The 55,166-nt window shown below is 62.9% G+C and carries 53 protein-coding genes and 1 tRNA gene (2 of these 54 cut by a window edge); 23 read left to right on the top strand and 31 right to left on the bottom strand.

The window, feature by feature from the left end; all coding sequences use genetic code 11:
* The 6 genes from MRBLMU1_RS11605 to MRBLMU1_RS11580 all read left to right on the top strand — a co-directional run.
* Nucleotides 1-21, top strand: partial view of an FKBP-type peptidyl-prolyl cis-trans isomerase gene (locus MRBLMU1_RS11605; RefSeq protein ID WP_315218796.1) — the final stretch only. 432 nt of this gene lie to the left of the window's left edge; the window shows 21 of its 453 coding nt (coding positions 433-453); the start codon falls outside the window, past its left edge; its stop codon occupies nucleotides 19-21.
* A 7-nt stretch (nucleotides 22-28) separates the two neighbouring features.
* A complete protein-coding gene (gene ispH / locus MRBLMU1_RS11600; protein ID WP_363501263.1) occupies nucleotides 29-991 on the top strand; it encodes a 4-hydroxy-3-methylbut-2-enyl diphosphate reductase in 963 nt (320 codons plus the stop codon).
* Between the two features lie 280 nt (nucleotides 992-1,271).
* On the top strand, nucleotides 1,272-2,201 hold the full coding sequence (locus MRBLMU1_RS11595) for a branched-chain amino acid ABC transporter permease (RefSeq protein ID WP_363501260.1): 930 nt from the start codon (nucleotides 1,272-1,274) through the stop codon (nucleotides 2,199-2,201).
* 9 nt (nucleotides 2,202-2,210) lie between these two features.
* Nucleotides 2,211-3,428: an ABC transporter permease subunit gene (locus tag MRBLMU1_RS11590; protein ID WP_363501257.1), complete on the top strand. Its 1,218-nt coding sequence runs from the start codon at nucleotides 2,211-2,213 to the stop codon at nucleotides 3,426-3,428.
* 10 nt (nucleotides 3,429-3,438) lie between these two features.
* Nucleotides 3,439-4,209: an ABC transporter ATP-binding protein gene (locus tag MRBLMU1_RS11585; protein WP_363501254.1), complete on the top strand. Its 771-nt coding sequence runs from the start codon at nucleotides 3,439-3,441 to the stop codon at nucleotides 4,207-4,209.
* Between the two features lie 11 nt (nucleotides 4,210-4,220).
* The gene (locus MRBLMU1_RS11580; protein WP_363501251.1) at nucleotides 4,221-4,943 is read left to right on the top strand and encodes an ABC transporter ATP-binding protein; all 723 of its coding nucleotides are present in this window, start codon (nucleotides 4,221-4,223) and stop codon (nucleotides 4,941-4,943) included.
* A gap of 148 nt (nucleotides 4,944-5,091) precedes the next feature.
* Here the strand turns inward: MRBLMU1_RS11580 and MRBLMU1_RS11575 are convergent, their stop codons facing one another.
* Nucleotides 5,092-5,652 carry a phasin family protein gene (locus MRBLMU1_RS11575; RefSeq protein ID WP_363501248.1) on the bottom strand — a complete coding sequence of 187 codons (561 nt, stop codon included), beginning with the start codon at nucleotides 5,650-5,652 and terminating at the stop codon, nucleotides 5,092-5,094.
* Between the two features lie 350 nt (nucleotides 5,653-6,002).
* On the opposite strand from MRBLMU1_RS11575, the gene MRBLMU1_RS11570 reads away from it, so the two are divergent.
* The 3 genes from MRBLMU1_RS11570 (at nucleotide 6,003) to pbpG (ending at nucleotide 8,880) form a co-directional block, all read left to right on the top strand.
* The gene (locus tag MRBLMU1_RS11570) at nucleotides 6,003-6,938 is read left to right on the top strand and encodes a DMT family transporter (RefSeq protein WP_414646065.1); all 936 of its coding nucleotides are present in this window, start codon (nucleotides 6,003-6,005) and stop codon (nucleotides 6,936-6,938) included.
* 9 nt (nucleotides 6,939-6,947) lie between these two features.
* Complete coding sequence (locus MRBLMU1_RS11565; RefSeq protein ID WP_363501242.1) at nucleotides 6,948-7,649, top strand: nitroreductase; 702 nt, start codon at nucleotides 6,948-6,950, stop codon at nucleotides 7,647-7,649.
* Nucleotides 7,650-7,803: 154 nt separating this feature from the next.
* Complete coding sequence (pbpG, locus tag MRBLMU1_RS11560; RefSeq protein WP_363501239.1) at nucleotides 7,804-8,880, top strand: D-alanyl-D-alanine endopeptidase; 1,077 nt, start codon at nucleotides 7,804-7,806, stop codon at nucleotides 8,878-8,880.
* Here pbpG and MRBLMU1_RS11555 read toward each other — a convergent pair.
* Complete coding sequence (locus MRBLMU1_RS11555; RefSeq protein ID WP_363501236.1) at nucleotides 8,862-9,641, bottom strand: IclR family transcriptional regulator; 780 nt, start codon at nucleotides 9,639-9,641, stop codon at nucleotides 8,862-8,864. The genes pbpG and MRBLMU1_RS11555 overlap by 19 nt on opposite strands.
* Nucleotides 9,642-9,745: 104 nt before the next feature.
* Here MRBLMU1_RS11555 and MRBLMU1_RS11550 point away from each other — a divergent pair, with 104 nt between their 5' ends.
* From MRBLMU1_RS11550 to MRBLMU1_RS11505, 10 genes are all read left to right on the top strand, one after another.
* On the top strand, nucleotides 9,746-10,129 hold the full coding sequence (locus MRBLMU1_RS11550; RefSeq protein ID WP_363501233.1) for a diacylglycerol kinase: 384 nt from the start codon (nucleotides 9,746-9,748) through the stop codon (nucleotides 10,127-10,129).
* 98 nt (nucleotides 10,130-10,227) lie between these two features.
* On the top strand, nucleotides 10,228-11,229 hold the full coding sequence (locus MRBLMU1_RS11545; protein ID WP_363501230.1) for a sulfate ABC transporter substrate-binding protein: 1,002 nt from the start codon (nucleotides 10,228-10,230) through the stop codon (nucleotides 11,227-11,229).
* Between the two features lie 5 nt (nucleotides 11,230-11,234).
* The gene (locus MRBLMU1_RS11540; RefSeq protein ID WP_363501227.1) at nucleotides 11,235-11,810 is read left to right on the top strand and encodes an RBBP9/YdeN family alpha/beta hydrolase; all 576 of its coding nucleotides are present in this window, start codon (nucleotides 11,235-11,237) and stop codon (nucleotides 11,808-11,810) included.
* Nucleotides 11,811-11,853: 43 nt separating this feature from the next.
* Nucleotides 11,854-12,492 carry a peroxiredoxin gene (locus MRBLMU1_RS11535; protein WP_315218777.1) on the top strand — a complete coding sequence of 213 codons (639 nt, stop codon included), beginning with the start codon at nucleotides 11,854-11,856 and terminating at the stop codon, nucleotides 12,490-12,492.
* A 91-nt stretch (nucleotides 12,493-12,583) separates the two neighbouring features.
* Nucleotides 12,584-13,357 (top strand): sulfite exporter TauE/SafE family protein, encoded by a 774-nt coding sequence (locus MRBLMU1_RS11530; RefSeq protein ID WP_363501224.1) that lies wholly within the window; start codon nucleotides 12,584-12,586, stop codon nucleotides 13,355-13,357.
* Between the two features lie 179 nt (nucleotides 13,358-13,536).
* Nucleotides 13,537-14,343 carry a sulfate ABC transporter permease subunit CysT gene (gene cysT, locus MRBLMU1_RS11525; protein WP_414646066.1) on the top strand — a complete coding sequence of 269 codons (807 nt, stop codon included), beginning with the start codon at nucleotides 13,537-13,539 and terminating at the stop codon, nucleotides 14,341-14,343.
* Between the two features lies 1 nt (nucleotide 14,344).
* The gene (cysW, locus tag MRBLMU1_RS11520; RefSeq protein WP_363501218.1) at nucleotides 14,345-15,238 is read left to right on the top strand and encodes a sulfate ABC transporter permease subunit CysW; all 894 of its coding nucleotides are present in this window, start codon (nucleotides 14,345-14,347) and stop codon (nucleotides 15,236-15,238) included.
* A gap of 1 nt (nucleotide 15,239) precedes the next feature.
* The gene (locus MRBLMU1_RS11515; RefSeq protein WP_363501215.1) at nucleotides 15,240-16,310 is read left to right on the top strand and encodes a sulfate/molybdate ABC transporter ATP-binding protein; all 1,071 of its coding nucleotides are present in this window, start codon (nucleotides 15,240-15,242) and stop codon (nucleotides 16,308-16,310) included.
* Entirely contained in the window at nucleotides 16,307-17,239 is a 933-nt protein-coding gene (locus MRBLMU1_RS11510) for a CysB family HTH-type transcriptional regulator (RefSeq protein ID WP_363501212.1), read from the top strand. Before MRBLMU1_RS11515 ends, MRBLMU1_RS11510 begins: the two co-directional genes overlap by 4 nt.
* 162 nt (nucleotides 17,240-17,401) lie before the next feature.
* Entirely contained in the window at nucleotides 17,402-19,006 is a 1,605-nt protein-coding gene (locus MRBLMU1_RS11505; RefSeq protein ID WP_363501209.1) for a methyl-accepting chemotaxis protein, read from the top strand.
* 4 nt (nucleotides 19,007-19,010) lie between these two features.
* On the opposite strand, the gene MRBLMU1_RS11500 is transcribed toward MRBLMU1_RS11505, so the two are convergent.
* From MRBLMU1_RS11500 to MRBLMU1_RS11475, 6 genes are all read right to left on the bottom strand, one after another.
* A complete protein-coding gene (locus MRBLMU1_RS11500; RefSeq protein WP_363501206.1) occupies nucleotides 19,011-21,392 on the bottom strand; it encodes a TonB-dependent receptor plug domain-containing protein in 2,382 nt (793 codons plus the stop codon).
* A 212-nt stretch (nucleotides 21,393-21,604) separates the two neighbouring features.
* Nucleotides 21,605-22,651, bottom strand: coding sequence for an aldo/keto reductase (locus MRBLMU1_RS11495; protein WP_363501203.1), 1,047 nt, complete (start codon nucleotides 22,649-22,651; stop codon nucleotides 21,605-21,607).
* A gap of 9 nt (nucleotides 22,652-22,660) precedes the next feature.
* Nucleotides 22,661-23,701: a quinone-dependent dihydroorotate dehydrogenase gene (locus tag MRBLMU1_RS11490; protein ID WP_363501200.1), complete on the bottom strand. Its 1,041-nt coding sequence runs from the start codon at nucleotides 23,699-23,701 to the stop codon at nucleotides 22,661-22,663.
* A gap of 54 nt (nucleotides 23,702-23,755) precedes the next feature.
* Complete coding sequence (locus MRBLMU1_RS11485) at nucleotides 23,756-24,484, bottom strand: arginyltransferase (RefSeq protein ID WP_363501197.1); 729 nt, start codon at nucleotides 24,482-24,484, stop codon at nucleotides 23,756-23,758.
* Between the two features lie 85 nt (nucleotides 24,485-24,569).
* A complete protein-coding gene (aat, locus tag MRBLMU1_RS11480) occupies nucleotides 24,570-25,298 on the bottom strand; it encodes a leucyl/phenylalanyl-tRNA--protein transferase (protein WP_363501194.1) in 729 nt (242 codons plus the stop codon).
* Complete coding sequence (locus MRBLMU1_RS11475) at nucleotides 25,295-25,882, bottom strand: NUDIX hydrolase (RefSeq protein ID WP_363501191.1); 588 nt, start codon at nucleotides 25,880-25,882, stop codon at nucleotides 25,295-25,297. Before MRBLMU1_RS11475 ends, aat begins: the two co-directional genes overlap by 4 nt.
* Nucleotides 25,883-26,056: 174 nt before the next feature.
* Between MRBLMU1_RS11475 and MRBLMU1_RS11470 the strand changes: the two genes are divergently transcribed.
* A tRNA-Met gene (locus MRBLMU1_RS11470) sits at nucleotides 26,057-26,133 on the top strand.
* A 60-nt stretch (nucleotides 26,134-26,193) separates the two neighbouring features.
* Here MRBLMU1_RS11470 and MRBLMU1_RS11465 read toward each other — a convergent pair.
* From MRBLMU1_RS11465 to MRBLMU1_RS11440, 6 genes are all read right to left on the bottom strand, one after another.
* Complete coding sequence (locus MRBLMU1_RS11465) at nucleotides 26,194-26,634, bottom strand: DUF29 domain-containing protein (protein WP_363501188.1); 441 nt, start codon at nucleotides 26,632-26,634, stop codon at nucleotides 26,194-26,196.
* Nucleotides 26,635-26,703: 69 nt separating this feature from the next.
* Nucleotides 26,704-27,750, bottom strand: coding sequence for a MerR family transcriptional regulator (locus MRBLMU1_RS11460; RefSeq protein ID WP_363501185.1), 1,047 nt, complete (start codon nucleotides 27,748-27,750; stop codon nucleotides 26,704-26,706).
* A 106-nt stretch (nucleotides 27,751-27,856) separates the two neighbouring features.
* Nucleotides 27,857-28,759 carry an acetyl-CoA carboxylase, carboxyltransferase subunit beta gene (gene accD, locus MRBLMU1_RS11455; protein WP_363501182.1) on the bottom strand — a complete coding sequence of 301 codons (903 nt, stop codon included), beginning with the start codon at nucleotides 28,757-28,759 and terminating at the stop codon, nucleotides 27,857-27,859.
* 57 nt (nucleotides 28,760-28,816) lie between these two features.
* Nucleotides 28,817-29,734 carry a DNA-3-methyladenine glycosylase 2 gene (locus MRBLMU1_RS11450; protein ID WP_363501179.1) on the bottom strand — a complete coding sequence of 306 codons (918 nt, stop codon included), beginning with the start codon at nucleotides 29,732-29,734 and terminating at the stop codon, nucleotides 28,817-28,819.
* Nucleotides 29,731-30,621 (bottom strand): DMT family transporter, encoded by an 891-nt coding sequence (locus MRBLMU1_RS11445; RefSeq protein ID WP_363501177.1) that lies wholly within the window; start codon nucleotides 30,619-30,621, stop codon nucleotides 29,731-29,733. Before MRBLMU1_RS11445 ends, MRBLMU1_RS11450 begins: the two co-directional genes overlap by 4 nt.
* A 151-nt stretch (nucleotides 30,622-30,772) precedes the next feature.
* Entirely contained in the window at nucleotides 30,773-31,795 is a 1,023-nt protein-coding gene (locus MRBLMU1_RS11440; protein WP_363501174.1) for an XdhC family protein, read from the bottom strand.
* A gap of 43 nt (nucleotides 31,796-31,838) precedes the next feature.
* Here MRBLMU1_RS11440 and MRBLMU1_RS11435 point away from each other — a divergent pair, with 43 nt between their 5' ends.
* Nucleotides 31,839-31,976 (top strand): hypothetical protein, encoded by a 138-nt coding sequence (locus MRBLMU1_RS11435; protein WP_315218744.1) that lies wholly within the window; start codon nucleotides 31,839-31,841, stop codon nucleotides 31,974-31,976.
* 12 nt (nucleotides 31,977-31,988) lie between these two features.
* Here the strand turns inward: MRBLMU1_RS11435 and MRBLMU1_RS11430 are convergent, their stop codons facing one another.
* From MRBLMU1_RS11430 to MRBLMU1_RS11360, 15 genes are all read right to left on the bottom strand, one after another.
* Nucleotides 31,989-32,390: a surface-adhesin E family protein gene (locus MRBLMU1_RS11430; protein ID WP_363501170.1), complete on the bottom strand. Its 402-nt coding sequence runs from the start codon at nucleotides 32,388-32,390 to the stop codon at nucleotides 31,989-31,991.
* A 4-nt stretch (nucleotides 32,391-32,394) separates the two neighbouring features.
* Nucleotides 32,395-33,492 (bottom strand): M48 family metalloprotease, encoded by a 1,098-nt coding sequence (locus MRBLMU1_RS11425; RefSeq protein WP_363501167.1) that lies wholly within the window; start codon nucleotides 33,490-33,492, stop codon nucleotides 32,395-32,397.
* Between the two features lie 19 nt (nucleotides 33,493-33,511).
* Entirely contained in the window at nucleotides 33,512-33,961 is a 450-nt protein-coding gene (gene dut / locus MRBLMU1_RS11420) for a dUTP diphosphatase (RefSeq protein WP_315218741.1), read from the bottom strand.
* A gap of 13 nt (nucleotides 33,962-33,974) precedes the next feature.
* Complete coding sequence (coaBC, locus tag MRBLMU1_RS11415; RefSeq protein WP_177196830.1) at nucleotides 33,975-35,198, bottom strand: bifunctional phosphopantothenoylcysteine decarboxylase/phosphopantothenate--cysteine ligase CoaBC; 1,224 nt, start codon at nucleotides 35,196-35,198, stop codon at nucleotides 33,975-33,977.
* Nucleotides 35,199-35,214: 16 nt separating this feature from the next.
* Nucleotides 35,215-35,718, bottom strand: coding sequence for a signal peptidase II (gene lspA / locus MRBLMU1_RS11410; RefSeq protein WP_363501162.1), 504 nt, complete (start codon nucleotides 35,716-35,718; stop codon nucleotides 35,215-35,217).
* A gap of 77 nt (nucleotides 35,719-35,795) precedes the next feature.
* Nucleotides 35,796-38,666: an isoleucine--tRNA ligase gene (gene ileS / locus MRBLMU1_RS11405; protein ID WP_363501159.1), complete on the bottom strand. Its 2,871-nt coding sequence runs from the start codon at nucleotides 38,664-38,666 to the stop codon at nucleotides 35,796-35,798.
* A 63-nt stretch (nucleotides 38,667-38,729) separates the two neighbouring features.
* On the bottom strand, nucleotides 38,730-39,722 hold the full coding sequence (locus MRBLMU1_RS11400; RefSeq protein WP_363501156.1) for a bifunctional riboflavin kinase/FAD synthetase: 993 nt from the start codon (nucleotides 39,720-39,722) through the stop codon (nucleotides 38,730-38,732).
* A 180-nt stretch (nucleotides 39,723-39,902) separates the two neighbouring features.
* Nucleotides 39,903-41,126: a tetratricopeptide repeat protein gene (locus tag MRBLMU1_RS11395; RefSeq protein WP_363501153.1), complete on the bottom strand. Its 1,224-nt coding sequence runs from the start codon at nucleotides 41,124-41,126 to the stop codon at nucleotides 39,903-39,905.
* A gap of 72 nt (nucleotides 41,127-41,198) precedes the next feature.
* On the bottom strand, nucleotides 41,199-41,627 hold the full coding sequence (locus MRBLMU1_RS11390) for an ExbD/TolR family protein (protein WP_363501150.1): 429 nt from the start codon (nucleotides 41,625-41,627) through the stop codon (nucleotides 41,199-41,201).
* A gap of 59 nt (nucleotides 41,628-41,686) precedes the next feature.
* Nucleotides 41,687-42,115 (bottom strand): ExbD/TolR family protein, encoded by a 429-nt coding sequence (locus MRBLMU1_RS11385; protein ID WP_363501147.1) that lies wholly within the window; start codon nucleotides 42,113-42,115, stop codon nucleotides 41,687-41,689.
* Between the two features lie 6 nt (nucleotides 42,116-42,121).
* Complete coding sequence (locus MRBLMU1_RS11380) at nucleotides 42,122-43,057, bottom strand: MotA/TolQ/ExbB proton channel family protein (protein ID WP_363501144.1); 936 nt, start codon at nucleotides 43,055-43,057, stop codon at nucleotides 42,122-42,124.
* Between the two features lie 86 nt (nucleotides 43,058-43,143).
* On the bottom strand, nucleotides 43,144-43,806 hold the full coding sequence (locus MRBLMU1_RS11375; protein WP_363501141.1) for an energy transducer TonB: 663 nt from the start codon (nucleotides 43,804-43,806) through the stop codon (nucleotides 43,144-43,146).
* A gap of 517 nt (nucleotides 43,807-44,323) precedes the next feature.
* On the bottom strand, nucleotides 44,324-45,874 hold the full coding sequence (locus tag MRBLMU1_RS11370) for a SpoVR family protein (RefSeq protein WP_363501138.1): 1,551 nt from the start codon (nucleotides 45,872-45,874) through the stop codon (nucleotides 44,324-44,326).
* A gap of 34 nt (nucleotides 45,875-45,908) precedes the next feature.
* Nucleotides 45,909-47,177 carry a YeaH/YhbH family protein gene (locus tag MRBLMU1_RS11365; RefSeq protein ID WP_363501135.1) on the bottom strand — a complete coding sequence of 423 codons (1,269 nt, stop codon included), beginning with the start codon at nucleotides 47,175-47,177 and terminating at the stop codon, nucleotides 45,909-45,911.
* 109 nt (nucleotides 47,178-47,286) lie between these two features.
* The gene (locus MRBLMU1_RS11360; RefSeq protein WP_209726640.1) at nucleotides 47,287-49,209 is read right to left on the bottom strand and encodes a PrkA family serine protein kinase; all 1,923 of its coding nucleotides are present in this window, start codon (nucleotides 49,207-49,209) and stop codon (nucleotides 47,287-47,289) included.
* Between the two features lie 564 nt (nucleotides 49,210-49,773).
* Between MRBLMU1_RS11360 and MRBLMU1_RS11355 the strand changes: the two genes are divergently transcribed.
* Together MRBLMU1_RS11355 and MRBLMU1_RS11350 are read left to right on the top strand one after the other, a co-directional pair.
* Entirely contained in the window at nucleotides 49,774-50,787 is a 1,014-nt protein-coding gene (locus tag MRBLMU1_RS11355; protein WP_363501131.1) for an adenosine deaminase, read from the top strand.
* 27 nt (nucleotides 50,788-50,814) lie between these two features.
* Nucleotides 50,815-53,352, top strand: coding sequence for an ABC transporter permease (locus MRBLMU1_RS11350; RefSeq protein WP_363501128.1), 2,538 nt, complete (start codon nucleotides 50,815-50,817; stop codon nucleotides 53,350-53,352).
* Nucleotides 53,353-53,504: 152 nt separating this feature from the next.
* On the opposite strand, the gene MRBLMU1_RS11345 is transcribed toward MRBLMU1_RS11350, so the two are convergent.
* Together MRBLMU1_RS11345 and MRBLMU1_RS11340 are read right to left on the bottom strand one after the other, a co-directional pair.
* Nucleotides 53,505-54,515 (bottom strand): hypothetical protein, encoded by a 1,011-nt coding sequence (locus MRBLMU1_RS11345; RefSeq protein ID WP_363501125.1) that lies wholly within the window; start codon nucleotides 54,513-54,515, stop codon nucleotides 53,505-53,507.
* A 5-nt stretch (nucleotides 54,516-54,520) separates the two neighbouring features.
* On the bottom strand, nucleotides 54,521-55,166 hold the 3' portion of the coding sequence (locus MRBLMU1_RS11340) for a sensor histidine kinase (protein ID WP_363501122.1). Its footprint extends 635 nt past the window's final position; the window shows 646 of its 1,281 coding nt (coding positions 636-1,281); the start codon falls outside the window, past its right edge; it ends in the stop codon at nucleotides 54,521-54,523.

Genomic DNA, 55,166 nt, shown 5'->3' with positions numbered 1-55,166 from the left:
AATCTTATTTCCGTTCTGTGAGGCACTGATGAGCGATAAAGAACTCCTGTTGGCCCAGCCGCGCGGCTTCTGCGCCGGCGTCGACCGCGCGATCGAGATCGTCGAGCGCGCGCTGGTGCAGTTCGGCGCGCCGATCTATGTGCGTCACGAAATCGTCCACAACGCCTATGTGGTGGAAGACTTGCGCAACAAGGGCGCGATCTTCATCGAGGACCTGGACGATGTCCCGGCCGGTAACACCCTGGTGTTTTCGGCCCACGGCGTGTCCAAGGCGGTGCGCGCCGAGGCCGAATCGCGCGGCCTGAGCATCTTCGACGCGACCTGTCCGCTGGTGACCAAGGTGCATGTGGAAGTGGCCAAGATGCGCAAGCAGGGCTGCGAGATCATCATGATCGGCCACGACGGGCACCCCGAGGTCGAAGGCACGATGGGCCAGACCGAAGAGGGCATGTATCTGGTGGAAACCGTGGCCGACGTCGAGCGCCTGGCGGTGACCAAGCCCGAGCATCTGGCTTATGTCTCCCAGACAACGTTGTCGGTTGACGACACCGCCGAGATCATCGAGGCGCTCAAGCGCAAGTTCCCGGCCATCATCGAGCCGAAAAAAGGCGACATTTGCTACGCCACCACCAACCGCCAGGAAGCGGTGAAGTTCATGGCGCCGCAGGTCGAGCTGGTGATCGTCGTCGGCAGCCCGAACAGTTCCAACTCCAACCGCCTGCGCGAAGTGGCCGAGAAGATGGGTACGCCCGCCTATATGATCGACAACGCCACGCAAATCAATCCGGCCTGGCTGGAAGGCAAGCTGCGGGTCGGCGTGACCGCCGGCGCGTCGGCGCCCGAGGTGCTGGTGCAGGCCGTCATCGACCGTCTGAAAGAGTGCGGTGTGCGCAGCGTCCGCCCGCTCGACGGCGTGCAGGAGGCGGTGACATTCCCGCTGCCGAAGGGCCTGGACGGCCCCAAAGCGCCGGCGCTCGACGGCGCCGCCTGAGCCGTCACTGATACGCGCAGAACTTAATTCAGCACTTTTGACGTTATTCCGCAGTTAGTTTTTCGGGAATCTCGCTATCATTGCCTCGCTCGCAAAAACTTGTCGATTCGGCCCTTCGCGGGCCAACCGACACCAGCCAGTTCGCAGGGTTTGATGCCGCTCAGGCATGAAACTTGCATGATTATCGTGTAGTCAACCGCGGCACTACGGGGACACCTAGCCCCCGGGTGCCGTTTTTGTTACTTGGACCGTCTGTGCAATACAAAAGTAAAGGCTCTTAATGGATACTTTTATCCAACAAATCATAAATGGACTGGTGCTGGGCAGCATGTATGCACTGGTCGCGCTGGGCTACACCATGGTGTACGGCGTACTCAACCTGATTAACTTCGCCCACGGCGACGTGCTGATGGTCGGCGCCATGACCGGCCTGACCATCCTGAAATACCTCAACGAGTACGCGCCGGACTTGCCCGGCTACGTCAAGCTGGCCATCGCCATCGGCGGCGCCATCCCCGTCTGCATCATCGTCAACGTCATCATCGAACGTGTCGCCTATCGCCGCCTGCGCAACGCGCCGCGGCTGGCGCCCCTGATCACGGCGATCGGCGTGTCCATCCTGCTGCAAACCTTCGCCATGATGATCTGGACCCGCAACCCGTTGCCGTTCCCGCAGTTGCTGTCGTCCGAGCCGGTGGTGATCGGCGGCGCGCTCATTTCGCAGACGCAGATCCTGCTGCTGGTGCTGGCCGCCGTGTCGATGACCGGCCTGGTGCTGCTGGTGGAAAAAACCAAGATGGGCCGCGCCATGCGCGCCACGGCGGAAAATCCCCGCGTCGCCGGCCTGATGGGCGTCGACTCGAACAAGGTCATCGTCGCCACCTTCGCGCTCGGCGCGGCGCTGGCCGCCGTGGCCGGCGTGATGTGGGGTGCCAATTATGCTTCGATCCAGTTCGCGATGGGCTTCGTGCCCGGCCTGAAGGCCTTCTCGGCGGCGGTGCTGGGCGGCATCGGCAACATTTACGGCGCCATGATCGGCGGTATCGTGCTCGGCATTATCGAGAGCCTGGGCGCCGGCTACATCGGCGACCTGACCGGCGGCTTCCTCGGCAGCCACTACCAGGACATCTTCGCCTTCGTCGTGCTGATCCTGGTGCTGACGGTGCGTCCGTCCGGCATCATGGGCGAGCGCGTCGCCGACCGAGCATAAGGGGACATCATGGCTATTTTTAATTTCGACGTTTCCCGCAATCCGCGCAAGGCCTACGGCAGCATGGCCGTGGTCTTCATCGGCTTGCTGATCTTCCCGTTCTTCGCCGCGCAGTTCGGCAACTCGTGGGTCCGCATCATCGACATGGCGCTGCTGTACATCATGCTGGCGCTGGGCCTGAACATCGTGGTCGGCTTCGCCGGCCTGCTCGATCTGGGCTACATCGCGTTCTACGCGGTCGGCGCCTACATGACCGGCCTGCTGGCCTCGCCGCAATTCGCGTCGCTGCTCGAATCGGTCATCAACCAGTATCCGGTGCTGGGGGAATCGCTGGTCGCCATCCTGGGGCCGGAGATCCAGCAAAACGGCATCCACTTGTCGGTGTGGGTGATCGTGCCGCTGGCGGCCGCCACGGCCGGCCTGTTCGGCGCGCTGCTGGGCGCCCCGACCCTGAAGCTGCGCGGCGACTATCTGGCCATCGTGACCTTGGGCTTCGGCGAGATCATCCGCATCTTCATGAACAACCTGAACGAGCCGATCAACTTCACCAACGGTCCGCAGGGCATCAACCTGATCGATCCGATCCGGGTGTTCGGCGTCAACCTGGCGGGGGAGGCCGGTTCGCGCGCCACCGTCGTCATCGGCGGCTTCTCCATGCCGTCCGTGAACGCCTACTACTTCCTGTTCCTGTTCCTGTGCATCGCCATCGTGTTCGTCACGTCGCGCCTGCAGCATTCGCGCCTGGGCCGCGCCTGGGTCGCGATCCGCGAGGACGAGATCGCCGCGAAGGCGATGGGCATCAACACCCGCAACGTCAAGCTGCTGGCGTTTTCGATGGGCGCCTCGTTCGGCGGCGTCGCCGGCGCGCTGTTCGCGTCGTTCCAGGGCTTCGTGTCGCCGGAATCGTTCTCGCTGACCGAGTCGATCGCCGTGCTGGCGATGGTGGTGTTGGGCGGTATTGGCCATATCCCAGGCGTCATCATGGGCGGCGCGCTGCTGGCGGCGTTGCCGGAAGTGCTGCGCCACGTCGTCGAACCGCTGCAGCAAAAGCTGTTCGGCCACATCCTGATCGAGGCCGAAGTGCTGCGCCAGCTGCTGTACGGCCTGGCCATGGTGCTGATCATGCTCAACCGTCCGGCCGGCCTGTGGCCCGCGCCCAAGCATGAAGACCGTCCCGACAGCGATTCGGATACCAAAGATCAATCGTCCGGCACCGTGGCGGCCTGAGGAAGAAACAATGAGCGAACAAGTAATTCTCAACATCGCCGGCGTCAACAAGCGCTTCGGCGGCCTGCAGGCGCTGACCGATGTCGGCATCAAGATCCTGAAGGGCCAGATCTACGGCCTGATCGGTCCCAACGGCGCCGGCAAGACCACGTTCTTCAACGTCATCACCGGCCTGTACCAGCCGGACACCGGCACCTTCGAGCTGGCCGGCAAGCCGTATTCGCCGTCCGCGCCGCATGAGGTGGCCAAGGCCGGCATCGCCCGCACCTTCCAGAACATCCGCCTGTTCGGCGAGATGACCGCGCTGGAAAACGTCATGGTCGGGCGCCACGTGCGCTCGCACCAGGGTGTGTTCGGCGCCGTGTTCCGCCACAAGGCGGCGCGCGAGGAGGAGGCGAACATCCGCAAGCGCGCGCAGGAGCTGCTGGACTTCGTCGGCATCGGCCAGTTCGCCAACCGCACGTCGCGCTTCCTGTCGTACGGCGACCAGCGCCGGCTGGAAATCGCCCGCGCGCTGGCCACCGATCCGCAACTGCTGGCGCTGGACGAACCGGCCGCCGGCATGAACGCGACCGAGAAACTGGCGCTGCGCGAGTTGCTGGTCAAGATCAAGAACGAGGGCAAGACCGTGCTGCTGATCGAGCACGACGTCAAAATGATGATGGGCCTGTGCGACCGGCTGATGGTGCTGGAATACGGCAAGCCGATCGCCGAGGGCCTGCCGGCGGAAATACAGAGCAACAAGGCGGTCATCGAAGCCTATCTGGGAGGATCGCACTAATGAGCGGTAATGTGAGCGCAAATGTTCTAAAAGTATCGGGACTGAAAGTCGCATACGGCGGCATCAAGGCCGTCAAAGGTATCGACCTGGAAGTGAACAAGGGCGAACTGGTGGCGCTGATCGGCGCCAACGGCGCCGGCAAGACCACCACCCTGAAAGCCATCACCGGCACCTTGCCGGCCTGTAAGGTCGAGGGCACGATCACCTACGAGGGCGAGTCGCTGAAAGGCAGCAAGTCCTTCCATCTGGTGCAGAAGAAGCTGGCGATGGTGCCGGAAGGGCGCGGCGTGTTCACCCGCATGTCGATCCAGGAAAACCTGATGATGGGCGCCTTCACCCGCAACGACAAGGCAGGCATCGAGGCCGACATCGCCAAGTGGTTCGACGTCTTCCCGCGCCTGAAGGAGCGGGCGGCGCAGATGGCCGGCACCCTGTCGGGCGGCGAGCAGCAGATGCTGGCGATGGCGCGCGCGCTGATGTCGCATCCGAACTTATTGCTGCTGGACGAGCCGTCGATGGGGCTGTCGCCGATCATGGTCGAGAAGATTTTCGAAGTGATCCGCAACGTCTCGAAAGAGGGCATCACCATCTTGCTGGTCGAGCAGAACGCCAAGCTGGCGCTGCAGGCCGCGCACCGTGGCTACGTCATGGATTCGGGCAACATCACGATGACCGGCAACGCCCGCGACATGCTGGACGACCCACGGGTCAAGGCGGCCTATCTGGGCGAGTAAATATCCAGCCAAGCACGCCAAATAAGCGGCCAAAAAAAAGCCCCGGCACGGGCCGAGGCTTTTAAGGACATCCGTCAGGAGGAAACCACGGATGCCGAGGAGACCGCAGAACGGGCACCGGCGCCTTGGCGCCGGCCGCTATTCCTGATTACTTGCGTGCCGGAGCGACCTTGGCGGCGGCTGCCGAGAACTGGTTCACGGCTTGGGCAACGTTGCTTTCGATCGACTCGGCAGCTTGCTTGGCGGTTTTGCTGAACTGCTCGTAGCCGGCGTTGGCGTTGCCAATGGCCGATTTGAACAGGGCGATGGCGTTTTCGCTGCCGGCCGGGGCGTTCTTGCTCACTTCTTCCACCAGCGAGATGACTTTGCGGTTGGTTTCGGCGATCTGGGTTTCGGCGGCTTTGCTGAACTCGGCGCTGGTGCTTTGGGCGATGTTCGCCAGGTGACGACCGTAAGCGATGGTTTTTTCAGCGGTCGGCTGGGCCTGAGCGGATGCCAGCGAGAAGAATTCTTGCGGATCTTTTGCCGACAGCAGTTGTTTGGTGGTGATCGACGACTCTTCCAGCGATGCCTTGGCGGCGGTCAGGTTCAGGTCGACAAACTTCTCCACGCCTTCAAACGCCTTGTTGGTCAGGGCCGAGAAGATAGCGAACTGCGCTTCAAAGTTGGCTTTGGTCGCATTGGAAAATTGCTCAGGGATTGAAAACATTTAACTCTCCAGGAAAATAGTCATTAATTGGATACTGCCGTTCTACCTCGGCGAGAAACAGAACATCCACGTTTCAAACCGATCAAATTGTGCAACGCAACAAAGACGATTTTACGGCGTTGGAAAATTAAGTCAAGCGATTTTTTGTGCGTTGCGTCAAGGCATGAAACATCGTTTTGAGGAAGCATTTCCCAGGTAAAACTTATTGCGGTGCACCGTAAGACATGGCGTGGTTGCTTGCTGTGAAGCCCACGCCGGTGCCGAAACGCCCGCCGTGATAGACTCGGCGGACCCTGAACCGGTGCCGTTTTGCGGCCCCCGGTTTCCTTTCAGCCAGCTAGTCAGTTTTCATGCCCGATACCCCGACCGCCGTTCCAGCCGCAAAACCGCCCGTCCCGCCAGCGGCGCATGCGACTTTTCTGTCGCCCATGCCGTTGTTTTTTGTACTCTTATGGAGCAGCGGCTTCATCGTGGCGAAGTTCGGGCTGCCGTACGCGCCGCCGCTGACCTTCCTGCTGATGCGTTTTCTGGGCGTGCTGGTGTTCCTGGTGCCGCTCGTCCTGCTGCTGCGGGCGCCTTGGCCGCGCGGCAAGATGTGGCAGGTCGCGCTGGCGGGCGTGTTGGTCCAGGCCGGTTATCTGATCGGGGTCTGGTGCGCCATCAAGCTGGGCATGCCGGCCGGCTTGTCGGCGCTGATCGTCGGCATGCAGCCGATCCTGACCGCCTTCGCCGCGCCGCTGATCGGCGAGAAGGTGTTGCCGCGCCAATGGCTGGGGCTGTTGTTCGGCATCGGCGGCGTCGCGCTGGTGGTGGCCGCCAAGATCAAGCTGACCGGCCTGTCGGTCGAGGCAATCGCGTTGTGCGTGCTGGCGCTGCTGTCGATCACGGCGGGCACCATGTATCAGAAACGCCATTGCCCGCAGTTCGACTTGCGCACAGGCACGGTGATCCAGTTCGTCGCGTCCACCGTCGTGGTGTTGCCTCTGGCTATCATATTTGAAGGCTGGACTCCGGAGTTTGCTGCGGTGCAGTGGACCCCCCGCTTCATCGGTGCGTTGCTATGGTCGGTTCTGGGCCTGTCGATTGGCGCCATCTTCCTGCTGTTCGCGCTGATCCGGCGCAGCGACGCCACCCAGGTCACCAGCCTGATGTATCTGACGCCGCCCACCACCGCCGTCATGGCCTGGCTGATGTTCGGCGAAGTGTTCAATCTCCTCGGCGTGGCGGGCATGGCGCTGGCGGTCACCGGGGTGTTTTTCGTGGTCAGTAAGAGCAAACCCAACTAGCGAGGACACATGATTTCCACTCCCGAACAGCAGGCGGTCGATGCCGCGATCACGTCGCGCCGCTCGATCCGCGCGTATACGCCCCAACCCGTGGCGCGCGAGGACATATTGCAAATCCTGCAGGTGGCGGGCAGGGCGCCTTCGGGCACCAACACGCAGCCGTGGAAGGTGTATGTGCTTGAAGGCGAACGCAAGCAGGAGTTGTCTTCGGCGATTCTGGCCATACATAACGATCCGGAGCAAGCCAGGCTGCACACCGAGGAGTACGCGTATTACCCGAGGGAATGGGTCTCGCCGTATATCGACCGCCGCCGCAAGGTCGGTTGGGATTTATATGCCTTGCTCGGGCTTACCCGCGACAACAAGGCCGGCATGGCGGCCCAGCATGGGCGCAACTATGAGTTTTTCGGTGCGCCGGTCGGGCTGATCTTCACGATCGACAGGATCATGGAGCAGGGCTCGTGGCTCGACTACGGGATGTTCTTGCAGAGCGTCATGGTGGCCGCGCGCGGGCGCGGACTAGATACTTGTCCGCAAGCCGCCTTTACGCAGTATCATCGGGTGATAGGTTCTGTCCTGAACATTCCCGAGAACGAAACCGTGGTCTGCGGCATGGCGCTCGGTTACGCCGATATGACGAAAATCGAGAATTCTTTGATCACCGAGCGTATGCGTGTCGAAGAATTTGTTAAATTTGTCGTTAAGGACTAGCTTGCATGAACGCTTAGCCAAGGTTGGCAGAGTCGTATTGCAGATCCGCAACCAAAGATGCTGTCGGGGATAATTTAGCTTGCGCTCGCTCACCATTTTGCTACACTGCAACAGTCGATTGTGAAATCCGGCTTTTCTTCTTTTGGGGATACGAATGTATAAACTAGCGTTAAGTGCGCTCATTTCGCTGATGTTTGCATCCGCCGGCATGACTGCCGCCCAGGCTGCGACCGCCAACACCGCCGCGCCGAAAAAAGCCGTGGTCAAGAAGGCCAAGGCCCGCCAGACCGTCCGTCTCGCCGCCGTCGATTCCGGCGACCGCGTGGTCAAGCGCGTGACCAAGGTCAACGGCCGCCGCAAGGTGGTTTATCAGCGCCTCATTACCGCCGCGCCGGCCATGCCGACCATGGGCGACCTGGCCGGCTTGAGCGCGACGCACGATCCGCTGGACCTCAAGTCCAACGTGGCGCTGGTGCTGGACCAAGCCAACTCGGAAGTGCTGTTTGAAAAGAATTCCAACGTCGCCTTGCCGATCGCCTCGATCACCAAGATGATGACCGGCCTGGTCGTGGTGGAAGCCAACCAGGACATGGACGAAGTGCTGACCGTGACCGACGAGGACGTCGACCGCGAAAAATTCAGCAGCTCGCGCCTGCGCGTCGGCGCCCAGCTGACCCGCGCCAACATGCTGCATATCGCCCTGATGAGTTCGGAAAACCGCGCCGCTTCGGCACTCGGCCGCAGCTATCCGGGTGGCAAGCCAGCGTTTGTCGAGGCGATGAACGCCAAGGCCCGCGAACTGGGCATGACCGACACGCATTATGTCGATTCCAGCGGCTTGTCGAAAATGAATGTGGCCAGCGCACGCGATCTGGCCAAGCTGGCGATGGCGGCCTACCAGCATCCGATGCTGCGCCAGTTCTCCACCGATTCCAAAGCCATCGTCGAAGCCAACGGCCGTCCGATGCAGTTCGGCACCACCAATCACCTGGTGGCCAGCCCCGACTGGGCGATCGGTCTGCAGAAGACCGGTTTCATCAATGAAGCCGGCCGCTGCCTGCTGATGCAGGCCGTCATCGAAGGCCGTTCGGTGATCATGGTGTTCCTCGATTCCAAGGGCAAGCAATCGCGTACCGCCGACGCCGGCCGCATGCGCACCTGGCTGCAGGCGCTCAAGCCCGCCGCCCTGACCAACAGCGGCAGCTCGCCGGTTTATTCGACCGGCATGTAACCGAGCGTGGCGGAGATCTGGCTGGCGGTCGTCACCAGATCCTCCAGCCAGTCTTCCTGCAAGCGGTCGGCCGGCGCCGAGATCGACAGCCCGGCAATCAGCTTGCCGCTGTCGTCATGGATGCCGGCGGCCATGCAACGCACCCCCAGTTCCAATTCCTCGTTGTCGCGCGCGTAGCCGCGCGACTTCACCAGGCTGAGCTCGCGCTCGAGCTTGGACAAATCCGTAATCGAATTCTTGTTGTGCCCGGCCAGCCCGGTGCGCGTGGCGTAGGCGCGGATGGCCTTGGGCTCGTCGACCGACAGGAATAGCTTGCCGGTCGAGGTCAGGTGCAGCGGACCGCGGCCGCCGATCGCGCGCACCACCTGCATGCCCGAGCGTTCCGAGAAGGCGCGGTCGATGTAGACGATCTCGTCGCCCTGGCGCACCGACAGGTTGATGGTCTGCTGGGTCTTCTTGTGCAGCGCACGCATGAAATCGAGCGCCGCCTCGCGCACCGACAGCCGGCTCTTGACCACGTTGCCCAGTTCCAGCAGGCGCATGCCCAGGCGATAGGTGCCCGGTTCGATGCGGTCGACAAAGCGCGTGAGCACCATGTCGTTGAGGATGCGGTGCGCGGTGGAAGGGTGCAGCCCGGAAACCTTGGACAATTCCTTCAGGCTGACGGGATCGGGATACTTGGCGAGAGCGTCTAGTAACGCCACCATGCGTTCGATCACCTGGATAGTGGTCTTTTGCTCAGGAACGGTTTCGATTTTCATGATGTGGTTGGTGCGGTGCAGTATTCGATAACTACGTTATACCATAATGTGAAAAAAATGGGAATTGATGCATAATGCGTCATCTTTATCACGTTTTATCGTCCATGGAACCTGTCAGCGAATTCAAAAGCAAAAGCGGCCTGAAACGGATTTTGTCGGCTTTTTTCTACTCGATCGACGGCCTGAAATCGGCCTGGAAGCACGAACACGCGTTCCGCCAGGAACTCGGCCTGTGCGTCGCCGGCACCCTGGTCGCGCTGGCGCTGAAGGTGTCGGCGTTCGAGAAGCTGGTGCTGATCGCGGTGCTGGTGCTGGTGCTGATCGTCGAACTGATTAACTCCGCAATCGAGGCGGTGGTTGACCGGATTTCGCTGGAACGCCACCCACTGTCCAAAAATGCCAAGGACTTCGGCAGCGCGGCCGTGCTGCTGGCCTGCCTGCTGGCGGCGGCGACCTGGGCTGTGGTATTGTTCAACCGTTTTTACTAGTCCTATATAAGATTTTGGTATATGGAACTGATAAAAGCTTAGTTCTCATTTATAAGGGACGGCATTACTCTTTGGTCTAACACAACTAGGGGAAACAAATGCTGTCCAAAAAAATCATCGCCGCAGCCATTTTCGCCGCTACGGCCGCTTCATCCGTCATCGCCGCCGAAATCTCCCTGCTCAACGTCTCGTACGACCCGACGCGCGAGCTGTACCAGGACGTCAACGCCGCCTTCGCCAAGGAATGGAAAACCAAGACCGGCGATACCGTCAAGATCAAGCAATCGCACGGCGGCTCCGGCAAGCAGGGCCGCGCCGTCATCGACGGCCTGGAAGCGGACGTGGTCTCGCTGGCGCTGGCCTACGACATCGACGCCATCGCCGAGCGCAAGATCCTGGCGCCGGACTGGCAGAAGAAACTGCCGCACAACAGCACCCCGTACACCTCGACCATCGTGTTCCTGGTCCGCAAGGGCAACCCGAAGGGCATCAAGGACTGGAACGATCTGGTCAAGCCCGGCGTGGCCGTCATCACCCCGAATCCGAAAACCTCCGGCGGCGCCCGCTGGAACCACCTGGCCGCCTACGGCTACGCGCTGCGCCAGCCGGGCGGCACCGAGGCCAGCGCCAAGGAATTCCTCGGCAAACTGTATAAGAACGTGCCGGTGCTCGATTCCGGCGCGCGCGGCGCCACCACCACCTTCGTCGAGCGCGGCATCGGTGACGTGCTGATCGCCTGGGAAAACGAGGCGCTGCTGGCCATCAAGGAACTCGGCCCAACCAAGTTCGACATCGTCGCGCCGTCGGTCTCGATCCTGGCCGAGCCGCCGGTGGCCGTGGTCGACAAGGTGGTCGACAAGCGCGGCACCCGCAAGGTGGCCGAGGCCTACCTGAACTTCCTCTATACCGACGAGGCGCAGGAAATCATCGCCAAGAACTACTACCGTCCGGCCGTCGAGAAGGAGGCGAAGAAATACGCCGCCCAATTCCCGGCCGTGAAACTGTTCACGATCGCCCAGATCTCCGGCGACTGGGCCAAGGCGCAGAAGACCCACTTCGCCGACGGCGGCCTGTTCGACCAGATCTACCAGCCGAAGTAAGCGCCATGCCCGGCCTTAACACAGCGGATTTTCGTGTGCTGATCGCGCCGGGCTTGCATAACAGCGGACCGGATCATTGGCAAAGCCGCTGGCAGCGCCTGTTTCCCGCCTTCGAACGGGTCGAGCAGGAAGACTGGGAGGCGCCGGATCTGGCGCGCTGGTCGGCACGCGTCGACCGGCTGCGCCACACCAGAACCAAACTTGACGATCCGCGTCCAATCCTCATCGTCGCGCACAGCTTCGGCAGCCTGGCCACCGTGCACAGCGTGGCGCGCGATCCGTCCGGCGTGGCCGGCGTGCTGCTAGTGGCGCCGGCCGACCCGGACAAGTTCGACGTCGCCGATCAACTGCCCAAGCTGGCGTTGCCGGTGCCGTCGATCATGATCGGCAGCACCAACGATCCGTGGATGGCGGCGCCGCGCGCGGCCTTGTGGGCCGAGCGCTGGCGCAGCCAATTCATCGACGGCGGGCGGCTGGGACACATCAACGCCGAGTCCGGTCTGGGCGATTGGCCGGAAGGGCTGCAAATCTTGTATTTTTTGATAGATAAGGTGCAGAATAGAGCCCTCGCGGCGCATTGATCGCCGGTGCCCATTCAACCTGTAACAACTCCTGGAGACCACCATGACACTACGACTCGGCGATACCGCCCCCGATTTTGAACAAGACTCCTCCATCGGCAAGCTGAAGTTCCACGAATGGGCGGGCGATTCCTGGGTGGTGCTGTTCTCCCACCCGGCCGACTTCACGCCCGTCTGCACCACCGAGCTGGGCCTGACCGCCAAGCTGAAACCCGAATTCGACAAGCGCAACGTCAAGGCGATCGCGCTGTCGGTCGACCCGGCCGAATCGCACAAGGGCTGGATCGCCGACATCGAATCGACCCAGGACACCGTGGTCGGCTTCCCGATCATCGCCGACGAGGACCGCAAGGTCGCCACCTTGTACGACATGATCCACCCGAACGCCTCGACCACCGCCACCGTGCGCACCTTGTTCGTCATCGACCCGAACAAAAAGGTCCGCCTGAGCCTGACCTATCCGATGAGCACCGGCCGCAACTTCGACGAAGTGCTGCGCGTCATCGACGCCCTGCAACTGACCGACGCCTACACCGTGGCCACCCCGGGCAACTGGAAAGATGGCGACGACGTCATCATCCCGCTGACCGTGCAAGATCCGGAAGTGCTGAAGCAAAAGTATCCAAAAGGCTTTACCGCCGCCAAGCCTTATCTGCGCGTCACGCCACAGCCGAACAAGTGATCGGAATAAAAAGCGCATAAGCAAATAAGGATTGCGTTGTTTGGATATTTCCCTAGAGTAGGTACCCTGCGGGCTACTCTTGGGGAATTGCATGGATGTATCGTTTGTCATTTCAGGTTTCGCGGTGGGTTTATTGGTGGGCATGACCGGCGTCGGCGGCGGCTCGCTGATGACCCCGCTACTCACCTTGCTGTTCGGCGTCTCGCCGGCGGTCGCCGTCGGCACCGACCTGGCGTTCGCCTCGCTGACCAAGGGCGTCGGCACCTTCACCCACCGTCTGCGCGGCACGGTCCACTGGGACATCGTGCGGCGCCTGTGCATCGGCGCCTTGCCGGCCGCGCTGGTCGCCAGCCTGGCACTCAAGTACTTCGGCACCCTCAGCCCCGAACTGGGCCAGATCATCCGTTACACCATCGCCGGCTCGGTGCTGCTGACCGTGTGCGCGCTGCTGTTCCGGCGCAAGATGCTGGCCTGGATCAACGCTCATCCCGAGCGCCAGTTGACGGGCGGGGCGCTGACCGCCGCCACCATTTTCGCCGGTGCCGTGCTGGGCAGCCTGGTCACCATTTCCTCGATCGGCGCCGGCGCCATCGGCGCGACCGTGCTGGTGATGCTGTATCCGAAGCTGACGCCGGCCGAAGTGGCCGGCACCGATATCGCCTACGCCGTGCCACTGACGGCGATCGCCGCCATCGGCCACTGGTGGCTCGGCTCGATCGACTGGATGCTATTGCTGACCTTGCTGGTAGGGTCGCTGCCGGGCATCACCGTCGGCTCCTATTTCGCCAAGTCGGTGCCGGAACGCATGCTGCGCGGCCTGCTCGCTTTCATTTTGGTAGCGGTCGCGGCCAAACTCATATTCTGAGTAGCTATATAGCCGAATCGTCTAACCAAATGAAAAAAGCTTCGTTTGTAATATGACGCACAGATGAGATTATGCAGCCCTTATAGAAGAATTTGTAATAAGGGAGCAATTTCATGTCAGCAGTTCTCGCAGCGCCCGCCACGGCCCCCGTGGCCGCCAGGGGCGCGCCGTTCCGCGTGATGCCGGGCTTCCGGCTCTCGCTGGGATTCACCATTTTCTACCTGACCTTGATCGTGCTGATCCCATTGTCGGCGGTCTTCCTGAAGACCTTCACGATGACATGGGAAGGGTTCTGGGCCGCCGTCACCTCCGACCGCGTGATGGCCTCGTACCGGCTGACCTTTGGCGCCTCGTTGATCGGCGCATTTATTAATGTCGTTTTCGGCGGCATCGTCGCCTGGGTGCTGGTGCGCTACGAGTTTCCCGGCAAGCGCATCATCGACGCGCTGGTCGACCTGCCGTTCGCGCTGCCGACCGCCGTCGCCGGCATCACGCTGACCGCGCTGTACTCGGCCAACGGCTGGTTCGGCCAGTTCATCGAGGGCGTGCTCGGCATCAAGGTGGCGTTCACGCCGATCGGCGTGGTCATCGCGCTGACCTTCATCGGCCTGCCGTTCGTGGTGCGCACGGTGCAGCCGGTGCTGGAGGACGCCGAGCGCGAACTGGAGGAGGCCGCCGCCAGCCTGGGCGCCAACGCCTTCCAGACCTTCACCCGCGTGGTGTTCCCGACCATCATGCCGTCCTTGATGACCGGCTTCGCGCTGGCCTTCGCCCGCGCCACCGGCGAATTCGGTTCGGTGATTTTCATCGCCGGCAACATGCCGATGATTTCCGAGATCACGCCGCTGTTCATCATCACCAAACTGGAGCAATACGACTACGCCGGCGCCACCGCGATCGCGGTGGTGATGCTGGTCGTGTCGTTCATCATGCTGTTGTCCATCAACCTGTTGCAAGCTTGGGCTCGCGGAAAGTCGGGTAAATAATATGAGCGGACTGCCTCCCGTCCCGGTGCGTCGCGGCGAACTGCCGTCGGCCCCGCAAATCCTCGAACCGCTGTGGGTGCGCGGCGTGCTGATCGCCATCGCGCTGACCTTCCTGACCCTGTTCCTGTTCGTGCCCCTGGTGGCGGTGTTCGCCGAGGCGTTCCGCAAGGGCTGGGAAGCCTATGTGGCCGCCATCGTCGAGGAGGACGCGATCTCGGCCATCAAGCTGACCTTGATCACGGCCGTCATCGCCGTGCCGCTGAACCTGGTGTTCGGCGTGGCCGCCTCGTGGTGTATCGCCAAGTTCGAGTTCCGCGGCAAGAGCTTCCTGCTGACCCTGATCGACCTGCCGTTCTCGGTATCGCCGGTGATCTCCGGCCTGATCTACGTGCTGCTGTTCGGCGCGCAGGGCTGGATGGGACCGTGGCTGCAGGAGCACGACATCAAGATCCTGTTCGCCGTGCCCGGCATCGTGCTGGCGACGATCTTCGTCACCTTCCCCTTCGTCGCGCGCGAGCTGATCCCGCTGATGCAGGCGCAAGGCAGCGAAGAAGAAGAGGCAGCCATCGTGCTGGGCGCCTCCGGCTGGGACACCTTCCGCCGCGTGACTTTGCCGAACATTAAGTGGGGCCTGCTGTACGGCGTGATCCTGTGTAACGCTCGTGCGATGGGCGAGTTCGGCGCGGTGTCGGTGGTGTCCGGCCACATCCGCGGCGAAACCAACACCGTGCCGCTGCAGGTCGAGATTCTGTACAACGAGTACAACTTCGCCGCCGCCTTTGCCGTGGCGTCCCTGCTGGCCTTGCTGGCGCTGGTGACGCTGGCCCTCAAATCCTTTATCTCTTGGCGCTTGAACGAATCGATCGCCGATGACGCACGTTCCAAGGAGCACTGACATGACGATCGAAGTCAAAAACATCAACAAGCGTTTCGGCGATTTCGTCGCCCTCAACAATGTCTCGCTGGACTTTCCGGCCGGCGAGCTGACCGCGCTGCTGGGACCGTCCGGCTGCGGCAAGACCACCTTGCTGCGCATTATCGCCGGCCTCGAGCATCCCGATTCGGGGCAGGTGCTGCTGGACTCCAACGACGCCTCGCACCGCCACGTGCGCGAGCGCCAGGTCGGTTTCGTGTTCCAGCACTACGCGCTGTTCAAGCACATGACGGTGTTCGAGAACGTCGCCTTCGGCCTGCGGGTGAAACCGCGCGCCGAGCGGCCGTCGGAAGACCAGATCCGCCGCAAGGTCAAGGAGCTGCTGGAGCTGGTGCAGCTGGACTGGCTGGCCGACCGCTATCCGCCGCAACTGTCGGGCGGGCAGCGCCAGCGGATCGCGCTGGCGCGCGCGCTGGCCGTCGAGCCGCGCGTGCTGCTGCTGGACGAGCCGTTCGGCGCGCTCGACGCCAAGGTGCGCAAGGAATTGCGCCGCTGGTTGCGCCGCCTGCATGACGACCTGCACGTGACGTCGATCTTCGTCACCCACGACCAGGAGGAGGCGCTGGAAGTGGCCGACCAGGTGGTGCTGATGAACAAGGGTAACGTCGAGCAGATCGGCGCGCCGGAGCAGGTCTACAACCATCCGGCCTCGCCGTTCGTCTACGGTTTCCTGGGCAACGTCAACATGTTCCACGGCCGCGTGCAGGATGGCGTGCTGGCCAGTGGCGGCGCCACCTTCCAGGTGCCGGGCCAGCCCGACGCCGACGGCAAGGGCACGGCCTATGTGCGTCCGCACGACCTGGACATCGAACGCTACACGCCGGGCGCCGAGGGCATCGTCGTCAAGCTGCGCCGCGCGCACGCGATCGGCCCGCTGGCGCAGCTGGACCTGGAGCGCGACGATACGTCCGAGCTGATCGAGGCGGTGATGTCGAATGAGCGTTTCAGCCTTCTGCAACTGAAGGAGGGTGAGACTTTGGTGGTGCGTCCTAAACGCCTGCATGTGTTTGTTGACGCTGGAGCTTCAATATGAATTTTCAACAACTGCGGTCGATCCGCGAAGCCGCCCGACGGGGCTACAATTTGACCGAAGTGGCCAATGCCTTGTTCACCTCGCAGCCTGGCGTGAGCCGCCAGATCCGCGAGCTGGAAGACGAACTGGGCGTGGTGATTTTCGAACGTAACGGCAAGCGCCTGACCGGCATGACCGAACCGGGCAAGGGCATCCTCAAGATCATCGACCGCCTGCTGATCGAGGCGGAGAATTTGCAGCAGGCCAGCCTCGAATACACGGGCCAGCAAAGCGGCACGCTCAGCGTCGCCGCCACGCACACGCAGGCGCGCTACGCGCTGCCGAAGGTGGTGCAGAGTTTCCGCAGCGCGTATCCGGACGTGCGCATCGCCTTGCAGCAGAGCGCGCCGGAGCACATCGCCGAATGGATTTTGTCGGGCAAGACCGATATCGGCATCGCCACCGAGGGCTTGTCGCAGTTCCCGGACCTGGTGTCCTTCCCATGCTACCGCTGGAGCCATTTGATCGTGGTGCCGGACGGCCACCCGCTGCTGGGGCGCTCGCCGATCCGGCTGGAGGATCTGGCCGAGTTCCCGTTGATCACCTACGACGTCGGCTTCACCGGACGCGGGCATATCGACGCGGCGTTCTCGCAGGCCGGCGTCAAGCCGGACATCGTGTTGACGGCGATGGATTCGGACGTCATCAAGCAGTATGTCGCGCTCGGCTTGGGCGTGGGCATCGTCGCCTCGATGGCCTTCGACCACGGCCGCGACAAGGGCATGCGCGCGGTCGAGGCGTCGCACCTGTTCGCACCGAACACGACGCGGCTGGCGGTGCGCAAGGGCGCCTATCTGCGCTCGTACGCCTACCACTTCATCCAGCAATTCGCGCCGGATCTGACGCGCGAGGAAATCGATGCGGCCTTGAACGGCGGGGATTTGTCGTAGCGCATGGCATTAGTGGCTATATGGCTGCCGCAGCAATGTGGTAGCCGGAAAACAGTCCAACAATATTTATTACTGGCACTCAAAAACCACCCTATACTAATTTTTCAATTGCTATTGCTGCATCCAGTTATTTAAACCTTCGGTTTTACTCTGGGAGTCAACATGGGAATCGGGAATTGGAAAATCGGCGTCCGCCTGGGCGCCGGTCTTGGGGTGGCGATCGTCTTCATGCTCGGCATCGCCATTGTCGGCATCGGCAATCTTGGCAAGCTCAACAACAACACCAAGGACTTGGCCACCGACAAGGTGCCCAAGGTCATACTGGCTTACGAAACAATAGGCGGTCTCAACGATATCGCGCGGGCGATGCGCAACGCCATGCTGTCCAAGGACCCGGCCGTGGTCAAGGCGGAACTGGAGCGCGTCGACAAGCGCAAGGTCGAAATTGGCGAGCGCCTCGAGCAACTGCGCGTGCTGATCGCCGACGATGACGACCCGCGCAGCGCCGCGAAGTTGCAGGCCGTGCTGGACGCGCGCGACAAGTATTCTGTCGTGCAAACCGAGTTCATCAAGATGTCGGCCGACGCCGAACAGCGCGACGCGTCCATCAATTACCTGCTGACCACGGTTCGCAAGGAACAGACCGCCTATCTCAATTCGCTGACCGAACTGGTCAAGTTCCAGAACGCGGCGGTGGAAGACGCCAGCACCGTCGCCGAGCAAGCCTATGCCAGTTCGCGCACCACGATGATCTTGCTGACGGTGCTCGCGGCCGGTATCGTGGCGTGGGTGCTGACCATCATCTCGCGCAGCATCACCTTGCCGTTGAACCGCGCGGTCGGCATGGCGCAGGCGGTGGCAGGCGGCGACCTGACCATGCGCATGGAATGCCATACGACCGACGAAACCGGCCAGTTGCTGCGCGCGCTGATCGACATGAACGACAGCCTGGCGCGCACGGTCGGCCAGGTGCGGTCCGGCACCGATACCATCGCCACCGCCTCCAACGAGATCGCCAGCGGCAACCTCGATCTGTCCAGCCGCACCGAGCAGCAGGCATCGAGCCTGGAGGAGACCGCGTCGTCGATGGAGGAATTGACGTCGACGGTGTCGCGGAACGCCGAGAACGCGCGCCAGGCGACCAAGCTGGTGGTGGCGGCGTCGGACTACGCCACCAAGGGCGGCAAGGTGGTCGGGCAGGTGGTCGACACGATGGGTGCGATCAAGGAAAGCTCGGGCAAGATCGTCGACATCATCGGCGTGATCGACGGTATCGCCTTCCAGACCAATATCCTGGCGCTGAACGCGGCGGTCGAGGCGGCGCGCGCGGGCGAGCAGGGCAGGGGCTTCGCGGTCGTGGCGTCGGAGGTGCGCAACCTGGCGCAGCGCTCGGCCGGCGCCGCCAAGGAAATCAAGGAGTTGATCGGGCGTTCGGTGGAAACGGTCGATGCCGGCGCCGTGCTGGTCGGCGAGGCCGGCGCGACGATGGCGGGCCTGGTGGAATCGGTCAAGCAGGTGGCCGAGATCATGAGCGCGATCAGCGCCGCCAGCAGCGAGCAGAGTAGTGGAATCGAGCAGGTCAACCAGGCCATCATCTCGATCGACGATGTGACGCAGCAGAACGCCGCGCTGGTGGAGCAGGCCGCCGCCGCCGCGCAGAGCCTGCGCGATCAGGCGGATTTGCTGGCGCAGGCCGTTAGCGTGTTCAAGCTGGCCGGGCCGGGGGGATTCGGCGTGGCGCAGCGCCAGACGCTGGCGCTGCGGTAAGGGACTACCAGCTGTAACCAGCCTTGGCGTAATAATACCGGCCATTAAACCCGTTCGGCGCCCAGCCGCTGTACAGGTTGATGCCGTTGAGGTTGAGGTTGGCCACCGACGTGATCGTGTCCGGATACTTGTCGGTCACGTTGTCCACGCCCAGGCTCAGGCGCCAGTTCTTGCTCAGCTTGACGCTGGCCGACAGGTCCAGCACCCACTGCGGATCGTATACCTGATCCTGCGCCGGGTTATTCTGCGGCACCGTGAAGCTGCCGTAGCGCGTCACCACGCCGCGCGCGTTCCAGGCCCCCAGGGTGTAGTCGGTCGCCAGGCTGAACTTGTCCTTCGGCGAACCGACCGTCAGGCGGTTGATGGTCTGGCGGTCGATCAGGGTCAGGCCGTTAGCGGTCAGGATGGCCGGATTGTCGTTGACGTGCTGCACCGAGCTCTTGTTGCGGTTGTACGCCAAGGTGAAGTCGTAGCGGCCGGCGCTGGCCAAATCCCAACGGTAGGTGCTGACCACGTCGACGCCGGTGGTGCGGGTGTCGATGGCGTTGGTGAAGTAGCGCGCCGCGCCGACCAGCAGACCCTGGTTGGCCAGCGTATTGCGCAAGGTCGGCGACAAGGTCATGCTGGTCGACAGCGCGATGCGGTCGTCGATGTCGATGCGGTAGGCGTCGACGCTGGCGCTCCAGTTGCGGGTCGGCTGCACTTGCAGGCCGACGCTGTAATTGCGGGCTTTCTCGGCCTTCAGCTGCTGCGCGCCGAGCGCGTCGGCGGCGGCGCTGCCGACGGCGAAGGTGCCCGTTTCGATCGGCGTGTTCTGGCCGTTGATGACCGAGAAGTTGGTGGTCGTGATCGTGTAGAACTGCTGCGCCAGCGATGGCGCGCGGAAGCCCGACGAGGCCGTGGCGCGCAGCGACACCAGCGGATTGAACGCGTAGCGTGCCGAGCCCTTGACCGACGTGGTGTTGCCGAAGTCGCTGTAGCGCTCGTGGCGCACGGCGGCCGAAGCCGAGAACTGCTTGGTGATGTCGGCCTCGAAGTTGGCGTAGATCGACTTGTTGTGACGGCTGTTGCTGCCGGCGTTGACCGGACGGAAGCCGGAGAAGCCCTGCGCGCCCGAGCCGCTGTAGGACGCCACGTCGCCGGCGCCGATTTCATATTCCTCGTGGCGCGCTTCGACGCCCAGCGCCACCGTCAGCGGACCGCTGAAGGCGGCTACCGGGAACTCCTTGGCGATGTCGAAGTTGAACAGTCCTTGCGTGTTGTGCAGCAGTCCGGCGTAGAAGTGGGTCGGGCTGTTCGCGCCCAGGTCCAGGTTGGCGGTGTCGTCGAGATTGAGCCGGAACTTGTTGCTGCCGTAGTTCAGGCTGGCGTCCCAGCGCCAGCCGGACAGCTCGCCGCGCAGGCCGGTCACCAGCGACTGGTCGGTCGAGGTGCTGTTCTGCAGCGGCAGGAAGCCCTCCGGATACAACGGCGAGCGCAGCGGCGCGTTGGCCGCCGTGCTGGCGTACGCGGTGCGCCAGGTGGCGGCGGCCGAGGTCTTGCGCTCGCCGAAGTTGGCGAAGGCGTACCAGTCGATATCGTCGGTGACGCGGTACTGGCTGTTGACGAAGATGCTGCGCGGATGGCTTTCCGGATCGCCGTAACGCTGGCTCACTTCGCCGTAACGCGGCTCGCGCGGATTGCGCAGGTCGGCGCCCGCGCGGTTGGTGGGATCGCGCTCGGCGGCCTCGATGGCCACGCGCACCCAGCCCTGGTCGCCCAGGCTGAAGCCGGTCGAGCCGCGCAGGGTGCGCTGCCGGCCGTCGCCTTCCTTGTACTCGCCGTAGCCGACTTCGATGTCGCCGCCGGACGCGCCTTTTTTGAGGATGATGTTGATCACGCCGGCGATCGCGTCGGAGCCGTACTGGGCGGCCGCGCCGTCGCGCAGCACCTCGATGCGTTCGATCGCCGCCAGCGGGATCGCGTTCAGGTCGACCGGCGCCGAGCCGCGTCCCTGGGTGCCGTTGACGTTGACCACGGCCGAGGTGTAGCGGCGCTTGCCGTTGACCAGCACCAGGGTCTGATCGGGCGACAGGCCGCGCAACTGGGCCGGACGCACGGCGTCGCTGGTGTCGGCGCCGGACGGGCGCGGGAAGTTCATCGACGGCACCAGGCGGCCGAGCACGGTGGCCAGTTCGGTCGAGCCGCTGGCCTGCAATTCGCGCGCGCTGATGATGTCGACGGGCGACTCGGAATCGATGGTGCGGCGGTTCTTGGCGTAGGTGCCGGTGACGACCACCGACTGCAGCTCGCCGTCGGCGGGCGCGTCCTGGGCGAAGGCGGGAATGACGATGGTGGCGATCAGCGTGCTCAGCAAAAGCGGTGTGGCGGTGTGGCGTGTGGTCATGTGGCGGTCTCGTGTGCGAAAGTGGTGGCACAGGATAGCAGCCGCACAATTGAATACCAACGAACGATTGCGTCTAAAGATATACCCGCACTCCGGGGTCAGGTCCACCATTTCTACACGGGCTGATCTGTCATGCGTTGTCGGCGGCGCGTGCATGGCCGATTACGGCGTGCCGCCTAATCCGCCCTACGTGGTTTAGATGTAATCGCGCGTCACTGGCCGGGATTGGGCAGGGTCGCGTGGATCGCGTCCACCTGCGCGATGATGTCCGGCGTGAGCGTGACGTCGTAGGCGTCGATGTTTTCCTTCAGCTGCGCCAGGCTGGTCGCGCCGATGATGGTCGAGGCCACGCACCAGCGGCCGTAGCACCATGCCAGCGTCAGTTGCGTCGGCGTCAGGCCGTTGTCGCGCGCGAGCTCGGTGTATTGCGCCACCGCCGCCAGCACCGTCGGCCGCAGGTAGCGCGGACTCCACGTCGGCGGGAAGATCGTCAGCCGCCCGTGCGCGTTCGGGTCGTCGTGGTATTTGCCCGTCAATTGGCCGAAGGCCAACGGGCTGTACGCCAGCAGGCCGACGTTTTCGCGGAAGCAGGTCTCGTCGAGAAAACTGGTTTCGTAGTGGCGCGCCGTCAGGTTGTACAGGTTCTGGATGGAGGCGATGCGTGGCAAGCCCTTCATCTCCGATTGCTTGATGAATTCACTCACGCCCCAGCACGATTCGTTGGAGACGCCGATCGCGCCGATCTTGCCTTCCTTGATCAGCTCGGCCAGCGCGGCCAGGGTTTCCTCGACGGCCACGCATTCGCGCTCGAGCTGCGGATTGAAGACGCTGGCGCCGAAAATCGGCACGTTGCGGCTGGGCCAGTGCAATTGGTACAAGTCGATGTGGTCGGTCTGCAGGCGTTGCAGGCTGGTGTCGACCGCCGCGCGCAGGTTGGCGGCGTCGAAGTTCTGCTTGCCGCCGCGTACCCAGCCGATGTTGGGATTCGGTCCGGCGGCCTTGGTCGCCAGCACCACCTTGTCGCGCTTGCCCGATTTCTTCAGCCAGGTGCCGATGAAGCGTTCGGTCGCGCCCTGCGTTTCGGCGCGCGGCATGACCGGGTACATCTCGGCGGTGTCGATGAAGTTGATGCCGCGCTCGAGCGCGTAGTCGAGCTGGCTGTGCGCGTCCGCCTCGGTGTTTTGCTCGCCGAACGTCATCGTCCCCAGGCAAATCTTTGTGACCTTCAGATCGCTGGAACCAAGTTGTACCTTCCGCATGCCCGCTCCTTAATGTCCGCGCACGGCCTGCGCGCAATCGTTGACCAGTGCCGGGCCCGCGTAGATCAGGCCGCTATACAACTGCACCAGTCGCGCGCCGCAGTCCATTTTGACCTTGGCGTCCGCACCGCGCATGATACCGCCAACGCCGATAATCGGCAGGGCGTCGCCCAGTTCGGCCTTGAGCAGGCGGATCACGGTGTTGGACAACTCGAACACCGGCGCGCCCGACAGTCCGCCCGCCTCGGCGCCGTGGCGCATGCCGGCCACGGCGTCGCGGCTCAGCGTGGTGTTGGTGGCGATGACGCCGTCGATCTTGTGGCGCAGCAGCGCGTCGGCGATGTTCTTGACTTGGTCCGCGTCCATGTCCGGTGCGATTTTCAGGGCCAGCGGCACGTAGCGCTTGTGCTGGTCGGCCAGGCGCGCCTGCGCGTCCTTCAACTGCGCCAGCAGGCCGTCGAGCTCGGAGCCGCCTTGCAACTGGCGCAGGTTCTTGGTGTTGGGGGACGAGATGTTGACCGTCACATAGCTGGCGTAGGGATAGACTTTTTCCAGGCAGTGCAGGTAGTCGTCGGCCGCGCGCTCGATCGGCGTGTCGGCGTTCTTGCCGATGTTTAGGCCCAGCACGCCGGCCTTGTCCTGGTAGAAGCGCGACGACTGCACGTTGGCGACAAAGGCGTCGACGCCGCCGTTGTTAAAGCCCATGCGGTTGATGATCGCGTGCGCGGCCGGCAGGCGGAACATGCGCGGCTTCGGATTGCCCGGCTGGCCGCGCGGCGTGACGGTGCCCACCTCGATCGAGCCGAAGCCCAGGTCCGCCAGCGCGTCGATGAACGCGCCGTCCTTGTCCAGCCCGGCGGCGAGGCCGACCGGATTCTTGAACGTGATACCCATCACGGTGCGCGGGTCGGCCGCCGGTTGCCTGACCAGCTTGGTCAGGCCCAGCGCGGCGGCGCGTTTGAGCGCGGGAAGGGTGAAGTGGTGCGCGGCTTCGGCGTCCATCGAGAACAGCATCGGACGGGCCAGGGAGTACAGGAATTTTTCGGACATGAGGGGGCTCTGGTTGTTGGCCCCGGTATTTTATCAGCGTTTGATCGGCGCAAATCAGGCCTCCAGTACGCTCCACACGCCCTTGATGCGCGCCTCCAGCGGTTTGAAGTTGGTTTTATAGGACATTTTCGGGCTTTCCCTGATCCAGTAGCCCAGGTAGATGTAGGGCAGGCTCAGCTCGCGTGCCTGGGCGATCTGCCACAGCACGTTGAAGGTGCCGTAGGAGGCGCCCTCGACATCGGGATCGAAGAAGGTGTACACCGACGACAAGCCGTCCGACAGCACGTCGATGATGCTGACCATGCGCAGGGTGCCGCCGGGCTCGCGGAACTCCACCAGCCGCGTGTTGACGCGGCTTTGCAGCAGGAATTGCGCGTACTGGTCGCGGCTGTCCTGGTCCATGCCGCCGCCGGCGTGGCGCTTGCTCTGGTAGCGCAGGTACAGTTCGTAGTGCTCGTCGGAGAATTGCAGGGTGGCGACGCCGGCGCGCAGGTCGGCGTGCCGGGCCCAGGCGCGGCGTTGGCCGCGGTTCGGGGCGAACTGGTCGACCACCACGCGCACCGGGATGCAGGCCTGGCAACCGTCGCAATATGGTCGATATGTAAAGATGCCGCTGCGCCGGAAGCCGTTCTTGACGAGTTCCGAGTAGACGTCGGCGTTGATCAGGTGGGAAGGCGTAGCCACCTGCGAGCGCGCCTGGCGCGCGTCCAGATAGCTGCAAGGGTAGGGCGCCGTCGTGTAAAACTGCAGCGTCGCGAAAGGCAGATCGTTCAGGTGCGTCATGCACGTCCTATCGATGGCGAGATTCTGATCCTGTTCCAGTCCTGATGATAGCGCTTGTTCGGCCGGGGCGCTTGTCACCTTTAGCTTAACTGTCCGGGGCCAGCGGTGCAATGGGTTCCCACACGGTGATTTGCGGCAATTCAATATTGTTGCGCAGATGCGCCAGGAATTGCGCGCGCGGAATCGGCGCCGCGCCCAGCGAGGCCAGGTGCCCGGTCTCCTGTTGGCAATCGATCATCTTGACGCCTTGCCGGCGCAGGAAGCCCACCAGGTAGGCCAGCGCGATCTTGGAACCGTCGGTCACGCGCGCGAACATCGACTCGCCGTAGAACATGCGGCCGATCGAGACGCCGTAGGCGCCACCGACCAACTCGCCGTCCAGCCACACCTCGGCCGAATGCGCGTAGCCGAGCCGGTGCAGCCCGGTGTAGCCGTCGATGATGTCCTCCGAGATCCACGTGCCGGGACCGTCCCGGCGCGGCGCCGCGCAGGCGCGCATGACGTCCTCGAAGGCGCTGTCGAAGCGCACCTGCCAGCGCCCGCCGGCCGCCATTTCGCGGGCGACCTTGCGCAGCGTCTTCTTCAGGCTGTCGGAGATGCGGAAGCGCTCGGTCATCAGCACCATGCGCGGATCGGTGCTCCACCACAGGATGGGCTGGCCTTCCGAGAACCACGGGAAAATGCCGTGCCGGTAGGCCATCAGCAGGCGCTGCGGCGACAGGTCGGCGCCGGCGGCCAGCAGGCCGGGCGCCTCCGACGTCAGCGCCTGCGAGACGTCGGGAAACGGCGTGTCGCGTTCGAGCCAGGGGATCACGTCGGTTCCGCGTCCGAGCGCATCGCGCGCGTGATGTCCTGGGCGTGGAAGCCGTAGCCGCCGCTTTTGTCTTCCCGCATGCGCGCCCGGTCGGCGAAGAACAGTTCCAGCGTCGTGCGGATGGTGGGGAAGGCCAGGTCGTCCCACGGGATCTCCGCCTCGCTGAACATGCGCACGTCCAGGCTTTCCTCGCCGGGCGCGAAGTCGAGGTCGAGCAGGGTGGCCAGGTAGAACATATGGACCTGGTGCACGCGCGAGACGTTTAGCAAGGAAAACAGTTTACCCAGTTCGATGTGGGCGCCGGCTTCCTCTTGCGTCTCGCGCATCGCCGCCTCGGCCGTGGTTTCATCGTTTTCCATGAAGCCGGCCGGCAAGGTCCAGTAGCCGTGGCGCGGTTCGATCGCGCGCTTGCACAGCAGGACTTTCAACTCGCCGTCGCGTTCCCATACGGGGATCGTGCCCAACACCATTTTCGGGTTCTGGTAATGGATGGTGGAACAGCTTTCGCAGACGTAGCGGGGACGGTTGTCGCCGGCTGGTATCAGCAGGCTGACGGGGGAGGCGCATTCGGAACAGAATTTCATAGGGGAAGGTGCTCAGGGGCGGATATTTTTGTTCATATTAGTTACTTTACACCGATTGCGCCACGCACGGGATTGGCTACGGCGGCAAGGGAATGCATTTATTTGGACTATCACGCGCGATTTCAGGATTAACATTGCCTAAATTGCTGAACTGCCCTATAATGATTGCACAGACGCGGGGTGGAGCAGTCTGGCAGCTCGTCGGGCTCATAACCCGAAGGTCACAGGTTCAAATCCTGTCCCCGCAACCAAATTCGAAAGCCGTTGATTCTTTTACAGGGATCAGCGGCTTTTTCTTTTGTGCCGTGGTTTTATGGCAGGTAGTCGGGGTCGAGCAGTTGATCCTTGGTGAACGGCCTCTTAGTGGGGAAGGCCGACTTAGGCAGGCGCGTTTCGTCTGCCGCAAGGGCCACGGCTCTTACGTAGTTTCGCGTTGCGTAATTGTCCAGCAGCGGTTTCAGACTGGGCATTTCTTCCATGAGATCGGCGATGCTATAGCGTTGCTCCCTGATCGAACGCAGCCAACTGCCTGAAATGTGGTCCGGTTGTACTTTCCATTTCAGCAGATGCATCATTAATTGCACGATGCGGTTTCTGAACTCGTGCCTTTCCTTGCTACCCATGCTCTCGAGCTCCTCGATCAAATGTTCAAGGTCCAGTCGTTCGAATTGCTTGGCGCGCAGTAGCTCGGCCTGGCTTTGCAGCCAGACGAGAAAGTCCGTGTCGTAATCGGTTTTGATGTGATCGTCCATGGGGCACCTCCGCCAGCGTAATGCGGTCGTCGGAGCTTTACTTTACGCCCGCTCAAAGGGGCGGGCAAGTCAGGCCTGCGGCAACGTGGCGCAGGATGTGCGGATGAAATCGAGCATGGCCGGCGTGACCCAGGTTCCGACGAGCAGTCGTGGTTCACGCGTGTGGGCGTGGCGGATTTTTTCCAGCGTCGCCGGATTGTCGCCGATGCGGGCGCTGAATAATGTCATCCATTCGCGGGCCAGCGCTTGCGATGCCGGATCGGCGGGATCGGCGCCGGCTTCGAGTTGCCGGTGGACCGCCGCGATCAGCGCCATCCACTCGGCGCCATGCTGACTGGCGCCGACGCGCATGCGTTGTAACTCGTCTTTGTCGAGATAGCCGGCGTACAGCGCCAGCTTGTGTTCACCGAACGCTTCGATCACGTATTGCTTCAGTTGCGGCGTGATCCCCGTGTGCAGTTGCGCGGCCGGTTCCATCTCCATCATGACGGTGATGCGGCGCGCGAAGTCTGGATTGGCGGCGGTGTCGCGTTCGAGCATCTGCATCCAGCGCTCGGCCAGTTGGCGCGGTTCGTCGCCGGCGGGTGGGACGCCTTGCCGCATCAGGTCCTGTATCTGCGCGACCAGCGCGGCCCAGCCGCTGTTGCGGCGCGCGTCCTGCTGCCAGAAGGGTAGGCGGTGCAATTCGTCCTTCGTGAAGTATTTGTCGTAGAGGTGCATCAGCTCCAGCGTGGACAGCCAGTCGGCCAGTTCCGGCTCGCCGCCGCCGGCCATCTGCCGGTGCAGGTGCGAGAGTTGTTCGCGCAGCGCGCTCGCCTGCGCGATCTGCTGGTCGAGGGTGGCGATCTGCTGCGCGACGACGTCGGCGAACGGCGCGTCGGGGCTGGCGAGGAAGGTGCCGATGTCCGCCAGCGACATGCCGAAGCGGCGTAGCGCCTGGATCTGGTGCAGCCGGGCCACGTCGGCGCGGTTGTAGAGGCGATAGCCGGAGTCGGTGTGCGCCGATGGCGTCAGCAGGCCGATGCTGTCGTAGTGGTGCAGCGCGCGCACCGTCAGCCCGGAGCGCGCGGCCAGCTCGCCGATTTTCAGCACGGCGTGATTGCGATGTTCTTTCATGCGCGATAGTGTACGCGAGGTCGGAGTGGCACGCAGGGCGGATTAGGCGGGACGCCGTAATCCGCCATGAGCCGCCGACGGCGCATGCATGGCGGATTACGCTCCGCTAATCCGCCCTACGTGATTCCGATGTGTTTTTGGCGATGGCGTCCTTCGGTAGCTTGAGCAGCAAGGCCAGTAGCGATGCCAGTTCGGCGCGCATGTCGCGGCGGTCGACGATCATGTCGATGGCGCCGCGTTCGAGCAGGAACTCCGGACGCTGGTAGCCTTCCGGCAGCGTCACCCCCAAGGTGCTTTTGATGACGCGCGCGCCGGTAAAGGCGATCAGCGCCTTCGGTTCGGCGATCACCAGGTCGCCCAGGAAGCAGAACGAGGCCGATATGCCGCCCGAGGTGGGGTCGGTCAGCACCGAGACGAAGGGCAGTTTCTTCTCCGCCAGCTTGGCCAGCATTGCGGTGGTTTTCGCCATCTGCATCAACGACAGCAGGCCTTCCTGCATGCGCGCGCCGCCGCTGGCGGTGACGCAGATGAAGGGCACATGTTGGTCGATGGCGGCCTGCACGCCTCGCACGAAACGCTCTCCGACCACCGATCCCATCGAGCCGCCCATGAAGTCGAATTCGAAGCACGCCACCACCACGGGCACCGACAAGATCGCGCCGGCTATGACGATGATCGCGTCGGTCTCGCCGGTGGCGTCCATCGCCGCTTGCAGACGCGCCGGATAGCTCTTGCTACCTTTGAACTTGAGCGTATCGACGGGCAGCACTTCCTGGCCGATCTCATGACGGCCGCCAGCGTCGAGCAGGGCGTCGAGACGGGCGCGGGCACGGATACGCAGATGGTGGCTGCATTTGGGGCAGACGTGCAGATTGGCTTCGAGGTCGGCCCGGTACAGCACCGCCTCGCATGCCGGACACTTGGCCCACACGCCGGCCGGTATCGATTGGCGCGGTTCGGCGCCGTTGCGGTTGAAACGGGGCGGTAGCAGTTTTTCGATCCAGCTCATGGCATCCTTGATTGTGTCGGAGATGCCGGAATCGTAAAGCCTGACGTTACGTCAGGATCAAGCGGAATCTTTGCCGTCGCCGCTCGGGTGCAGGCTGGCCCAAAGATGGGCGGCGGCCATTGTGCGGTGGGGCGCGTAGCGGGCCAGGATTTGTTCGGTGCGCGGCATGTCGGGTTTGACGTCCTCGCCCAGCAGCTGTTGCAGCGCCGCGCGGATGGCGACGTCGCCGTGCAGCGAGCAGTCGGCGTAGCCGTAGCCGCGCAGCAGGCCGTAGTTGACCGTCCACGGGCCGATACCTTTGACTGCCAGCAGTGCCGCCGAGATCTGTTCGATGCTGTTGGCGGGCGTGACGTCCAGTCGCAGTTCGCCGCTGGCGACCAAATTGGCCAGCCGCAGCAGGGTCTCCGCTTTGGCACGCGAGAATTTGCGGCTGGTCAGATCGTCGATACTCAGCTTTACCGCGTCGGCCGCCTCGGGGTAGCACCACAAGCCGCTGCTGTGTTGGCGGCCGGCCTGCAGGATGAAGGTGCGGCGCAATGAGATGGCGAACGACAGGTTGATTTGCTGGCCGATGATGGCCCAGGTCAGCGCTTCAAACACGGTGGCCGATTGCACGATGCGCAGGCCCGGCTGCGCCACGGTCAGGGGGCCGAACATGGCGTCCTTGGCGGCGAAGGCGCAGAACGGCTCCGGATCGATGCGCAGACCGAGGATGCTGAGCGCCGCTTCGCGCACGCGCTGTTGCGAAGCTTTGGATAGCTTGCCGCCGGCGTGCACCGTGCAGCTGGCGCTGGTGGGCGCCAGCGCGCTATCGATTACCACCGCGAGCACCACCGGCACGCCGTCCACCACTATTCCTTTGCGCAGGCGCGTGTCGCCGACTTCTTCGGCGACGCTTTCGGTATCGCGGCTGTGGAAGGCCAGTACGTCGTGCAGGCGGTAGTTGGCCGGCAGCTCGAGCACGAAGCTTTTCATACGGGTTTGGTTTTGCGCAGCGCGCCGAAGTTGGGACGGAAGCCGGTGACCAGCGCGGTGCCCGCGATGACGATGGCGGCGCCGACGATGGTGTACCAGCCGACCGTCTCGCCGAGGAATAGCGTGCCCCACAAAATGCCGAACAAGGGGCTGAGGAAGGTCACCGTCAGCGCCGACGACGGGCCGACATCCTGGATCAGGCGGAAGTAGATCAGGTAGGCGACGCCGCTGCACAGCACACCCAGCGCGATCACGGCGCCCATGATGCCGATGGTCGGCTCGCCGGGTGCCGGGAAGAACGGCACCACCGGCAGCACCAGCAGCGTGGAGGCCCACATCGAGCCATGCGCGTTGGACAGGGGTTCGACGTCCTTGACCGATTTGGCGTAGTTGCTGGCGATGCCGTAGTTGAAGGATGCGAACAGCACGGCGGCGATCGCGAGGCCGGCGCCGGGTTTGGTGCTGACATGGTCGAAGCCGACCAGCAGCGCGACGCCGCAGGCGCCCAGCAGGAGGCCGAGCATGATTTTGCCGCTGACCATCTGGCGGGTGAGGGCGGCGGCGATCAGGGTGCCCCACAGCGGCGTGGTGGCGTTGAGCACCGCCAGCAGGGAGGCCGATAGCGTGCGCGCGGCGAAGGCGAACATCAGGAACGGCAGCGCGGAGTTGAACAGGCCGAGGATGAAGTAGTGTTTCCAGTGCTTGCGTAGGTTGAGCGGTTTTTTCAGCACCACTGCGATCACCGCCAGGAAGAGGGAGGCGAATAGCACGCGGTATTCGATCAGGACGGCCGCGCCCAGCACCGGGGCGGCGATCCGCATGAACAGGAAGGAGCCGCCCCAGATGGCGGCCAGGAAGATCAGGCGGAGGAGGTTGGCGGTGCTCATGGAATTTAGGTTCGCTATTTTGGTTTCGTAGGGCGGTTTAGCGCGCAGCGCGTAATCGGCCATGAGCCGCCGATGACGCATGCATGGCCGATTACGCTACGCTAATCCGCCCACGTGGTTCCGTCTTTCCGCTTCTTGCTTTCGAACTGATTTACACCGCGCCGCTGTCGACCGCGCAGACGGTGTCGCCCGGCGCCACCGGCGAGGCGGCGTGCGGGATCAGCATCGTCGTCGGTACGCCGTTTTTGATCGCCGTCAGCTCCGCCAGGATCGAGATGGCGATCTCCGACGGCGTTTTGCTGCCGATGTACAACCCTATCGGCCCGTGCAGGCGCGCCAGCTGCTCCGGCGTCAGGTCGAATTCCAGCAGCCGCTCGCGGCGCTTGCTGTTGTTCAGGCGCGAGCCGATCGCGCCGACATAGAACGCGTCCGATTTCAACGCCTCCATCAGCGCCAGATCGTCGAGCTTGGGATCGTGCGTCAGCGCCACCACGGCGCTGCGGTGGTCCAGCTTCATCGACAGGACGATATCGTCCGGCATATCGTGCACCAGTTGCACGCCGTCGACCTGCCAGCCGGCGCGGTATTCCTCGCGCGGGTCGCAGACGATGACGTGGTAGTCCATCGCGGTGGCGATTTGCGCCAGGAAGCGCGAGAGTTGGCCGGCGCCGATGATCAGCAGGCGCCAGCGCGGTCCGTGCAGCGTGACCATGGCGCGCTCGCTCACCTGCATCTGCGCGCCGGGCGCCGCTTGCGACAGCTCGACGTCGCCGGTCTGCAGATCGAGCCGGCGCTGCACCAGTTCGTGCCGTTCCAGCCGCTCCAGCAGTTCGGCGACGCGGCTGCGCTCCGACAGCGGTTCGATCGACAGTTCGATGGTGCCGCCACAGGGCAGGCCGAAACGGTGCGCCTCGTCGGCGGTGATGCCATAGCTGACGATTTCGGGCAAAGTGCGGCTGATGCCTTCGTCGCGCACGCGCGCGATCAGGTCATCCTCGATGCAGCCGCCCGAGACGGAGCCGATTACCGTGCCATCTTCGCAGATGGCCAGGGTGGCGCCGACCGGACGGGGACTCGAGCCCCAGGTCTTGATGACGGTGATAAGTTCGCAGCGGCGCCCGGAGGCGATCCACGCGGCGCTGGTTTTGAGTACTTCGAGATCGATACTGTCCATGGATGGAATATACTACGGCTCTACAAAGCTTGCAGGAACTGCCATGACCGACCACAAGGAAGACGACGGCTCACCCAAATTCGGCCGCCTGCTGATCGTGCTGATTATCGCCGTGGTGTTCTGCGGCGGCCTGACCTGGCTGATGGGCACCGTGTTCCCGGATTTCCCGAACATCCGCTAAACATCTTCGACGTTAGCGCTTGCACACCCTCGCCAGCGCCTTTTCGAATGGACTGCCCGGCGCCACTTCCTCGGGGCTGAATTTTTCGTAGATATAGTTCTCGACCGGTTCGCCCCTGCCCATCGTCTCGGGATAGAACACCTGCGACAGCATCACCGCCGTGCGGTCCTCGCAGGAATACAGGTGTTGCGCCTTGACCGAGCGGTAAGGCTTGCCCTCGGGCGTCTGCTGCGGCTTGGCGTAGGAGTGCATCGACCACGCCTTGCGGGTCTTGTCTTTTTTGACGACGCTGGTGCTATCGATGTAGAAGACGTTGCCCGGCGCCGCGCTGACTTTGCGCCATTGCGCCGCCTGGACCGCGCCCGAGACAGCCATCGACATCAGCAGGGCCGCCATCAGTGCCGGTTTTTTCATGGGGTCACGGCACCAGCGGCTTCTTGGCCGCCTGCTTGCCCTTGATTTCGGCGACGGTCTTGTCGATCGCGGCCAGCCTGTAGTTGATGCCGGGGTGGTTGGCGGTATAACCGTTCAGCACCGAGGCCGGATACTGGTTGGCCAGCCGCTGCCAGAAGGCGCGCGCCTGCGCCGTGCTGTAGCCGGCCCGCGCGACCATGTACAGCGACAGCGAATCGGCCGCCGCGTCGAGTTCCTGCGGCATCGGCTTGATGCCGGCGCTGCCGATCAGCATCGACAGGTCCGGCCGCACCGCGACCAGATTGTCGATGATGCTGCCGACCGTGTAGGCCGACCGCGTCTTGGCGGCGTGGCCCAGCACATTGTGCGCGATGTCCTTGGCCAGCACATAGGCGATGGCCTCGTCGGTTTGCGCGAAGTTGACCATGCCGCGCGTGATCATCACGCGCTGGCCGTCCGAGTAGGCGTTGATGTTGTCGGAATTGCCGATGTCGATCTTGAAGGCGCAGGCGCGCGTGACCGGCACCTTGAGCGCCTGGTTGCTGCCATTGCGTTCGACGATCAGGTTGAGCGTCTGGTTGTTGGCCACCAGCGGCCCGAGAACCCCGGCCGCCTCGGTCTCGGCGTGTTGGCCGGTGGGCAGGCTTTTGCCTTCGGCCGCGAGCAGCACGTCGCCCTTGCGCAGGCCCACGCGCGCGGCGCCGCTGCCCGTCAGCACGCTGGCCACTTCCAGGCGGTCGCCGTAATTCAGCACCGCCTGCGCGGCGTCGACGAACTCGCCGGAGTACGAGTATTTGTTCTTGGCGGTGAAGCCGAGCAGGTTGCGGGCCTGGTTGCGGCACAGGTCCGCGTTGTTGATCAGCAGCGGACCGGCGATGCGGTACAGGCGGTCCTGCAGCGCGACCATCTGCCCCAGCGCTTGGCGCGCGGCGGCCATTTTGGCGGTGACCACCGGCGCGCCTTCATCGACGGTGCGCGCGACCGCCGGCCCCTGTTCTGGTTCGGCCGTCCTGGAGGTGAGGGTCGAACAGGCCGACAGCATCATCGCCATGGCCAGCAGGGATATAGTGGCGAATTTCTTCGAGTTGTTTTGCAGGACCATCCCTAGTCTCCGTGTTTTCTTAGTGTTTTCCAGTGCTTCCAAAACCGCCGGCACCGCGTTCGCTGGTGTCGAATTCTTCGACGACGTTGAAACCGACTTGCAGGACCGGAACGATGATCAGTTGCGCCAGGCGCTCCATCGGGTTCAGGGTGAAGGCGCTGTTGCCCCTGTTCCAAGTCGAGATCATCAACTGGCCCTGGTAATCGGAATCGATCAAGCCTACCAGATTCCCCAGCACGATGCCGTTCTTGTGGCCCATGCCGCTGCGCGGCAGGATCATCGCGGCGTAGCCCGGATCGGCGACGTGGATCGCCAGCCCGGTGGGGATCAGCACCGTCTGGCCGGCTTCGATGGTGATCGGCGCGTCGATGCAGGCGCGCAGGTCGAGGCCGGCCGAACCCGGGGTGGCGTAGGCCGGCAACTGGTCTTTCATGCGCGGGTCGAGGATTTTGACGTCGATGTTTTTCATGCGTTTTGCTCTATTATTTTGCGAACAGCGAGTGCTGCGAGATGCGTTTGGAGATTTCGGAAATCAGCTGGCGCGCCAGGGTCAGCTTGTCGGCGCGCGGCAGGATGGTGTGGCCGTTTTCGTCGAACAGGATGATGGTGTTGTCGTCCTGGCCGAAGGTGTGGTGGCCGATGTTCCCGACCAGCAGGGGAATGCCTTTTTTCTCGCGCTTGTCGGCGCCGAACTGGATCAGGTTTTCCGATTCGGCGGCGAAGCCGACGCAGTAAGGATGGCCGGCCAGCGAGGTGCGGGCGGCGACGGTGGCCAGGATGTCCGGGTTCTGTTCGAACTTCAGGTCCGGCACCGAGCCGTCCGGATTCTTTTTCAGTTTCTGTTCGCTGGAGTTGGACACGCGCCAGTCGGCGACGGCCGCCACGGCGATGAAGATATGCTGGTGGTCGACGTTGGCCAGCACGGCGTCGTGCATCTGCACGGCGCTTTGGACGTTGATGCGCTGTACGCCGAACGGCGCCGGCAGCGCGGTCGGGCCGGACACCAGCACCACTTCGGCGCCGGCTTCGCGCGCCGCGCGCGCCACCGCGTAACCCATTTTGCCGGATGACAGATTGGTGATGCCGCGCACCGGATCGATCGGCTCGAAGGTCGGGCCGGCGGTGATCAGGATGCGTTTTCCGGCCAGGACTTTCGGCTGGAACGACGCGATCAATTCCTCCAGCAGCTGCGCCGGTTCCAGCATGCGGCCCATGCCTACTTCGCCGCAGGCCTGGTCGCCGGCGGCCGGGCCGAAGATGACGATGCCGTCTTCCTCGAGCTGGCGGGCGTTGCGCTGGGTGGCGGGGTTCTGCCACATTTCCACGTTCATGGCCGGCGCCACCAGCAGCGGCACGCGGCGCGGGCGCGCCAGGCACATGGTCGACAGCAGGTCGTCGCAGACGCCGTGCGCCAATTTATACATGAAGTCGGCCGAGCAGGGCGCGATCAGGATCGCGTCGGCGTCGCGGGTGACGTCGATGTGGGCCATGTTGTTGTCGACGCGCGGGTCCCACTGGCTGCTGAACACCTTGTTGCCCGACAGGGCTTGCATGGTGACGGCGGTGATGAAGTGGGTGGCGGCGTCGGTCATCACCACCTGCACCGAGGCGCCGGCCTTGGTCAGCGCGCGGCACAGTTCCGCCGCCTTGTAGCAGGCCACGCCGCCGGACAGGCCGAGCACGATCTTTTTACCAGTCAGTTCCATGATGCCGTTCTCCCGCTTATTTGTTGACGCGCCGTAGTTCGTCGAGGATGAACAGCGCCGCGCCGATGCAGATGGCCGCGTCGGCGATGTTAAACGCCGGGAAGTGGCCCCAGCCGGCCCAGTGGAAATCGAGGAAGTCGATCACGTGGCCGTACAGCAGGCGGTCGATGACGTTGCCGACCGCGCCGCCGAGCACCAGCGACAGCGCCCACGAGAACATGCGTTGGCCCCCGTGTTTTTTCAACAGGTAGATGATGTAGGCGGCGGCGGCGATGCCGATGCCGGTGAAGAAATAGCGCTGCCAGCCGCCGGCGTTGTGCAGGAAGCTGAACGCCGCGCCCTTGTTATAGGCCAGCACTAGGTTGAAGAACGAGGTGACGAACTTTTCCTCGCCCAACTGGAAGGTGCGGGTGATGGTGATCTTCGACAGCTGGTCGATCAGCACGATGATGAAGGCGATGCCAAGCCAAGGTATCAGGCTGGACGAGGACTTGGTCGGGAAGATTTTTTTAGTGGCCATAAAATATCAAAGAGGTTCGTGGCGGCGGCGCCGCCGATCCGACCAACACAGCGCGGTCGGAATCGGCGGGCCCAATATTAAGCGAACTTGCGTTTTTCGCCCGCACCGAACAGATTGCTGTGGCAACGGCCGCAGAGCGTCGGATGGTCCGCGTGCGCGCCGACGTCGGCGCGGTAGTGCCAGCAGCGTTCGCACTTCTCGGCAGTGGAAGCGGCCACTTCGACCGCTTCATCGGCTTCGGCGGCCACTTCGACGGCTTGCGCCAGCGACGTGATGAAGACGAATTTGAGGTCGTCCTCCAGGCTGGCGAGCAGCTTGTATTTGTCGCCGGCGGCCTTGATGGCCAGCTCCGCCTGCAGCGACGAGCCGATCGCGCCCGAGGTGCGCAAATCTTCCAATTGCTTGGTCACGTCGGTGCGCACCGCGCGCAAGGCCGTGTACTTGGCCAGCAGCGCGTCGGCGTCGGCCAGTTCCGGCAACCGCCACCAGGTTTGCGTGAAGATGGTCTCGTCGCTGGCCTTGTACGCCTCTTCGCCGGCGAAGATCGCCCACGCTTCCTCCGCCGTGAACGACAGCGCCGGCGCCATCACGCGCAGCAGGCTTTGCGTGATGTGCCACAGCGCGGTCTGCGCCGAACGGCGCGCGTGCGACGTCACGGCCGACGTGTACAGGCGGTCCTTGAGGATGTCGAGGTAGAAGCCGCCCAGGTCCTCGGAGCAGTAGTTCTGCAGCTTGGAGTAGACCGGCTGGAACTCGTACTGTTCGTAGTGGGCTTCCATCTCCTTCTGCAGCGCGGCCATGTTGGCGATCGCGTAGCGGTCGATCTCCAGCAGCTCGGCGACCGACACGGCGTCGCGCGCGTGGTCGAAGTCCGAGATGTTCGCCAGCAGGAAGCGCAGCGTGTTGCGGATGCGGCGATAGGCTTCGGTCACGCGCTTGAGGATCTCGTCGGAGATCGACAGCTCGCCGGTGTAGTCGGTCGAGGCGATCCACAGGCGCAGGATGTCGGCGCCGAGCGTGTCGGAGATTTTTTGCGGCGCCAGGGTGTTGCCCAGGGACTTGGACATCTTCTTGCCTTCGCCGTCGACGGTGAAGCCGTGCGTCAGCAGCGCCTTGTAGGGCGGCGCGCCGTTCAGCATCGAGGACGTCAGCAGCGACGAGTGGAACCAGCCGCGGTGCTGGTCCGAACCTTCCAGGTACAGGTCGGCCGGGAAGGCCGACTGCTCCTTGTGCGAGCCGCGCAGCACGGTCTGGTGGGTGGTGCCGGAGTCGAACCAGACGTCGAGCGTGTCCTTGTTCTTGGCGTAGACCGCCGCCTCGTCGCCGATCAGGTCTTTCAGGTCGAGCGCCAGCCAGGCGTCGATACCGCCTTTTTCGATCAGCTGGGCCACTTGCTCGAGCAGCTCCGGCGTGCGCGGATGCAGCGCGCCGGTTTCCTTGTGCACCACGAAGGCCATCGGCACGCCCCATTGGCGCTGGCGCGACAAGGTCCAGTCGGGACGGTTGGCGATCATGCCGTGCAGGCGCGCCTGGCCCCAGTCCGGGAAGAACTTGGTGTCGGCGATGCCTTTGAGCGCCGTCTCGCGCAGCGAGGCGCCGCCGTCGTTCGGCTTGATGTCCATGCCGGCGAACCACTGGGAGGTGGCGCGGTAGATGATGGGCGACTTGTGGCGCCAGCAGTGCATGTAGCTGTGGTCGAACATTTTGACTTCGAACAGCGCGCCGGCGTCGCGCAGCGCGTTGCAGATCGGCTTGGACGCCTCCCAGATCGTCATGCCGCCGAACAGCGGCAGGGCCGGGATGAATTTGCCGTCGCCCATGACCGGGGTCAGGATCTGGTCGTCGGCCATGCCGTGTGCCTTGCAGGAGATGAAGTCGTCCAGGCCATAGGCGGGCGCCGAGTGCACCACGCCGGTGCCGCTCTCGGTGGTCACGTAGTCGGCCAGGTACATCGGCGAGAGGCGGTTGTAGAAGGTGTCGGCCGCGTGCAACGGATGCAGGAAGCTGATGCCTGCCAAGTCCTCGCCCTGGCAGGTGGCGATGGTGACGCCTTCGAGCTTGAAGCGCGCCAGCGACGATTCGACCAGGTCCTGCGCCAGGATCAGCAGCAGCGGCTGGCCGTCACGCGTGGTTTGCACCAGCGCGTACGTGACCTCCGGGTTGACGTTGAGCGCCTGGTTGGACGGGATGGTCCACGGCGTGGTGGTCCAGATGACGATATAGCCTTCGTGGGTGGGCAGCTGCACCAGGTCGAACGCGCTGGCGAGCTTGTCGAACTCGGCGAACTTGAAGCCGACGTCGATGGCCGGGTCGCGCTTGTCCTGGTACTCCACCTCGGCCTCGGCCAGCGCCGACTGGCAATCGAAGCACCAGTTGACCGGCTTCAGGCCGCGGTAGACGTAGCCCTTGTCGAGCATCTTGCCGAGGGCGCGCAGTTCGTCGGCCTCGTTCGAGAAGTTCATCGTCAGGTAAGGGTTGTTCCATTCACCCAGCACGCCCAGGCGGATGAAGTCCTTGCGCTGGCGGTCGACCTGTTCCAGCGCGTAGGCGCGGGCCTTGGTCAGCACGTCGGCGGTCGGCAGGTTTTTGCCGTACAGTTTTTCGATCTGGATTTCGATCGGCATGCCATGGCAATCCCAGCCCGGCACGTACGGCGCGTCGAATCCGGCCAGCGAGCGCGATTTGACCACCATGTCCTTAAGGATCTTGTTGACGGCGTGGCCGAGGTGGATGTCGCCGTTGGCGTATGGCGGACCGTCGTGCAGGATGAACTTCGGACGGCCGGCGGCGGCCTTGCGCACGCGCTCGTAGATTTTCTTTTCCTGCCATTGCTGCACCCAGCCCGGTTCGCGCTTGGCCATGTCGCCACGCATCGGGAACGGGGTTTCGGTCATGTTGACCGGGTATTTGCTTTCAGGTTTCTTCGGGGCTTTGCTTTTATCGGACATGTTTTTTCTTCAGTGATGTATGCGGGAATTCTGGATAGCCGGCGCGCGTAGCTGGTCGCGCGCTCAAATTCGGTCGGTGGCGTTGGTGGCGCTAATCAGCTCGCCAGAGGCGCCATCGCGCTGCGCGAACCAGGCGCGGGCGATGTCGGCGTCGCGGTGGATGGCGGCCGTCAGGGTCGGCAGATCGACGTATTTTTCCTCGTCGCGGATCTTGTGCAGGAATTCGACCCGCACCTGCTTGCCGTAGCAGCCCTGGTTGAAGTCGAACACGTGCACTTCCAGCAGCACGCGGCCGCTGTCGTCGACGGTCGGGCGCACGCCCAGGCTGGCGACGGCGGCCAGCGGCCGCTCGGCCAGGCCGTGCACCTGGACGATGAAGATGCCGGCCAGCGCGGGGCGGTGCGGCACGCGCAGGTTCAGGGTGGGGAAGCCCAGGGTGCGGCCCAGCTTCTGGCCGTGGATCACATGGCCGGAGATCGCGTACGGATGGCCCAGCAGCGCCTCGGCGTGGCCGAAGTCGCCCTCGGCCAGCGCGGCGCGCACGGCCGACGACGAGATGCGGGTCGTGCCGTTCATCACCGTGGGCAGGGTCTCGACGTGGAAACCGTACTGTTTACCCGCCTCCAGCAGCATCTGGACGTTGCCGGCGCGGCGCGCGCCGTAGCAAAAGTCGTCGCCGACCATCAGCCATTTGACGTGCAGGCCCTCGACCAGCACCTTTTCGGTGAATTCCTGGGGCGTGAGGGCGGCGAACGGCGCTGAGAAGTGCTCGACGATGACGCGGTCGATGCCGTTGTCGGACAGCGATTGCAGCTTGTCGCGCAGGTTGGCGATGCGCGGCGGCGCCTTCGACGGGTCGCCGGCCTTGTTGGCGAAGAATTCGCGCGGATGCGGCTCGAAGGTCATCACCGCCGCTTCCAGGCCGAGGCCGGTGGCGGCGCCGCGCACGCGCGCCAGCAATGCTTGGTGGCCGAGGTGGACACCGTCAAAGTTGCCGATCGTAAGCGCGCACGGCGCGCGCGCCGCCGCGTTGGGGAGACCTCGAAATACCTTCATGGGAATCTGGGGGAACTATCGCTAAATGGAGGATTATACGGTTTGTTTCGGGGATGCACATCCGCAATGGGCATGGGCGGGGGCGGGAAGGGGCTTTTTGCCCGATTTTGGGTCCCCGAAATGGAAAAAAGCGCCGCCTGCCGGAGCAGACAGCGCTTTCAGGCGCAAAACCCGGCCGGATTAAGCGGCTTTGTTCAGACCCAGAGTCCAGTAGCGGGCCAGGTCGGCGGTGCCGTCCGTGCCCTTGACCGATTTGAGGGTCGACAGAGCGGCCGATTTCTTGCCGGCGATCGATTGCGCGATACCGTAGTGCAGCTTGATCGCTTCCGGATTGCGGCCGGTGCCCAGCTTGACCGCTTGTTCCATCAGCGGCAGGCCCTTGTCGGCCTTGCCGGCGGACACCAGCGCGTAGCCCATGTTGGCCAGCGCGTCGGCGTCCTTGTTCTTGACGGCTTCGGCTTCATCGGCGGCTTGCTTGGCGTCGAACTCGGTCTGCGTCTTGGCGGCCAGGTCTTTCAGACGCTGGTGGCGGGCGGCGTCGGAACCGGTGCCCAGCGCGCCTTTCTTGTAGCCTTCGTTGATGATCTTGATCGCTTCGGCGGGATTACCCGCTTGCAGCGCCAGCTGGCTCATTTCCATGTATTCGGACGGCTTGGTCAGCAGGCCGTTGGCCAGGCGCAGGCGCAGCACGTCCAGCGACAGGCTCGACGAGAAGCCGGGCTTGGCTTGCACGCGTTGCAGCAGGTCGGCCCAGGTCTGTGGCTTCGGATAGCTGGCGGCCATGCGTTCCAGGGTCTGCACGTAGCCGGCCTTGTCGTTCTGCTTGAGCTGGATGTTGGCCAGCATGCCCAGTTGGGCTTCGTTCAGGTTCTTCGACGCTTGCAGTTCCTTGGCCGCCTCGGCGTACTTGCCGCTGATGTAGTAGGTCTGGATCAGCAGTTCGTGCATGGCGCCGTCGCTCGGATTGTCCTTGAGCGCGCGCTGGATCCAGGTGATGGCTTTCGGGTAGTCCTTGATGCGGTAGTAGATACCGGCCAGGGCCTGGGTGAATTTCGGTTGTTCGGCGGCCGACAGCTTGCCCGAGTTGATCACGCTCTCAAAGGCGCGCGCGGCGGTGTCGTAGTCGCCAGCGGAAGCGGCGGCCGAGGCGCGGGTGCGTTCGATCAGATAGGTCTCGTTGGCGCTCTTGTTGCCGACGGAATCGGTTTCTTTTAGTTTTGCTACTGCTTCTTTGTTCTTGCCTGCCGCAGCCAGTTTCTGTGCTTCCTGCAATGGTTTGCCGATTTCAGCACGCACCGCTTCGGCAGCGTAGGCGACCGACGAAAAACCTGCAATAGGAGCTGCTGCTGTAAAACCAATAGCGGCCATTACCAGGCCGAGATGAGCGAGACGAAACTTGGTCATGGGTAAGTTTTCTTTCTTCAAAATGCGAAATAGGCAGGAATGGTCCTGCCTATCGTTGAACATAGAACAAATTTATTGGAACTGTTCGTTGCCGACCAGGCCAATCTTGGTCACGCCGAGACGCTGGGCCGAAGCCATCACGCCCGCCACGGCCTTGTATTCCACCAGCTTGTTCGGACGCAGATGCACCTCCGGCTGGTCGGGCTGGGCCGCGACATCGGTCAGTTTCGCTTCCAGGGTGGCGCGGTCGGGAACGACCACGTTATCCCACAGAATCGTACCGTCGAAGTCCACGTCGATCGTGATCACCACGGGGTCCTTGGTCGGTGGCGGCGGGGTGCCGACCGGCATGTTCAAGTTCACCGAGTGGTTGGCTTTCGGAATCGTAATGATCATCATGATAATCAGCACCAGCATCACGTCGATGAGGGGCGTCATATTCATTTCCATCATTGGTTCCGGATCCGCGCCTGCGGATGGGGAGCCGACATTCATACTCATGATGTTTCCTTTTAAGAAGGGCAGGCCCGAACCACAGGCCCGCGATGCGCTAACGGGAATTAACCCTTATCAGGCGGTTCGGTGATGAAGCCGACCTTCTGAATACCAGCGCGCTGGGTAGTGAAAATAACCTTGCCGATCGATTCGTAGCGTGTTTCTTGGTCGCCACGAACGTGTACTTCCGGCTGCGGCAATTTCACTGCTTCCACCTTCAGATTGTCGAACAACTCATTCGCGTCGCGCATCTTCTTCTGGTTCCAGTAGATGTCGCCATCTTTGCTCACAACGATGTTGACATCTTCCGGCTTAGTCTGAATGACCTGGTTGGTTTCTTCTGGCAGCTTGATCTTGATAAGCTTCAGAACAACCGGGCTCGTGATCAGGAAGATAATCAGCAGAACCAACATGATGTCCACGAGGGGCGTCGTGTTGATTTCCGACATGACTTGATCTTCGTCTCCGCTATCGGAGCCTACGGACATCGACATGATTAATTATCCAATCTTTTTAGCGCCAGCCAGACGGCCGGCTTCGCTGGTGGACATGGCGCCCGAGATCAGCACCGAGTGCACGTCGGCCGAGAACGAACGGACATCTTCCATGGCCGACTTGTTACGACGCACCAGCCAGTTGTAACCCAGAACGGCTGGAACGGCGACGAACAGACCGAAAGCGGTCATGATCAGCGCTTCACCGACTGGACCGGCGACCTTGTCGATCGACGCGTTACCCGACATGCCGATGGCGATCAGCGCATTGTAAATACCCCAAACGGTACCGAACAGACCGATGAACGGCGAGGTCGAACCAACGGTTGCCAGGAACGACAGGCCGTCTTGCAGACGCGATTGCACTTTGTCGACAGCGCGCTGGATCGACATCGTCACCCAGGTCGACAGGTCGATTTGTTCCAGCAGTGCGCCGTCGTGGTGCACGGTGGCCTTGGTGCCGGTCTCGGCGATGAAGCGGAATGGCGAGCCTTCTTTCAGCGCGGCCGAACCGGCGGCGATCGACGAGGCTTTCCAGAACTTGGCCGAGGTTTCTTTCGACTGTTTGAAGATCTTAGCCTGGTCGATCAGCTTGGTGATGATGATGTACCACGAACCCATCGACATCAGCGACAGGATGATCAGGGTGGCGCGCGAAACGAAACCTGCGTCCCAAACTGCTTTGAAGCCGTATGGGTTTTCCACTTCTTCGTGGCCGCCGGCGGCTGCCGGTGCCGGGGCTGCTGCGTCGGCTGCTGGAGCAGCGGCCGCGTCGGCCGCTGGTGCTGGTGCTGCTGCCGCATCCGCTGGAGCGGCTGCTGGAGCCGAAGCTGCCGAGGCTGGCGCGTCAGCGAAAGCTGGGGCGCTTACCAGGGCGGTGGCTGCGGTCACGGAAAACAGCACAGCGGCCAGTACAGCGGACAAACGGGTATTCTTAAACATGCTTCCTCCAAATTGATAAAATAATCAGATCGCTGAATGTATGACAACGAAACTTACTAAGTGAGACGTCACTGCTGTCTCGGTTTTTACTCCAGCGTCCAGACGTATTGCATCTGCATCCACGCTTCCGTCGGTTTCCCGTCGGTCAGACCCGGTTTGAAACGGCATTTGCTGATGCCGCTCACCGCTGCCTTGTCCAGATCCCTAAAACCACTCGATTTGACGACTTTGGAGTCGGCAACGCGGCCATCGGCGGCAATCAGGAACGACAACGTTACCGTTCCCGTTTCTTCGTTACGCAGCGACGACTTCGGCCATTCCGGCTTGGCGCAAGTGCTGAAGTCGGCTACCGCGGCGACGTTGACCGCCTTCGCTGGGCCTGGTGTCGGCGGCGCCGGTGGTGCCGGCGGCGCTTTCTGCAGTTCGTTCGACGGCGGCTTCACGTTGGTCGCGTTGGCGATCACGTTCTGCTGCGGCGGCGGCTGCTGCACGTTCACCTCGACTGGCGGGATGAATGGTGGCGGGGGAGCCTTCATCTCCGGCGGAGGTGGCGGTGGTGGGAGTTCCTTTGGTGGAGGAGGTGCTACTTCCTCGATGATCTTTGTCTCCACTGGGGCGACCATCTTTGCCACCAGGCGGGTTCCCAAGCCCGTCACGATCCCATAAGCAACCAGGACGTGCAACAAAACGACAATGGTAATGCCTGTAAAGTTCTTCCCGGTGCTTTTCTCGTTGTGCGTGAAATTCATGCCTGCTTTCTCCAATACCAACTCTTTTTGTTGCTACTAAACCCCAAAATGGCGACACAAAACAACAGCCGCATCCGGGACGTCGGCGAATTATACATACGAATTCTTGATTTTACATAGAATTTTCATCCCTAAAACCGGTTAAATTTCATAGGGTTTTCCTATGTGATAGCGCTCACTTTGCACCAAATTGGCTCACCGGGCAAGCGTGCACGGGGCAGAATTGGGGCATAGCGCGCCACCACGTTACTTAGTTTTCCCTTAAGCCCAATCACGGAATATTATCAGCGTAATTTTACTACCAACAGTTGATAATTTGGCCGCGAATGTTTCGTTCATGAAATTGTTGCGGAAGGTAATTTTTGAAAACACGCAAAAACCTGTTGACTTCCCAACCGCGTCATGCATTCACCAAAAAAAACCGGGGCCAGAGCACCGCCCCTGACCCCGACTTAGACCTTGCAAGAGCCGTGCCTGAAACCGCACCGCCCCCGCGCAAGCACTATATATATGTTGGTCAACTTCCCCGGGCGCGTTTCTCCCGTTTGACCTCCATCGTGCTGACCACCTCGCCGTTCGGCGCCACCGTCTCGAGGTGGACGTCGAAGCCCCACAGGCGCGCCACATGCTTGAGCACCTCGCCGGCCTGCTGGTTGAGCGGACGGCGCTGGAACTGCGTGTGGCGCAAAGTCAGCGCCCGGTCGTCGCGGGTGTTGACCGACCAGACCTGGATATTGGGCTCCCGATTGCCGAGATTATATTGTTCTGCAAGCTGCTGGCGCACGTAACGGTAGCCGAGGTCGTCATGGATGGCGGAGATCGCCAGCTTCTCGTTGTTGTCGTCGTCGAGCACGGCGAAGAAGTGGAACTCGCGGATCAGCTTGGGCGACAGGTACTGGGCGATGAAGCTCTCGTCCTTGAAGTTGCGCATGGCGAAGTCGAGCGTCTTGCGCCAGTCGCTGCCGGCGATGTCGGGGAACCATTCGCGGTCCTCGGGGGTTGGGTTCTCGCAGATGCGGCGGATGTCCGTCATCATCGCGAAGCCGAGCGCGTACGGGTTGATGCCGCTGTAATAGGGGCTGTTGACGGGCGGCTGGTAGACCACGTTGGTATGGCTCTTGAGGAACTCCATCATGAAGCCGTCGCCGATCACGCCCTCGTCGTACAACTGGTTGAGGATGGTGTAGTGCCAGAACGTGGCCCAGCCCTCGTTCATCACCTGGGTCTGGCGCTGCGGATAGAAGTACTGGCTGATCTTGCGCACGATGCGCACCATTTCGCGCTGCCACGGCTCGAGCAACGGCGCGTACTTCTCGATGAAGTACAGCAGGTTCTCCTCCGGCTCGGGCGGGAAGCGCGGCGCGGCCTTCTCGGCCTCCTCCTCCTCGCGGCGCGGCAAGGTGCGCCACAGGTCGTTGATCTGCGATTGTACGTAGGCTTCGCGCTCCTTCTGCCGCGCCCTTTCCTCCATCATCGACAGCTTGGCCGGGCGCTTGTAGCGGTCGACGCCGTAGTTCTGGATCGCGTGGCAGGAGTCGAGCAAGGTTTCGACGGCGTCGATGCCGTGGCGCTGCTCGCACTCGGCGATGTAGTTCTTGGCGAACACCATGTAGTCGACGATGGCCTCGGCGTCGGTCCAGGTGCGGAACAGGTAGTTGCCCTTGAAGAAGGAGTTGTGGCCGTAGGCCGCGTGCGCGATCACCAGCGCCTGCATGGTCAGGCTGTTCTCCTCCATCAAATAGGCGATGCAGGGGTTGGAGTTGATGACGATCTCGTACGCCAGGCCCATCTGGCCGCGCTTGTAGCCTTTCTCGGTCGACAGGAAATGCTTGCCGAACGACCAGTGGTTGTACGACACCGGCATGCCGACCGACGTGTAGGCGTCCATCATCTGCTCGGCGGTGATGATTTCCAGCTGGTTCGGGTAGGTGTCGAGGCCGAAGTTCTCGGCGACCCGGCGGATTTCCTGGTGGGCCTGCTCGATCAGTTCGAACGTCCATTCGGACTGCTCGGGCAGGGCGCGCGGATGGCGCGGTTTGGGGGAGGGCTGGTGCGTCATGTCGTTCATGGGGCGCTCGCTAGGTGGGCGGCCGGGCGGCCGCCTATTTCGGCTGTTTCTTGAACAGTTCGCGGAACACCGGATAGATATCGGCCGGCGTGACTATTTTCTGCATGGCGAAGTTGGCGTGGTGGTCCGGGATCTGCGAGTACTGTTCCCACAGGTTTTGCGGCGGGCCGTCGGTGATCTCGACATAGGTGTAGTACTGCACCTTGGGCATGATGGTGTTGATCAACAGCTGGCGGCACAGCACCGAGTCGTTGTCCCAGTTGTCGCCGTCCGAGGCCTGGGCCACGTAGCTGTTCCAGGCGCCGGCGCCGTAGCGCTCCTCGATGATCTTGTCGAGCAGGTGCAGCGCCGACGACACCACGGTGCCGCCGGACTCGCGCGAGTGGAAGAATTCCTCCTCGTCCACCTCGGCCGCGGCCGTGTGGTGGCGGATGAAGACCACGTCGATCTTGTCGTAGGCGCGCTTGAGGAACAGGTACAGCAGGATGAAGAAGCGCTTGGCCGTGTCCTTGCGGGTCTCGTCCATGGAGCCGGACACGTCCATGATGCAGAACATCACCGCCTGCGTCATCGGCTTGGGCACCTTGATGCGGTTGCTGTAGCGCAGGTCGAACGGATCGATGAAGGGGATCGCCAGCAGCCGCGTGTGCAGGTGGTGGATCAGTTTCTTGAGTTCCAGCACGTGCGGGGCGTCGAGCGGTTCGCCGTCGAGCAGTAGCTGCTCCAGCTCGGCCTCGGCCTCCTCGAGCCGCTTGCGCGAGTTGCCGCCGACGGCGATGCGCCGGCCCAGCGCGCCGCGCAGCGAGCGCAGCACGTGGATGTTGGACGGCGTGCCCGACATGTTGTAGCCGGCGCGCTGGTTCTTGAATTCGGTCGTCGCGGTCAGCTGCGTCTTGACCATGTGCGGCAGTTCCAGGTCCTCGAAGAAATAGTTCATGAACTCTTCGCGCGACAGCTCGAAGATGAAGTCATCCTCGGTCATCTGGTCGCTATTGCCCGCCTTGCCGCGGCCGGCGCCGCCGCCGCCCTTGGGCCGGTTGATCAGGTCGCCTTTCTGGTATTCCTGGTTGCCGGGGTTGATGGTTTCCCACACGCCGCCGTGGGCGTGTCCGAACGATGGCTCGCCCACGTCCTTGACGGGGATCGAGACCTTTTCGCCGTTTTCAATATCGGTGATGGAGCGGCCCTTGATGGCCCGCCCCACCGCGTCCTTGATCTGCGACTTGTAGCGCCGCAAGAAACGTTCGCGGTTGACCGCGGATTTGTTCTTGCCCTGCAAACGTCGATCGATGAGGTAAGTCAAAAGATGCCTCCTGCTGCTATGGGTCGGCGCCGCGCCGGCCGCCGCTGTCGGCGGGCCGGCGCGCATGCGGCCGCGCGGCATGGCCGCGCGATATTGCCGAAAATACTGCTTAAGAGGACTTCCTCACGCGCAAATACCATTCGCACAGCAAGCGGACCTGTTTGGCCGTATAGCCTTTTTCCACCATGCGCGCGACGAAGTCCGCGTGCTTGTTGGCGTCCTCGGCGCTGGCCTTGGCGTTAAAGGAGATCACCGGCAGCAGTTCCTCCGTATTGGAGAACATCTTCTTCTCGATCACCGTGCGGAATTTCTCATAACTGGTCCAAGCGGGATTCTTGCCGCCATTATTGGCGCGCGCCCGCAGGCCGAAGTTGACGATCTCGTTGCGGAAATCCTTGGGATTCGAAATGCCGGCCGGTTTCTCGATCTTCTCCAGTTCGTTGTTCAGCGACTCGCGGTCGAAGCTCTCGCCGGTGTCCGGATCGCGGTATTCCTGGTCCTGGATCCAGAAGTCGGCGAACGTGACGTAGCGGTCGAAGATGTTCTGGCCGTATTCGGAATAGCTCTCCAGGTAGGCGGTCTGGATTTCCTTGCCGATGAACTCGACGTACTTCTGCGCCAGGTGCTCCTTGATGTACGAGAAGTATTTCTGCTCGGTTTCCGGCGGGAACTGCTCGCGCTCGACCTGCTGCTCCAGCACATATAACAGGTGCACCGGATTGGCCGCCACCTCGGTGTTGTCGAAGTTAAAGACCTTGGACAGGATCTTGAACGCGAAGCGCGTCGACAGCCCGTTCATGCCCTCGTCGACGCCGGCGTAGTCGACGTACTCGTGCATGGACTTGGCCTTCGGATCGGTGTCCTTGAGGTTTTCGCCATCGTAGACCAGCATCTTGCTGAAGATACTGGAGTTCTCCGGGTCCTTCAGGCGCGACAGGATCGCGAACTGCGCCATCATCTTCAGGGTGCCGGGCGCGCACGGGGCCTGGTACAGCGACGAGTTGGCCACCAGCTTGTCGTAGATCTTGATCTCGTCGGTCACGCGCAGGCAGTACGGCACTTTGACGATGTAGATACGGTCGAGGAAGGCCTCGTTGTTGCGGTTGTTGCGGAAGGTTTTCCATTCCGACTCGTTCGAGTGGGCCAGGATGATGCCGTCGAACGGGATCGCGCCGAAGCCTTCGGTGCCCTTGTAGTTGCCTTCCTGCGTGGCCGTCAGCAACGGATGCAGCACCTTGATCGGCGCCTTGAACATCTCGACGAATTCCATCAAGCCCTGGTTGGCCAGGCACAGGCCGCCCGAGTAGCTGTAGGCGTCCGGATCGTCCTGCGAATAATCCTCGAGCTTGCGGATGTCGACCTTGCCGACCAGCGAGGAGATGTCCTGGTTGTTCTCGTCGCCCGGTTCGGTCTTGGAGATGGCCACCTGCTTCAGCACGGAAGGGTAGCGCTTGACCACGCGGAACTGGTTGATGTCGCCGTTGAATTCGTGCAGGCGCTTGACGGCCCACGGGCTCGGAATGTTGCGCAGGTAGCGGCGCGGGATGCCGTAATCCTCTTCCAGCAGCACGCCGTCCTCTTCCTCGTTGAACAGGCCGAGCGGCGATTCGTTGACCGGCGAGCCTTTGAGGCAATAGAAGGGCACATGTTCCATCAGCGACTTGAGCTTTTCGGCGATCGACGATTTGCCGCCGCCGACCGGACCGAGCAGATACAGGATCTGCTTGCGTTCTTCCAGGCCTTGCGCCGCGTGGCGGAAGTAGGAGACCACTTGCTCGATCACTTCCTCGGTGCCGTAGAACTCGCGGAACGCGGGATAGATCTTGATGACCTTGTTGGCAAAGATGCGGGACAGCCGGGTATCGTTGCGGGTGTCGACCAGGGTTGGTTCGCCGATGGCGGCCAACATGCGCTCAGGGGCGCTCGCGTAGGTAAGTCGATCTTTTTTGCAAAGTTCGAGATATTCCTTCATGGACATCTCTTCTTCCTTGGTCCGTTCGTACCGTGCGGCGTAGTTGTCAAAAATGGTCATTTGGGTGTCCTTTAATGTAAGCCTACCAGTCACGGGTCACCGGCAGTTACGGCTGCCCTGGCCCTAATTTGTGCGTTCCCTTCTTATCTTATTTTTCTTGTCTCCAGCTTCCTTTGATGGCACGGATTGCCCGTGTCTTTGAGCTGGCTTTATTGCCGCTGGCTGCATGCCGGTGGACGGCTTTTATGTGTTGGTCGTAATGCTTCTTACGTCTATGAAATTTATTATTGCTCTATTGCTGCAGGAAGTCAAAAGATATGTCGTAATATCGTTAATACTCTTTCGTAACTTGCTGATTTTAAAGAATTTTATTGAGAAATTTTTGAGATTTCCCGTGAGTTTTATGGCATTTTTCTCGCTCGTTTTTACCACACTAATGTCACAGTATCATGCCTGTGCGCGCCGTGCTGATCGCGCCTCAAATAGATAAATTTTGCCGCAAGTCGGCGTCCGCTGTCGCACCGCGCGAACGGTGGCGATGGGCGCGCGGCATGGCGCCCGCCGGGATAAGATAAGATGTCCGCATTACGCCCCCCCATCGTCACCCGTATCAGGAAAGAGAACATGTTGAACCCACAATTGCGCGCCATCCTCGAGGGGATGCCCAAAGCCGAGCTGCACATCCACATCGAAGGCTCGCTGGAGCCGGAACTGATCTTCGCGCTGGCCAAGCGCAACAACGTCAGCTTGCCATACGCGTCGGTCGAGGATTTGCGCGCCGCCTATGCCTTCACCGATTTGCAATCGTTCCTCGACATTTACTATGCCGGCGCCAGCGTGCTGTTGCAAGAGCAGGATTTCTACGACATGACGGCCGCCTACCTCCGGCGCGCCGAAGCCGACAATGTGCGCCACACCGAGATCTTCTTCGATCCGCAGACGCACACGGCGCGCGGCGTGCCGATCAAGACCGTCATCGACGGCATCCACCGCGCCTGCCAGGACAGCCCGGTCAGCGCCACCCTGATCCTGAGCTTCCTGCGCCACCTGTCGGAGGAGGACGCCTTCGCCACCTTGGAGGAGGCGTTGCCTTACCGCGATAAATATATCGGCATCGGCCTCGATTCATCCGAGCTCGGCAATCCGCCGGAGAAATTCGCCCGGGTGTTCGCGCGCTGCAAGGAGCTCGGCTTCCACCTGGTCGCCCATGCCGGCGAGGAGGGGCCGCCGGCGTATATCGAAACGGCGCTCGACGTGCTCAAGGTCGAGCGCATCGACCATGGCGTGCGCTGCCTCGACGACGCCGCCCTGACGCAGCGCCTGGCGCGCGAGCGGATCGCCCTGACGGTGTGTCCGTTGTCGAACATCAAGCTGTGCGTGTTCCAGCACATGGGCCAGCACAACCTGCTCGAACTGCTCGACGCCGGCATCGTCGCGACCGTCAATTCCGACGATCCGGCCTATTTCGGCGGCTACATGAACGACAACTTCATCGCCACCTTCGAAGCCCTGCCGCTGGGCCTGTCGCACGCGCACCGGTTGGCGCGCAACGGCTTCGCCGCCGCCTTCCTGCCGCCGGATCAAAAGCAGAAGTTCCTCGACGAGGTCGACGCCTACTTCGCCACCGCCGCTGTATAAGATACGACGACACCAAGGGTCACACCAATGTTCAAGCTTGCCCTGAAAATGACGGCGCGCGACTGGCGCGCCGGCCAGTTGCGCTTCCTGCTGATCGCGCTGACGGTGGCGGTGGCCGCGCTGTCGGCCACCGGTTTCTTTGTCGACCGCCTGCGTAGCGGCCTCGACCGGGATGCGCACCAATTGCTCGGCGCCGACGTCGTCGTCAGCGCCGACAACCCGGTCGCCGCGGAGTGGCGCGCCGAGGCGCTGCGGCGCGGCCTGGTGGTGACCGACACCGTGGTCTTTCCGAGCATGGCGCAGGCGGGCGAGGGCGAGCAATCGACCTCGATGCTGGCCTCGCTCAAGGCGGTCGGCCCCGGCTACCCGCTGCGCGGCAAGCTCAAGCTGACCACCGATCCGGCCCAGGCCGAGCAGAGCTACGGCGCCCCGGCCGCCGGTATTCCCGCGCCCGGCACCGTGTGGATCGACGCCGGCTTGCTGGGCAGCCTGAACACCAAGGTTGGCGACGAGCTCAAACTTGGCGACAAGACCTTCAAGATCGCCCAGCTGATCGCCTCCGAGCCGGACCGCGGCGCCAACTTCCTGGCCTTCGCGCCGCGCGTGATGCTGGCGCTGCAGGATCTGCAGGCGACCGACCTGATACAGCCCGGTTCGCGCGTCACCTACCGCCTGTTGCTGGCGGCGCCACCGGCGCTGAACAACGGACCCGCCGTCGCCGCTTCCTTCCAGAAATGGCTCGATGACAAGATCAAGGCGGGGAACATCAAGGGCGTGCGCGTCGAGTCGCTCGAAAACGGCCGTCCGGAGATGCGCAACACGCTGGACCGCGCCGACCGCTTCCTGTCGCTGGTGGGCCTGCTGTCGGCGATGCTGGCCGCCGTGGCGGTGGCGATGGCCGCGCGCCGCTTCATGCAGCGCCATCTGGACGCCTGCGCCATGCTGCGCTGCCTGGGCCTGACGCAGAACCAGGTGACGGCGATGTACCTGTATGAATTCCTGATGGTCGGCCTGGTCGGCAGCGCGATCGGCGTGGTGGTCGGCTTCGGCGCGCACTATGTGCTGCTCGAAGTGCTGGGCAAGCTGGTGTCGGCCGATCTGCCGGGGCCGACGATCTATCCGGCGCTGCAGGGCCTGGCCATCGGCATGATATTGCTGGCCGCGTTCGCGCTGCCGCCCATCCTGCAATTGCGCAAGGTGCCGCACAACCGCGTGATCCGCCGCGAGCAGGACCCGCCGCAGGTGGCGGCGCTGGCCACCTACGGCCTGGGCATGGGCGGCTTCGGCCTGCTGCTGCTGTGGCAGGCGGGCGACGCCCAGCTGGCGGCGTACACGGCGGCCGGCTTCCTGGGCGCGTTCGTCGTGTTCGGCCTGGTGGCCTGGCTGTGGCTGAAGGCGCTCAAACCCTTGCGCGGCGCCATCGACCATCAAAGCTGGCGCTTCGCCATCACCTCGCTGCAACGGCGTCCGGGCGCGACCATCGTGCAGGTGGTGTCCTTGGCGCTGGGCATGATGGCGCTGCTGGTGCTGACCGTGGTGCGCGAGGACTTGATGTCGGCCTGGCGCAACGCCACGCCGCCGGACGCGCCGAACCGGTTCATCATCAATATCCAGCCGGAACAGCGCGAGCAGGTCGCCAAGCGGCTGGAGGCGGCCGGCGTGAGCTATGCGCCGCAGTATCCGATGATACGCGGCCGCCTGACGGCCGTGAACGGCCAGTCGATCACGGCCGAGACCTACACCGAGGACCGCGCGCGCGGCCTGGCCGACCGCGAGTTCAATCTGTCGACGATGGCGCAGATGCAGGCGGAGAACAAGATCAGCGCCGGCAAATGGTTCGCCGATACGCCGGGCTCGGCCGAGGCGTCGGTGGAGGAGGGCATCGCCAAGACCTTGCGCTGGAAGCTGGGCGACAAGTTGCGCTTCGACATAGCCGGCGCGCCGGTCGACGTGACCATCACCAGCCTGCGCAAGCTGGAGTGGGGATCGATGCGGGTCAATTTCTTTGTCATCATCAATCCGGCGGCGATGAAGGAAGTGTCGCAGAGCTGGATCACGGCCTTCCACCTGCCGCCGCAACAGGGCGGGGTGATGAACGCGCTGACGCGCGATTTCCCGAATTTGACCATTGTCGATGTCGGCGGCTTGTTGCGGCAGGTGCAGTCGGTGCTGGACCAGGTGGTGACGGCGATCGAGTTCCTGTTCATCTTCACCTTGGCGTCGGGGCTGCTGGTGCTGTACGCGGCGTTGATGGGATCGCAGGATGAGCGCACGCGGGAGTCCGGTTTGTTGCGCGCGCTGGGGGCGACGCGCAAGCAGCTGTCGCAGGCGCAGCTGATCGAGTTCTCGCTGGTCGGGGCGTTGTCGGGTGTGCTGGCGGCGACGGGCGCGGCGGCCATGGGTTGGGCGTTGGCGACCTACCAGTTCAAGTTCGCCTGGGCGTTCAGTCCTTCGGTGTGGCTGGTCGGACTGGTGGCCGGCGCGGTGTGCGCCATCGCCGGTGGCTGGCTGGGCTTGCGCAACGTGTTGCGTCAGCCGCCGTTACAGACCTTGCGCGAGGCGTAATGCGGATGGCTGGGGCGCGACGGACATTCCAGTGGATACATCACGGATTACACGATGGATCCACGTAGGGCGGATTAGCGCAGCGTAATCGGCCATGGTTGCGCCGTCGGCGGCGCATGCATGGCCGATTACGGCGTTCCGCCTAATCCGCCCTACGCGGCGACACGCTCCTGCGCCGCATGCTCCTTCAAAAACTGCGCATATGCATACGGCAGCTTGTCGAAATAATGCCCCGGCAAATCGAACAGCGCCCAATAATACGTCTCGCGCCCATGGCACAGCTGCGGCGCCGCGCAATAGCGGTGCCAGCTGTCGCCGACCTGGCGCGAATACATCCCATCCCCCTCGGCGTCCGAAAAGAACGGCAACACCCGCCGCGCCAACAATGCGTCGAGCAACGACGGCGGCGCGTCGCTGTCGCGGGCGATCTCGTACTGCGCGTACATGCCTTGCTCGGTCTCTATCATCATCAGCTGGGCCTTGCCATGCTTGTCGAGGAACAGGATGCCGGTCGGATTCGGAAAAATGTAGTGCTCGACAAATCCCATCGACGCCATCAAGTGCTGCACCAGGCCCGCGAGCACCGGGTCGCCGAGGAAATGGTAGTTATGCAGCAGCACCAGCTCGCGCAGCGTTTCCGACTTGTCGTCGAAATAGCTGCGCTGCAGCGCGGCGATCTCCACTTCCAGGATGTCGAGCGCGTGGTCGTCGCTCTTCTTGATGTAGCGGTCGATCAGGCCGCGGTTGAAGGCGCCGACGGCGATTTTTTCATCGGCCGTGCCGGTGAACAGGATCTTCTTGCACGGCAGGTGGCTGACCGCCTCGCAAAATTCCAGCCCGTTCATTTGCGGCATCGAATAATCGATCACCAGCACCGATGGCGTGGAGAAGCGCCGGCGTTGCTCGCCGATGCGGTAGATGCGTTCCAGGTCGAGCGCGATGTTGCACTGGTCGCCGGTCAGGTTTTGCATGTCGAAGTTCACCTGCAGCAGCACGCCGTCGTCGGCCTCGCTTTGGCGCAGCCATTGCAGCGCGGCCGAGGTGTCGTGGAAGGTTTTGCTCGCCAACATGGGATCGAGCTGGAACGACAGGCTTTTGAGGAAGGAATCGCTGTCGTCGACGAGCACGGTCAGCGTCGGGTGGGAGTAGACGGGCAGATGCATTGGATTCACCTTGAAGTGGAGAGCTGCTGGGGAAACTCCAGCACGAAGATGGCGTACGCGCTCTCGCGCGACACGCAGCGGATGGTGGCGTTCCACGCTTCCATGATTTCCTGGCACAGCGCGAGGCCTATCCCTGCGCCGTTGTGCGGCGGGTAGGAGTAGAAGCGACGAAAAATCAGCGACATCTGCGGCGCCGGGATGCCGCAGCCGGTGTCGATGAACAGCAGGCGCGGCGGCTCGTGGGCGCCGTCGACGACGATGCGCACGCGGCCCTTGCCGGCGCGCTGCACCGCCTTGAGCGCGTTGCGCAGCAGATTGAGCAGGATCACCACCGACAGCTCGGCCTGGCCGGCGAAGCGGAAGTTGTGGCGCACCTCCAATGTGACCACCTTTTGCTGGGCGGTGCTGGAGAACGGGTAGCGCTTGAGCACCGCCTCGACCACCGTTTCCATCGACACCGTCTCGACCGGCCGCAGGTTTTGCCGCACCGCCGTGGCGCTGAGCAGGAACAGGTCGATCATGTGGTTCATGTGCCGCACTTCGAACTGGATGCGGGCCAGCGCGTCGATCGTGCCGAGCCGGTCCTCCGCCACCCGGCCATTGATGTCCGAGAACAACCTGAGCAGGCCGCGCACGTTGGCGTCGACGCTG

It is taken from the genome of Burkholderia sp. LMU1-1-1.1 (assembly GCF_040675865.1).
Lineage (GTDB): Bacteria > Pseudomonadota > Gammaproteobacteria > Burkholderiales > Burkholderiaceae_D > Rugamonas.
The sequence above is the reverse complement of the archived record's forward strand: the minus strand, read 5'-3'. Positions and strand labels throughout refer to the sequence as shown.

Coding starts and splice junctions, on each gene's coding strand:
- MRBLMU1_RS11445 (WP_363501177.1), bottom strand. CDS start 30,621: ATGAGCACCGCCAACCTCCTCCGCCTGATCTTCCTGGCCGCCATCTGG.
- MRBLMU1_RS11550 (WP_363501233.1), top strand. CDS start 9,746: ATGGAACCTGTCAGCGAATTCAAAAGCAAAAGCGGCCTGAAACGGATT.
- cysW (WP_363501218.1), top strand. CDS start 14,345: ATGAGCGGACTGCCTCCCGTCCCGGTGCGTCGCGGCGAACTGCCGTCG.
- MRBLMU1_RS11475 (WP_363501191.1), bottom strand. CDS start 25,882: ATGAAATTCTGTTCCGAATGCGCCTCCCCCGTCAGCCTGCTGATACCA.
- MRBLMU1_RS11345 (WP_363501125.1), bottom strand. CDS start 54,515: ATGCATCTGCCCGTCTACTCCCACCCGACGCTGACCGTGCTCGTCGAC.
- MRBLMU1_RS11450 (WP_363501179.1), bottom strand. CDS start 29,734: ATGAAAAGCTTCGTGCTCGAGCTGCCGGCCAACTACCGCCTGCACGAC.
- MRBLMU1_RS11355 (WP_363501131.1), top strand. CDS start 49,774: ATGTTGAACCCACAATTGCGCGCCATCCTCGAGGGGATGCCCAAAGCC.
- MRBLMU1_RS11565 (WP_363501242.1), top strand. CDS start 6,948: ATGATTTCCACTCCCGAACAGCAGGCGGTCGATGCCGCGATCACGTCG.
- MRBLMU1_RS11590 (WP_363501257.1), top strand. CDS start 2,211: ATGGCTATTTTTAATTTCGACGTTTCCCGCAATCCGCGCAAGGCCTAC.
- MRBLMU1_RS11400 (WP_363501156.1), bottom strand. CDS start 39,722: ATGAAGGTATTTCGAGGTCTCCCCAACGCGGCGGCGCGCGCGCCGTGC.
- MRBLMU1_RS11350 (WP_363501128.1), top strand. CDS start 50,815: ATGTTCAAGCTTGCCCTGAAAATGACGGCGCGCGACTGGCGCGCCGGC.
- MRBLMU1_RS11490 (WP_363501200.1), bottom strand. CDS start 23,701: ATGTCCGAAAAATTCCTGTACTCCCTGGCCCGTCCGATGCTGTTCTCG.
- MRBLMU1_RS11500 (WP_363501206.1), bottom strand. CDS start 21,392: ATGACCACACGCCACACCGCCACACCGCTTTTGCTGAGCACGCTGATC.
- MRBLMU1_RS11465 (WP_363501188.1), bottom strand. CDS start 26,634: ATGGACGATCACATCAAAACCGATTACGACACGGACTTTCTCGTCTGG.
- dut (WP_315218741.1), bottom strand. CDS start 33,961: ATGAAAAACATCGACGTCAAAATCCTCGACCCGCGCATGAAAGACCAG.
- MRBLMU1_RS11515 (WP_363501215.1), top strand. CDS start 15,240: ATGACGATCGAAGTCAAAAACATCAACAAGCGTTTCGGCGATTTCGTC.
- MRBLMU1_RS11570 (WP_414646065.1), top strand. CDS start 6,003: ATGCCCGATACCCCGACCGCCGTTCCAGCCGCAAAACCGCCCGTCCCG.
- MRBLMU1_RS11485 (WP_363501197.1), bottom strand. CDS start 24,484: ATGACGCACCTGAACGATCTGCCTTTCGCGACGCTGCAGTTTTACACG.
- MRBLMU1_RS11460 (WP_363501185.1), bottom strand. CDS start 27,750: ATGAAAGAACATCGCAATCACGCCGTGCTGAAAATCGGCGAGCTGGCC.
- MRBLMU1_RS11540 (WP_363501227.1), top strand. CDS start 11,235: ATGCCCGGCCTTAACACAGCGGATTTTCGTGTGCTGATCGCGCCGGGC.
- cysT (WP_414646066.1), top strand. CDS start 13,537: ATGCCGGGCTTCCGGCTCTCGCTGGGATTCACCATTTTCTACCTGACC.
- MRBLMU1_RS11395 (WP_363501153.1), bottom strand. CDS start 41,126: ATGACCAAGTTTCGTCTCGCTCATCTCGGCCTGGTAATGGCCGCTATT.
- MRBLMU1_RS11435 (WP_315218744.1), top strand. CDS start 31,839: ATGACCGACCACAAGGAAGACGACGGCTCACCCAAATTCGGCCGCCTG.
- MRBLMU1_RS11545 (WP_363501230.1), top strand. CDS start 10,228: ATGCTGTCCAAAAAAATCATCGCCGCAGCCATTTTCGCCGCTACGGCC.
- MRBLMU1_RS11585 (WP_363501254.1), top strand. CDS start 3,439: ATGAGCGAACAAGTAATTCTCAACATCGCCGGCGTCAACAAGCGCTTC.
- MRBLMU1_RS11375 (WP_363501141.1), bottom strand. CDS start 43,806: ATGAATTTCACGCACAACGAGAAAAGCACCGGGAAGAACTTTACAGGC.
- ileS (WP_363501159.1), bottom strand. CDS start 38,666: ATGTCCGATAAAAGCAAAGCCCCGAAGAAACCTGAAAGCAAATACCCG.
- ispH (WP_363501263.1), top strand. CDS start 29: ATGAGCGATAAAGAACTCCTGTTGGCCCAGCCGCGCGGCTTCTGCGCC.
- MRBLMU1_RS11495 (WP_363501203.1), bottom strand. CDS start 22,651: ATGCGGAAGGTACAACTTGGTTCCAGCGATCTGAAGGTCACAAAGATT.
- coaBC (WP_177196830.1), bottom strand. CDS start 35,198: ATGGAACTGACTGGTAAAAAGATCGTGCTCGGCCTGTCCGGCGGCGTG.
- lspA (WP_363501162.1), bottom strand. CDS start 35,718: ATGGCCACTAAAAAAATCTTCCCGACCAAGTCCTCGTCCAGCCTGATA.
- MRBLMU1_RS11535 (WP_315218777.1), top strand. CDS start 11,854: ATGACACTACGACTCGGCGATACCGCCCCCGATTTTGAACAAGACTCC.
- MRBLMU1_RS11595 (WP_363501260.1), top strand. CDS start 1,272: ATGGATACTTTTATCCAACAAATCATAAATGGACTGGTGCTGGGCAGC.
- MRBLMU1_RS11555 (WP_363501236.1), bottom strand. CDS start 9,641: ATGAAAATCGAAACCGTTCCTGAGCAAAAGACCACTATCCAGGTGATC.
- MRBLMU1_RS11385 (WP_363501147.1), bottom strand. CDS start 42,115: ATGTCGATGTCCGTAGGCTCCGATAGCGGAGACGAAGATCAAGTCATG.
- MRBLMU1_RS11440 (WP_363501174.1), bottom strand. CDS start 31,795: ATGGACAGTATCGATCTCGAAGTACTCAAAACCAGCGCCGCGTGGATC.
- MRBLMU1_RS11505 (WP_363501209.1), top strand. CDS start 17,402: ATGGGAATCGGGAATTGGAAAATCGGCGTCCGCCTGGGCGCCGGTCTT.
- MRBLMU1_RS11510 (WP_363501212.1), top strand. CDS start 16,307: ATGAATTTTCAACAACTGCGGTCGATCCGCGAAGCCGCCCGACGGGGC.
- MRBLMU1_RS11380 (WP_363501144.1), bottom strand. CDS start 43,057: ATGTTTAAGAATACCCGTTTGTCCGCTGTACTGGCCGCTGTGCTGTTT.
- MRBLMU1_RS11370 (WP_363501138.1), bottom strand. CDS start 45,874: ATGAACGACATGACGCACCAGCCCTCCCCCAAACCGCGCCATCCGCGC.
- accD (WP_363501182.1), bottom strand. CDS start 28,759: ATGAGCTGGATCGAAAAACTGCTACCGCCCCGTTTCAACCGCAACGGC.
- MRBLMU1_RS11360 (WP_209726640.1), bottom strand. CDS start 49,209: ATGACCATTTTTGACAACTACGCCGCACGGTACGAACGGACCAAGGAA.
- MRBLMU1_RS11430 (WP_363501170.1), bottom strand. CDS start 32,390: ATGAAAAAACCGGCACTGATGGCGGCCCTGCTGATGTCGATGGCTGTC.
- pbpG (WP_363501239.1), top strand. CDS start 7,804: ATGTATAAACTAGCGTTAAGTGCGCTCATTTCGCTGATGTTTGCATCC.
- MRBLMU1_RS11425 (WP_363501167.1), bottom strand. CDS start 33,492: ATGGTCCTGCAAAACAACTCGAAGAAATTCGCCACTATATCCCTGCTG.
- MRBLMU1_RS11575 (WP_363501248.1), bottom strand. CDS start 5,652: ATGTTTTCAATCCCTGAGCAATTTTCCAATGCGACCAAAGCCAACTTT.
- MRBLMU1_RS11390 (WP_363501150.1), bottom strand. CDS start 41,627: ATGAGTATGAATGTCGGCTCCCCATCCGCAGGCGCGGATCCGGAACCA.
- MRBLMU1_RS11530 (WP_363501224.1), top strand. CDS start 12,584: ATGGATGTATCGTTTGTCATTTCAGGTTTCGCGGTGGGTTTATTGGTG.